At 65.0% G+C, this 56,453-nt stretch carries 51 protein-coding genes (1 of these 51 cut by a window edge); 22 read left to right on the top strand and 29 right to left on the bottom strand.

What is annotated here, in order from left to right; translation table 11 throughout:
* The 3 genes from B2W22_RS08305 to B2W22_RS08295 form a co-directional block, all read left to right on the top strand.
* A protein-coding gene (locus B2W22_RS08305) for a transcriptional regulator (RefSeq protein ID WP_286937168.1) crosses the window boundary here: on the top strand, positions 1-1,722 show its 3' portion. 408 nt of this gene lie to the left of the window's left edge; 1,722 of the gene's 2,130 nt are visible here — the last part of the coding sequence; the start codon falls outside the window, past its left edge; it ends in the stop codon at positions 1,720-1,722.
* A gap of 100 nt (positions 1,723-1,822) precedes the next feature.
* The gene (locus B2W22_RS08300) at positions 1,823-2,278 is read left to right on the top strand and encodes a MarR family winged helix-turn-helix transcriptional regulator (RefSeq protein WP_239212519.1); all 456 of its coding nucleotides are present in this window, start codon (positions 1,823-1,825) and stop codon (positions 2,276-2,278) included.
* A 63-nt stretch (positions 2,279-2,341) separates the two neighbouring features.
* Positions 2,342-3,868: an MFS transporter gene (locus tag B2W22_RS08295; protein WP_286937166.1), complete on the top strand. Its 1,527-nt coding sequence runs from the start codon at positions 2,342-2,344 to the stop codon at positions 3,866-3,868.
* Positions 3,869-3,877: 9 nt separating this feature from the next.
* On the opposite strand, the gene B2W22_RS08290 is transcribed toward B2W22_RS08295, so the two are convergent.
* From B2W22_RS08290 to B2W22_RS08260, 7 genes are all read right to left on the bottom strand, one after another.
* Positions 3,878-5,140 (bottom strand): nitrate- and nitrite sensing domain-containing protein, encoded by a 1,263-nt coding sequence (locus B2W22_RS08290; RefSeq protein ID WP_286937164.1) that lies wholly within the window; start codon positions 5,138-5,140, stop codon positions 3,878-3,880.
* A gap of 40 nt (positions 5,141-5,180) precedes the next feature.
* Entirely contained in the window at positions 5,181-5,957 is a 777-nt protein-coding gene (cobA, locus tag B2W22_RS08285) for a uroporphyrinogen-III C-methyltransferase (protein ID WP_175121133.1), read from the bottom strand.
* Positions 5,958-5,969: 12 nt separating this feature from the next.
* On the bottom strand, positions 5,970-7,715 hold the full coding sequence (locus B2W22_RS08280) for a bifunctional protein-serine/threonine kinase/phosphatase (protein ID WP_286937161.1): 1,746 nt from the start codon (positions 7,713-7,715) through the stop codon (positions 5,970-5,972).
* 10 nt (positions 7,716-7,725) lie between these two features.
* Positions 7,726-8,538 carry a formate/nitrite transporter family protein gene (locus tag B2W22_RS08275; RefSeq protein ID WP_056562246.1) on the bottom strand — a complete coding sequence of 271 codons (813 nt, stop codon included), beginning with the start codon at positions 8,536-8,538 and terminating at the stop codon, positions 7,726-7,728.
* Positions 8,539-8,587: 49 nt separating this feature from the next.
* Positions 8,588-8,938: a nitrite reductase small subunit NirD gene (gene nirD / locus B2W22_RS08270; RefSeq protein WP_175121135.1), complete on the bottom strand. Its 351-nt coding sequence runs from the start codon at positions 8,936-8,938 to the stop codon at positions 8,588-8,590.
* Positions 8,938-11,499 (bottom strand): nitrite reductase large subunit NirB, encoded by a 2,562-nt coding sequence (gene nirB, locus B2W22_RS08265; protein WP_286937160.1) that lies wholly within the window; start codon positions 11,497-11,499, stop codon positions 8,938-8,940. The genes nirD and nirB overlap by 1 nt, the downstream gene beginning before the upstream one ends.
* A gap of 350 nt (positions 11,500-11,849) precedes the next feature.
* Complete coding sequence (locus B2W22_RS08260) at positions 11,850-12,740, bottom strand: LysR family transcriptional regulator (RefSeq protein WP_175121137.1); 891 nt, start codon at positions 12,738-12,740, stop codon at positions 11,850-11,852.
* A gap of 309 nt (positions 12,741-13,049) precedes the next feature.
* Here B2W22_RS08260 and B2W22_RS08255 point away from each other — a divergent pair, with 309 nt between their 5' ends.
* The gene (locus tag B2W22_RS08255) at positions 13,050-14,672 is read left to right on the top strand and encodes a GMC family oxidoreductase (RefSeq protein ID WP_286937157.1); all 1,623 of its coding nucleotides are present in this window, start codon (positions 13,050-13,052) and stop codon (positions 14,670-14,672) included.
* 69 nt (positions 14,673-14,741) lie between these two features.
* Here the strand turns inward: B2W22_RS08255 and cfa are convergent, their stop codons facing one another.
* On the bottom strand, positions 14,742-15,932 hold the full coding sequence (cfa, locus tag B2W22_RS08250) for a cyclopropane fatty acyl phospholipid synthase (RefSeq protein WP_286937155.1): 1,191 nt from the start codon (positions 15,930-15,932) through the stop codon (positions 14,742-14,744).
* Between the two features lie 296 nt (positions 15,933-16,228).
* On the opposite strand from cfa, the gene B2W22_RS08245 reads away from it, so the two are divergent.
* The 3 genes from B2W22_RS08245 to greB all read left to right on the top strand — a co-directional run bounded on the left by B2W22_RS08245 (position 16,229) and on the right by greB (position 18,695).
* Complete coding sequence (locus B2W22_RS08245; protein WP_414631950.1) at positions 16,229-17,161, top strand: alpha/beta fold hydrolase; 933 nt, start codon at positions 16,229-16,231, stop codon at positions 17,159-17,161.
* 69 nt (positions 17,162-17,230) lie between these two features.
* Positions 17,231-18,076, top strand: coding sequence for a 3',5'-nucleoside bisphosphate phosphatase (locus B2W22_RS08240; protein WP_175121140.1), 846 nt, complete (start codon positions 17,231-17,233; stop codon positions 18,074-18,076).
* Positions 18,077-18,143: 67 nt separating this feature from the next.
* Complete coding sequence (gene greB / locus B2W22_RS08235; protein WP_056319052.1) at positions 18,144-18,695, top strand: transcription elongation factor GreB; 552 nt, start codon at positions 18,144-18,146, stop codon at positions 18,693-18,695.
* A 152-nt stretch (positions 18,696-18,847) separates the two neighbouring features.
* Here greB and B2W22_RS08230 read toward each other — a convergent pair whose 3' ends face one another.
* From B2W22_RS08230 to B2W22_RS08220, 3 genes are all read right to left on the bottom strand, one after another.
* Entirely contained in the window at positions 18,848-19,876 is a 1,029-nt protein-coding gene (locus B2W22_RS08230) for a DctP family TRAP transporter solute-binding subunit (protein WP_286937152.1), read from the bottom strand.
* 85 nt (positions 19,877-19,961) lie between these two features.
* A complete protein-coding gene (locus B2W22_RS08225; RefSeq protein ID WP_056562218.1) occupies positions 19,962-21,260 on the bottom strand; it encodes a TRAP transporter large permease in 1,299 nt (432 codons plus the stop codon).
* A complete protein-coding gene (locus B2W22_RS08220) occupies positions 21,257-21,799 on the bottom strand; it encodes a TRAP transporter small permease (protein WP_175121143.1) in 543 nt (180 codons plus the stop codon). The genes B2W22_RS08225 and B2W22_RS08220 overlap by 4 nt, the downstream gene beginning before the upstream one ends.
* Before the next feature lie 359 nt (positions 21,800-22,158).
* Between B2W22_RS08220 and purL the strand changes: the two genes are divergently transcribed.
* Both purL and B2W22_RS08210 read left to right on the top strand, forming a co-directional pair.
* Positions 22,159-26,208: a phosphoribosylformylglycinamidine synthase gene (gene purL / locus B2W22_RS08215; protein ID WP_286937151.1), complete on the top strand. Its 4,050-nt coding sequence runs from the start codon at positions 22,159-22,161 to the stop codon at positions 26,206-26,208.
* Positions 26,209-26,453: 245 nt separating this feature from the next.
* Positions 26,454-28,085 carry a methyl-accepting chemotaxis protein gene (locus tag B2W22_RS08210; protein WP_175121145.1) on the top strand — a complete coding sequence of 544 codons (1,632 nt, stop codon included), beginning with the start codon at positions 26,454-26,456 and terminating at the stop codon, positions 28,083-28,085.
* A gap of 102 nt (positions 28,086-28,187) precedes the next feature.
* On the opposite strand, the gene B2W22_RS08205 is transcribed toward B2W22_RS08210, so the two are convergent.
* The gene (locus B2W22_RS08205; RefSeq protein WP_175121146.1) at positions 28,188-29,171 is read right to left on the bottom strand and encodes a Bug family tripartite tricarboxylate transporter substrate binding protein; all 984 of its coding nucleotides are present in this window, start codon (positions 29,169-29,171) and stop codon (positions 28,188-28,190) included.
* Positions 29,172-29,190: 19 nt separating this feature from the next.
* A complete protein-coding gene (locus B2W22_RS08200; RefSeq protein ID WP_286937150.1) occupies positions 29,191-30,147 on the bottom strand; it encodes an alpha/beta fold hydrolase in 957 nt (318 codons plus the stop codon).
* Between the two features lie 156 nt (positions 30,148-30,303).
* Between B2W22_RS08200 and B2W22_RS08195 the strand changes: the two genes are divergently transcribed.
* The 5 genes from B2W22_RS08195 (at position 30,304) to B2W22_RS08175 (ending at position 35,980) form a co-directional block, all read left to right on the top strand.
* A complete protein-coding gene (locus B2W22_RS08195; RefSeq protein ID WP_286937149.1) occupies positions 30,304-31,221 on the top strand; it encodes a LysR family transcriptional regulator in 918 nt (305 codons plus the stop codon).
* A 66-nt stretch (positions 31,222-31,287) separates the two neighbouring features.
* On the top strand, positions 31,288-32,760 hold the full coding sequence (locus tag B2W22_RS08190) for a M20 family metallopeptidase (RefSeq protein ID WP_062841085.1): 1,473 nt from the start codon (positions 31,288-31,290) through the stop codon (positions 32,758-32,760).
* Positions 32,761-32,829: 69 nt separating this feature from the next.
* On the top strand, positions 32,830-33,387 hold the full coding sequence (locus tag B2W22_RS08185) for a DUF1415 domain-containing protein (RefSeq protein WP_175121149.1): 558 nt from the start codon (positions 32,830-32,832) through the stop codon (positions 33,385-33,387).
* Positions 33,388-33,670: 283 nt separating this feature from the next.
* Positions 33,671-34,660 carry a Bug family tripartite tricarboxylate transporter substrate binding protein gene (locus tag B2W22_RS08180; RefSeq protein ID WP_175136183.1) on the top strand — a complete coding sequence of 330 codons (990 nt, stop codon included), beginning with the start codon at positions 33,671-33,673 and terminating at the stop codon, positions 34,658-34,660.
* A 24-nt stretch (positions 34,661-34,684) separates the two neighbouring features.
* Positions 34,685-35,980, top strand: a complete 1,296-nt coding sequence (locus tag B2W22_RS08175) for an acyl-CoA thioesterase/bile acid-CoA:amino acid N-acyltransferase family protein (RefSeq protein ID WP_175121151.1) — start codon at positions 34,685-34,687, stop codon at positions 35,978-35,980.
* Positions 35,981-36,042: 62 nt separating this feature from the next.
* Here the strand turns inward: B2W22_RS08175 and B2W22_RS08170 are convergent, their stop codons facing one another.
* Positions 36,043-36,627 (bottom strand): YceI family protein, encoded by a 585-nt coding sequence (locus tag B2W22_RS08170; protein WP_175136185.1) that lies wholly within the window; start codon positions 36,625-36,627, stop codon positions 36,043-36,045.
* 146 nt (positions 36,628-36,773) lie between these two features.
* Positions 36,774-37,238: a MarR family winged helix-turn-helix transcriptional regulator gene (locus tag B2W22_RS08165; RefSeq protein WP_286937144.1), complete on the bottom strand. Its 465-nt coding sequence runs from the start codon at positions 37,236-37,238 to the stop codon at positions 36,774-36,776.
* 54 nt (positions 37,239-37,292) lie between these two features.
* On the opposite strand from B2W22_RS08165, the gene B2W22_RS08160 reads away from it, so the two are divergent.
* A complete protein-coding gene (locus B2W22_RS08160) occupies positions 37,293-37,766 on the top strand; it encodes a cupin domain-containing protein (RefSeq protein WP_175136186.1) in 474 nt (157 codons plus the stop codon).
* A 178-nt stretch (positions 37,767-37,944) separates the two neighbouring features.
* On the opposite strand, the gene B2W22_RS08155 is transcribed toward B2W22_RS08160, so the two are convergent.
* From B2W22_RS08155 to B2W22_RS08130, 6 genes are all read right to left on the bottom strand, one after another.
* Positions 37,945-39,246, bottom strand: coding sequence for a UDP-N-acetylglucosamine 1-carboxyvinyltransferase (locus B2W22_RS08155; RefSeq protein WP_286937141.1), 1,302 nt, complete (start codon positions 39,244-39,246; stop codon positions 37,945-37,947).
* A 141-nt stretch (positions 39,247-39,387) separates the two neighbouring features.
* Complete coding sequence (locus B2W22_RS08150) at positions 39,388-39,744, bottom strand: SH3 domain-containing protein (RefSeq protein WP_175121155.1); 357 nt, start codon at positions 39,742-39,744, stop codon at positions 39,388-39,390.
* Complete coding sequence (locus tag B2W22_RS08145) at positions 39,741-40,220, bottom strand: hypothetical protein (RefSeq protein WP_286937138.1); 480 nt, start codon at positions 40,218-40,220, stop codon at positions 39,741-39,743. The genes B2W22_RS08150 and B2W22_RS08145 overlap by 4 nt, the downstream gene beginning before the upstream one ends.
* 22 nt (positions 40,221-40,242) lie before the next feature.
* A complete protein-coding gene (locus B2W22_RS08140; RefSeq protein WP_286937137.1) occupies positions 40,243-40,617 on the bottom strand; it encodes a hypothetical protein in 375 nt (124 codons plus the stop codon).
* A 476-nt stretch (positions 40,618-41,093) separates the two neighbouring features.
* Complete coding sequence (locus B2W22_RS08135; protein WP_286937136.1) at positions 41,094-41,576, bottom strand: nucleoside deaminase; 483 nt, start codon at positions 41,574-41,576, stop codon at positions 41,094-41,096.
* A 57-nt stretch (positions 41,577-41,633) separates the two neighbouring features.
* Entirely contained in the window at positions 41,634-42,227 is a 594-nt protein-coding gene (locus B2W22_RS08130; RefSeq protein WP_175136195.1) for a BPSL1445 family SYLF domain-containing lipoprotein, read from the bottom strand.
* A 216-nt stretch (positions 42,228-42,443) separates the two neighbouring features.
* On the opposite strand from B2W22_RS08130, the gene B2W22_RS08125 reads away from it, so the two are divergent.
* Positions 42,444-43,490, top strand: a complete 1,047-nt coding sequence (locus B2W22_RS08125; protein ID WP_286937135.1) for a hypothetical protein — start codon at positions 42,444-42,446, stop codon at positions 43,488-43,490.
* Between the two features lie 3 nt (positions 43,491-43,493).
* Here B2W22_RS08125 and B2W22_RS08120 read toward each other — a convergent pair whose 3' ends face one another.
* The 3 genes from B2W22_RS08120 to B2W22_RS08110 all read right to left on the bottom strand — a co-directional run bounded on the left by B2W22_RS08120 (position 43,494) and on the right by B2W22_RS08110 (position 46,060).
* A complete protein-coding gene (locus tag B2W22_RS08120; protein ID WP_175121160.1) occupies positions 43,494-44,072 on the bottom strand; it encodes a hypothetical protein in 579 nt (192 codons plus the stop codon).
* A gap of 140 nt (positions 44,073-44,212) precedes the next feature.
* Positions 44,213-44,956 carry a DUF899 domain-containing protein gene (locus B2W22_RS08115; protein ID WP_414631949.1) on the bottom strand — a complete coding sequence of 248 codons (744 nt, stop codon included), beginning with the start codon at positions 44,954-44,956 and terminating at the stop codon, positions 44,213-44,215.
* A gap of 204 nt (positions 44,957-45,160) precedes the next feature.
* Positions 45,161-46,060, bottom strand: coding sequence for a LysR family transcriptional regulator (locus tag B2W22_RS08110; protein WP_175136198.1), 900 nt, complete (start codon positions 46,058-46,060; stop codon positions 45,161-45,163).
* 112 nt (positions 46,061-46,172) lie between these two features.
* On the opposite strand from B2W22_RS08110, the gene B2W22_RS08105 reads away from it, so the two are divergent.
* On the top strand, positions 46,173-47,201 hold the full coding sequence (locus tag B2W22_RS08105) for an NADP-dependent oxidoreductase (protein ID WP_286937129.1): 1,029 nt from the start codon (positions 46,173-46,175) through the stop codon (positions 47,199-47,201).
* Between the two features lie 28 nt (positions 47,202-47,229).
* On the opposite strand, the gene B2W22_RS08100 is transcribed toward B2W22_RS08105, so the two are convergent.
* Complete coding sequence (locus B2W22_RS08100) at positions 47,230-47,652, bottom strand: hypothetical protein (RefSeq protein WP_175121164.1); 423 nt, start codon at positions 47,650-47,652, stop codon at positions 47,230-47,232.
* A gap of 45 nt (positions 47,653-47,697) precedes the next feature.
* Positions 47,698-49,590 (bottom strand): DUF4157 domain-containing protein, encoded by a 1,893-nt coding sequence (locus B2W22_RS08095; RefSeq protein WP_286937126.1) that lies wholly within the window; start codon positions 49,588-49,590, stop codon positions 47,698-47,700.
* Positions 49,591-49,757: 167 nt separating this feature from the next.
* Here B2W22_RS08095 and B2W22_RS08090 point away from each other — a divergent pair, with 167 nt between their 5' ends.
* The 4 genes from B2W22_RS08090 (at position 49,758) to B2W22_RS08075 (ending at position 52,502) form a co-directional block, all read left to right on the top strand.
* Positions 49,758-50,366, top strand: a complete 609-nt coding sequence (locus tag B2W22_RS08090; protein ID WP_175121165.1) for a hypothetical protein — start codon at positions 49,758-49,760, stop codon at positions 50,364-50,366.
* Positions 50,367-50,505: 139 nt separating this feature from the next.
* Entirely contained in the window at positions 50,506-50,718 is a 213-nt protein-coding gene (locus B2W22_RS08085) for a hypothetical protein (protein ID WP_175121166.1), read from the top strand.
* A 626-nt stretch (positions 50,719-51,344) separates the two neighbouring features.
* Positions 51,345-51,752: a hypothetical protein gene (locus tag B2W22_RS08080; RefSeq protein WP_286937123.1), complete on the top strand. Its 408-nt coding sequence runs from the start codon at positions 51,345-51,347 to the stop codon at positions 51,750-51,752.
* A gap of 39 nt (positions 51,753-51,791) precedes the next feature.
* Entirely contained in the window at positions 51,792-52,502 is a 711-nt protein-coding gene (locus B2W22_RS08075; protein WP_286937121.1) for a hypothetical protein, read from the top strand.
* A 159-nt stretch (positions 52,503-52,661) separates the two neighbouring features.
* Here B2W22_RS08075 and B2W22_RS08070 read toward each other — a convergent pair whose 3' ends face one another.
* The gene (locus tag B2W22_RS08070) at positions 52,662-52,895 is read right to left on the bottom strand and encodes a hypothetical protein (protein ID WP_286937119.1); all 234 of its coding nucleotides are present in this window, start codon (positions 52,893-52,895) and stop codon (positions 52,662-52,664) included.
* Positions 52,896-53,260: 365 nt separating this feature from the next.
* On the opposite strand from B2W22_RS08070, the gene B2W22_RS08065 reads away from it, so the two are divergent.
* A complete protein-coding gene (locus B2W22_RS08065) occupies positions 53,261-54,481 on the top strand; it encodes a hypothetical protein (protein ID WP_286937116.1) in 1,221 nt (406 codons plus the stop codon).
* A gap of 434 nt (positions 54,482-54,915) precedes the next feature.
* Here B2W22_RS08065 and B2W22_RS08060 read toward each other — a convergent pair whose 3' ends face one another.
* Entirely contained in the window at positions 54,916-55,470 is a 555-nt protein-coding gene (locus B2W22_RS08060; RefSeq protein ID WP_286937114.1) for an SMI1/KNR4 family protein, read from the bottom strand.
* Positions 55,471-55,494: 24 nt separating this feature from the next.
* Positions 55,495-56,343, bottom strand: a complete 849-nt coding sequence (locus B2W22_RS08055; protein ID WP_286937344.1) for a class I SAM-dependent methyltransferase — start codon at positions 56,341-56,343, stop codon at positions 55,495-55,497.
* Between the last annotated feature and the right edge of the window lie 110 nt (positions 56,344-56,453).

Here is a 56,453-nt window from a genome sequence, read left to right as displayed (position 1 = left end):
GATTTCCTGGAAGGGCTTGAGATCGGCCGCAGTCCGTTCTTCCATAGCTGGCAGACCGCGCAGCGGCGGCGCCTGCGGGCGTGCCATGCGGCCGTGCTGGCGCACCAGGCCGCAAGCCTGCCGGCGGGCGCGGAAGAACGCTTCGCCTGCCTGGACAAGTGGCTGCAATTGGCGCCGTTCGATGCGCAGGCGCATGAACTGATGCTGGACGCGCTGGGCCTGCGCGGACAGTGGCGCGAGGGCGAGGAACATCTGGCTGCGGCCGTGCGCGCGTTTGAGGCCGAGGGGCTGGATGGGCGGCCGCTGCGCGAGGCGTGGCGTGACGTGCGCGCCCGGCGGGCGGGCGGCGTGCAGGCGTTGGGGCAGGGCTTGGGTCAAGCGCTGGATCCGGCTTTTGCGGTGGCGCCGCGGCCTGGAGCGGCGGGGGCGACGATCACGGCCGAGACAGGCGCGCAGATCACGGCCGACCCGCCGTTCCAGCCGACGCCTGAAGCGGCTCTGCTTTCCCGCCTTTCCGAGCTCCCGCCGGACCGGCGCGGACGGGCATCCATCGCGGTCATGCCGTTCGTGGACCGGTCCGCGCAGGCCGGTGTACGGGGCGGATTGGCGGACGGCCTGGCCTTTGACGTTATCGCGCGGCTGGCAAAGCTGCGCAGCCTGTTCGTCATTGCGCAGGGCACCGTGTTTGCGCTGGATCAGCGCAGCGTCGGACCGGAGGAAGCGGGCCGCACGCTCAACGTGGATTATGTCGTCAGCGGCTCGCTGCGGCGCCACGGTCAGCGCCTTGCCGTGGACGTGCAACTGGTCGATTCACGCACGGCGCGTATCGTCTGGGCCGATGTCCTGGATCACCCGTTCGATGACGCCTTGCTGGCGCTGGACGAGATCGGCAACCGGATCGTGGCGTCTGTCGACATCGAGATCGAGGCGGCCGAGCGCAACCGCGCGATCCTGACGCCGCCCGGTTCGCTGGACGCGTGGCAGGCGCATCACCGCGGCCTGTGGCATATGTACCGGTTCAACCGTACCGACAATGAGCAGGCCCGGCATTTCTTCGAGATGGCGGTGCGGCTGGATCCGACGTTTTCGCGGGCCTATGCGGGCTTGTCGTTCACGCATTGGCAGACCGCGTTCCAGCGTTGGGACGAGCAGGGCGATGCCATCGACCGGGCGTTCGAAACCGCCGGCCAGAGCCTGATCGCCGATGACCGCGATCCCGCGGCGCATTGGGCGATGGGGCGGGCGCTGTGGCTGCGCGGCAGCCAGGATCAGTCGGTCAGCGAACTGCGGATCGCCGTGGACCTCAGCCCGAACTTCGCGCTGGGCCATTACACGCTGGGCTTTGTCGACTGCCAGATGGGCGACGCGCAAGCCGCCATCGGCGCATCCGATCACTCGCGCCACTTGAGCCCTTTCGATCCGCTGCTGTTCGGCATGCTGGCCGTGCGCGCACTGGCGCTGGTGCGGCTGGGCCGGATCGAGGAGGCGGCCGGATGGGCGATCAAGGCGGCCGCGCGCCCCAACGCGCACGTGCACATCCTGGCGATTGCCGCGTGTTGCCTGTCGCTGGCCGGCCGCACCGACGAGGCGCTGGTGTTTCTGCCCGCCATCCGCAAGGCGCAGGCGACCTACCGGGTCGACGACTTCCTGGCGTCATTCCGGCTGGCGCCCGACACGCAGGCGCTGTTCCGCGAGGGCGCGCGGCGGATCGGAATCGGATAGTGCAGCATTCGCCACGCATCGCCAGATTCCGCTTGCTATGTAGCTGCCTAGGCAGCTAATATCCCGTCATTGATATCGACGGCGGCGCGCCAGGGCCATCATGAGCAACGCAACTCCTTCTGTGCTGGACGAACTGTGCACCGGCGAACTGGGATTTCTGGTGACGTCGGTGCGCAACGGCATTCTGGACGCACTGGACCGCGATCTGGCCCCATTGCAGATCACCGTGCAGCAGTACGTCGTGCTCAATTGCATCGTCAAGGGGTGGGGACGCACGCTCAGCGACTTCTGCCGGGTGCTTTCCTATGACTCGGGCGCCATGACCCGATTGCTGGATCGGATCGTGGCCAAGGGCTTCATTCGCCGGGTCGAAAACGAAGCCGACCGCCGCAGTTCGCTGATCGAGCTCACCGAACAGGGCAAGGCGGCTTTTCCGCAGGCGCGCCAAGCCACCGAAGTTGCGTTTCGCCGGCTGCTGGACGGCTTTTCCGAGGCAGAGGCGCAAGTGCTGCACAAGCTGCTATCCCGAATCCTGATCAACGCGCGGCCGGCGTAATTTGCCGGGCGCTTTTTTTTATCCATTTATCTGCCTAGGCATATACAGCCTGGGCTGTGAACCATGTCCCACCCCAAGCCTTCCGTCCCGCTGCTCCTCGTCATCGGCGCGCTGACGTTCATCGACTTCCTGCAGAACGGCATGGCCACCTTTGGCGCAGCGCCCATCATGGGAGAAATCGGCGCCAGCCCCGAGGAATACACCCACATCGCGCTCATCTACGCCTGCGTGGCGGTCATGATGATCGCGTTGCAGGGCTGGCTTACGCATCGGCTGGGCTTGCGCGCCTACCTGCTGGCCTCGCTGGCCGCCGCCGGCATGGGCGCGGCGGTCTGCGCGCTGGCGCAGGACCCGGCGCAATTCCTGTTGGGGCGCGTGTTGATGGCGCTGGGCTGCGCAGCGATGCTTACCTCGTCCCGGCTGACCGTCAACCTGATTCCCCCCAGCCCCGCGCGCTTCCTGGGCATCAAGGCCTTGGCGACCGGTCTGTGCCTGGGGACCGCGCTGGCGCCCTGGCTGGCCGCGATGGCGGTCGAGCACGATGGCTGGCCGTTGATGTTCTGGCTGATCGCGGCGTTGTCGGTGCTGGCGATGGCGCCTGTCTTGCTGGCCATGCCGGGACGTGAGGCGGGATCTGTCCTGGCCGGCAACGTGCGCCTGCTGCCGATCGCCGCGCTGGGCGCGGGCAGCTTCCTGGTGCTGCATGCGTTGCAGCGCGCCTATTACGACTTCTTCAGCCACGGCAGTCTCCTGGCGCTGTCGGCGGCGGCGGGGGTAGCCGCGCTGGGTTACTTCGTGTGGTCGGAAACGCGCAACGGCGCGCCGTTGCTCCGGCTGGGCGGCATGAACGAAGCGCGGTTCCTCTGCGGACTGGCGCTCTTCACGGTCTGCTATGTGATGCTCGGGGCCAATGGCTACCTGGTGCCGGTGATGCTGCAGCGTGCGCTGGGGCAGGCCTGGGTCACCGCGGGCAAACTCTTTGCGCTGGGATTGGGGGCGGGCGTGCTGACCTGGGCCGTGATGTCGCAATTGCTGCCGCGCTGGCCCTCGCCGCGCAAGTTCTTCGTGACCGGCTTCCTGGCGCTGGCGGCGTTCGGGGTGTGGATGTCACGCTTGACGCCCACGGCCAACATGTGGACCGACGTGTTTCCCGCGCTGGCCTGCTACGGCATGTTCATCATGACCCTCATGCCCACGACCGCGATGCAGACCTTTACGGGCCTGACGGGCGACCCGGCAGTGTTCGCTCATGCGCAGCAGGTCAAGAACATGCTGGCGCAGGTCGGCCAGGCGCTGGGGATCATGCTGGCCACCATCGGGCAGCAGTGGTTCACGTCGCGGCACTACACGGTGCTGCGGGAAAGCATTGCGACGGGCAATGCGCAGTTCGAGGCGGCGATGGCGCAGCTGACCGCCTATTTCACCGCGGCGGCGGGGCCGGCACAGGCGCGGCAGCTTGCCACGGCGCAGATCGCGCAACTGCTGGACCAGCAGTCGGTGCTGCTGGCCAGCCTGGATCATTTCCGAATCGTGGCGGGCGTGGCGCTGGTGGCGGCCGTCGTCAGCCTGGTCCAGCGCGTGTTCCGCTAGGGGAAGGGTTCAGTTGCCGCCCAGCTGCGCGATGATCTGCCGCGCCACGTCCGCCAGCGACAGGCCGCCGTCCATCGCCGCGCGTTGCAGGCGTTCGTGCGCCGCCTGCTCGGTCAGGCCGTAGCGGCTGATCAACAGCAGCTTGGCGCGGTCGATGCGTTTCCTGTCGTCCAGCGCGCCACGCACGCTGGTCAGCGCATCGTCGGCCTGCTGCATGCGCATCGTCTGCTCGCGCATCATGTCCAGAATCGACCGTTCCAGCTCGCCGCCCACGCCGTCCTCGGGCGGCACGTCCAGGATGCGGCTCTGCACGCTGAACACCATGCTGGGGACGCGGCCGCTGGCATGATCGGTGTAGCGGCTGAGCAGGAGGCGGCGGTCGTCCAGTTCCTGGCGGGTGTCGGCGATGCGCCGGGCGCACTGCTGCGCCAGTTCCTGCGCCAATTGGGTTTCAACGTTGCGCATGGCGTCGATGCGCGCGGTGCACAGGTCAAACCACAACTCGGCCAGGCCGCTGTCGACGCGCTGCGCGTCCGACGTGTGCTGCGCCATGTCGCGCATGCGTTGCACGGGTTGCGCCTGCTGCTGGACCTGGTCCCACGCCTGCAGTGGCGCGCCCTGCACATACTGCGTGTAGACGCCGAAGCTGCGGGCCTGGTTGGCCGCGAGGCCCAGCATGCGCGCCTTGCGGGCGTCGTCGAACCAGCCGGCCGTAAAGCCCATGACGCCGCAGGCGCGCTCCTGGCCGCTCAGTTCCTTGCCTTGCATGAAATTCAGCAGCGCCACCAATAGGCGCGTGACATCCGGATCGAGTGAAGAGTCGGCGGCTTCGAAGACCACTGCAAGCAGGCTGCCGATCACCTGGGTGAATCGGGTATCGGCGTCTTCCACCGCCACGCGCCGGTCGCGGACCTCGCGGCGCAAGGCCGGCAGCTCGTCCAGCCGGAAGAGGGCGTAGGCGATGCAATTGAGCAGGCGTGCCCGGCCGCTGCCGGCCGCGGGGTCGGATTCCAGTCCATCGAGAAATGCACGTACGCCGGCTTCCACGGCCTGCGCGTCGCTCGACAGGCCGGCCAGCACCGGCTGCAGCCGGTCCGCGGCGCTGCTCAGGGTCAGGTTGGAGTAGCCGCGCTCCTTTTGCAGCGCGTGCACCAGCGCGCTGATGCGCAGCACCAGGTCGCAGGTGGCAGCCAGGACTTCCAGTCCCTGAAGCTCGCTGCGGCGGGCGGCGAGCAGGAAGCGCAGCGGGGGCGGCATGTGGCGTTCGGCCATCGGTATCTCTATGGGGTGAGGCGCGGTGTGTTCGCGGAAATCAGGCCGTCCGGCGTTGCGGCGCAAGCACGCCGCCCGCGTCGTCCAGCACGCCGAACATCCGGCAGGCGGCAACTTCGCCGATGACCAGCACGGCAGGGCTGCGCAACCGGAAGGTCTGGGCATCGGACGCCATGCTGGCCAGCGTCGACGGACAGACCCGCTGGCCGGGAAGCGACGCGCGCTCGATCATCGCTACCGGCGTGTCCGGCGCCATGCCGGCGGCCAGCAACTGGGCGGTCATGTCGTGCACCTTTGCCACGCCCATGTAGACCACCAGCGTCGTGCCGCTGCGTGCCAAGCCGGACCAGTCGGGCGTTGCGCCGTCCTGCGAATGCGCGGTGATGAGTGTAACGCCCTGGGCCATGCCACGCTGCGTCAGCGGGATCCCGGCAGACGTTGCCGCGGCCAGCCCGGCGGTGATGCCGTTCACGATTTCGCAGGCCACGCCGTGGTCGCTGAGCCACTGCGCTTCCTCGCCGCCACGGCCAAAGATGCAGGGATCGCCACCCTTGAGCCGCGCCACGCGCAGGCCCTGGCGGGCGTAGCGAAGCATCAGGCGCTGGATGAAGTCCTGCGGCGTGGAGCGGCAGCCCCCGCGCTTGCCCACGCGCACGATGCGGGCGTTGGGGCAGTGCTGCAGGATCTCCGGGTTGACCAGGTCGTCGACCAGGACCACGTCGGCCCGGGCAAGCGCCTTGACGGCTTTCAAGGTCAGCAGCTCGGGATCGCCGGGGCCGGCGCCGATCAGGGACACGGTGGGATTCGTGGCGGGCATGGTCGTCTCGTTTCAGGAGGTCAGGGCCTGGACCACGATCACGATGACCAGGATCAGGCTCAGGCCTTTCCAGAAAGCCACCGGATTGCGTTCCAAGAGGGGCAGGCGTTCGCCGCCGCGCACGTCGGGCGGATTGCGCAGCGCGTGCGTGAACTCGGACAGCTCGGGCGTGCGGTGCTGCGGGTCGGGATGCAGGGCCCGGCTGAGCACGCTGTCGATCCACGCCGGGATTTCGCGTTCCCGGTCCAGCACCGACACGTAGGTCAGCCGTAGTTGCGCGGCGCGGCTGCGCGAGCGCGCCACCTCGGCGCCGTAGGGCAGGCGGCCGGACAGCATCTGGTACAGGATCGCGGCCAGCGAATAGATGTCGGACCGCGTCGTGCCGGCTTCGCCGAGGAAGTACTCGGGCGCCGCATATTGGGCGGTGCCCAGCACCGGCATGGCGTCGTCGCCATCGGCGCCCAGTTCCTGGATGCCGGCCGTGCGGGCCGAGCCCAGATCGATGATCTTTGCCGTGCCGTCGGGCGTGATCAGGATGTTGTCCGGCCGCAGATCCTGATGCACGATCTCCAGCCGGTGAAACGCCTGCAGGCCGCGTGCGATCTGCTCGATGATGGCGATTGCCGGTTCCAGCGCCGGACGCGGATTGGCCGCCATCCATTGCGTCAGCGTGCGGCCTTCGATGTATTCGCTGACGGTGTAGAGCGAGCGGCGCTGCCGCGTGCGCGGCCAGGCGCGCACGACGTGGCGGCTGTCGATGCGGCGCGCCAGCCATTCCTCGGTCAAGAGGCGTTCCAGATAGGCGGGGTCGTGCCGCAGGTCCAAGGACGGGATCTTGATGACGACGGTGTCGCCGCTGTCGAGGTCTTCGGCCAGGTAAACGTGGCTGCGGCTGCTGGCGCGCAGCTCGTCCGTGATGCGAAAGCCTTCGAACGTCTGCCCCACGTCCAGCAACGGCGGACACGGCAGGCTTCCGGAATACTGCGCCATCTCAGTGGCCTGGCGCGCGGGCAGGGCGTCGACGCGCACGATTTGCATGGTCAGGTTGTCGTCGCTGCCGCGGGCAAGCGCCAGCGCGACCAATGCGCGCGCGGCGGCGTCCAGATCGCTGGCGTTGGCGGCCACGGCCTCGCGCAGATCGTCGTCGCCGACATGCTCGTACACGCCATCGGTCGCCAGCAGGAACACGTCGCCCGGTTCCACGGCCTGGGTGTGATAGTCGATTTCCAGATGCGGCGCCAGGCCCAGCGCGCGGCCCAGGTAACTTTTGTCGTGGGCGACCCAGACGCGGTGATCCTCGGTCAGCTGCTCGATCGCGCCGTCCCGCAGGCGATAGATGCGCGCGTCGCCGATATGCAGGATGTGCGCGGTGGCGCCCTTGAGCACCATCACGGTCAGCGTGCAGACGTAGCCGCTGTCCTGGTCCTGCCCATGGCGCTGGCGGCTTTGCGAATGCAACCAGGCGTTGGCCGCGCTGAGCACCTTCTGGGCCGACTTCTTCACGGACCAGGTCTCGGGCGTGCAGTAATAGTCTTCCAGAAAGCTGGCCACCGCCGTCTCGCTGGCGATGTGACTGACGTTGCTGCTGCTGATTCCGTCGGCCAGCGCGATGGCGATGCCCTTGGCGCCCAGCAGCGGCTCGCCCGGCACGCACAGCCCGTGAAAGTCCTGGTTGACGGACTTGACGCCGGGATCGGTGTGCTGGCCCACCGCCACTTTCAGCGAGGCGGCGGGCGCGCCGGGAGAGTAGCCGTCCATGCTGAAGCGATCAGTTGAAGCGGCGCTTGGGCGCGGTCTTCATGTGCGTGGTGTAGAGCGTCAGGCCCGTCAGCGAGATGCCGCCGATCAGGTTGCCCAGCACCACCGGGATTTCGTTCCAGATCATGTAGTCCATGATCGAGAAATTGCCGCCCATGATCATGGCCGACGGGAACAGGAACATGTTGACGATGGAGTGCTCGAAGCCCATCGCGAAGAACAGCATGACGGGCATCCACATGGCGATGACCTTGCCGCTGACGGTGGTCGAGATCATGGCGCCCACGACGCCCAGCGACACCATCCAGTTGCACAGCACGCCGCGGATGAAGATGGTCAGCATGCCGCCTGCACCGTATTCCTTGTAGCCCAGCGTGCGGTCTTCGCCGATGTGCGAGATGACCTGGCCGACCTTGTTGGGCGGCACCGAAAAGCCGTACGTGAAGACGATGGCCATCAGTACGGCGACGGTCAGCGCGCCCAGGAAGTTGCCCACGAAGACCTTGCCCCAGTGCTTGAGGATGCCGCCCATCGTGACGCCGGGCCGCTTGTCAAAGAGCGCCAGCGGGGTCAGCACGAATACGCCCGTCAGGAGGTCGAAGCCCATCAGGTACAGGATGCAGAACCCGACGGGAAAGAGCGCGGCGCCCAGGATGGGCGAGCCGGTCTGCACCGTGACGGTGACGGCGAATACCGCGGCAATCGCGAGGATGGCGCCGGCCATGAAGGCGCGGATCAGGACGTCGCGGGTTGCCATGTAGAGCTTCGATTCGCCGGCATCCACCATCTTGGTGACGAACTCGGAGGGAGCGAGGTAGGACATGATGTTTCCTGTTGCTGTGCTGATGTGATGAATACGTTTGCGGCGGCCGTCAGGCGATTTCGACCGCGTCGCCGTTCAAGCGCACCTGCCAGGTCTGCAGGCGCTGCTCGGGAAATTGCACGCAGCTGCCGTCCGCCAGCCGGAAGTGCTGCTTGTAGAGCGGAGACGCCACCACCAGGTCACCGGCCAGCTGGCCCACGATTCCACGGCCGATGACGTTGGCGCCGGACTTCGGATCGCGGTTCGACACGGCGTACAAGGTCTGGCCCGCGGCGTCGGGCAGGTAGAACAGCGCGACCTGCGCGCCGTCGACCAGGGCGACGACGCCGGAGTTGGCGACGAGGTCCTGGCGGTTGCACGCGTGGCGCCAGGCGGGGTGGGTGTTGGGCAGGGCGGCCATCAGACGATCTCCTCGGCAATCGGGATGACGCGCTGGGCGGCGCGCGCCGGGGCCGGACGGGGCTGGCCGCGTTCCTGAACGAACTGGATGTCGGGGTCGCCCTGGCTGTCGTTGACGAAGGTGCGGAAGCGCTTGAGCTTTTCAGGGTCGCTGAGGGCGTTGGCCCATTCGCATTCGTAGCGGTCCACCACCAGTTGCATCTGCGCTTCAAGCTCGGCGCCCAGGCCCAGGCTGTCGTCGATGACGACCGCCTTCAGATAGTCCAGGCCGCCTTCCAGCGATTCGCGCCACACCGACGTGCGCTGCAGCTTGTCGGCTGTGCGGATGTAGAACATCAGCACGCGGTCGATGTAGCGGATGAGGGTGGCGTCGTCCAGGTCGGTGGCAAAGAGCTCGGCATGGCGCGGACGCATGCCGCCGTTGCCGCACACGTACAGGTTCCAGCCGTTCTCGGTGGCGATGACGCCGATGTCCTTGCTTTGCGCCTCGGCGCATTCGCGGGTGCAGCCGGACACGGCGAACTTCAGCTTGTGCGGGGCGCGCAGGCCTTTGTAGCGGTGCTCGATGTCCAGCGCCATCTTCACGCTGTCCTGCACGCCGAAGCGGCACCAGGTGCTGCCGACGCAGGACTTCACGGTGCGGGTGGACTTGCCGTAGGCGTGGCCCGTCTCGAAGCCGGCGGCGATGAGTTCCGACCAGATGCCGGGCAGCTCGTGCAGTTGTGCGCCGAACAGGTCGATGCGCTGGCCGCCCGTCACCTTGACGTACAGGTTGTATTTCTTGGCGACCATGCCGACGGCGATCAGGCCGTCCGGCGTGACTTCGCCGGCCGGCATGCGCGGCACGACCGAATAGGTGCCGTTCTTCTGCATGTTGGCCATGAAGGTGTCGTTGGTGTCCTGCAGCGGCACCAGGTGCGGGTCCTGGATGGGGCGGTTCCAGCAGGACGCGAGGATCGAGCCGATGGCGGGCTTGCAGATCTCGCAGCCGACGTGACCACGGCCGTGGCTGGCCAGGATTTCTTCGAAGGTCTCGGCGCCGCTCACGCGCACGATCGCGTACAGCTCCTGGCGGGTGTAGGCAAAGTGCTCGCACAGGCTCTTGTCCACCACGACGCCGCGGCTGGCCAGTTCGTGTTCGACCACCTGCTTGAGCAGGCCCGCGCAGCCGCCGCAGCCCGAGGCCGCCTTGGTGCAGGCCTTGACGCCCGCCAGGTCCGTACAGCCGCCGTCGATGGCGTCGCAGACGGCGCCCTTGCTGACGTTGTGGCAGGAGCAGATCGTGGCGGTGGCGGGCAGGGCGTCCACGCCCAGCAGCGGCGCGGCCTGGCCTTGCGGCAGGATCAGGCTGGACGGATCCGCGGGCGGTGCGATGCCGTTCTGCGCGTATTGCAGCAGCGTGTCGTAGTAGCTGTTGTCGCCCACCAGGACCGCGCCCAGGACACGCTTGCCGTCCTCGGAGATCACCAGGCGGCGGTAGCTGGAGCCGGCCTCATCGATGAAACGGTAGCTGCGCGAGCCGGGCGTGGCGCCGTGCGCGTCGCCAATCGACCCCACGTCCACGCCCAACAGCTTGAGCTTCGTGGACATGTCCGCGCCCGAAAACGCCTGTTCCGGCGCGCCGCATAGCTCGGCCGCGACGATGCGGGCCATCTGGTAGCCGGGGGCAACCAGACCGAATACCGTGCCGTTCCACGACGCGCATTCGCCGATGGCGTAGATGTGTTCGTCGCTGCTGCGGCAGCGGTCGTCGATGGCGACGCCGCCACGCTCGGCCAGCGCCAGCCCGGCCTTGCGCGCCAGGAACACCTGCGGACGGATCCCTGCCGAGAACACGATCAGGTCGGTTTCCAGCGGGGCGCCTTCGGCAAAGCGCATGCGGTAGCGGTATTGCGTGCCCGGCTTGATGTCTTGCGTGGCGCGCGACAGGTGCACGCCCACGCCCAGCGCCTCGATGCGCGCCTTCAGCGCCGCGCCGCCGGCCTCGTCCAATTGCACCGGCATCAGGCGTGGCGCGAATTCGACCACGTGGGCTTCCAGGTTCAGGGATTTGAGCGCATTGGCGGCTTCCAGCCCCAACAGGCCGCCGCCCACGACCACGCCGCGCCGCGCGCCGCTGGCGGCTTCGCGGATCAGGTCCAGGTCGTCGATGCTGCGGTACACCAGGCGCGAATTGCCCTCGGCGCCCGCGATGGGCGGCACGAAGGGATAGGAGCCCGTCGCCAGCACCAGCTTGTCGTAGGCGAAGCGGCCATTAGCGGTGATGACTTCCCGGGCGTGGCTGTCGATGTCCAGCACGGGCTCGCCCAGTCGCAGCGTCACGCCGTCCTGCTCATACAGCGAGGCCTCGCCCAGCGCCATCGACTCGGCGTCGCGCCCGTTCAGGTACTCGGACAGATGGACGCGGTCATAGGCGCGGCGGGTTTCTTCGCCAAAGATGGTGATGCGATAGCGCTCGAGGGCGCCGCGGGCGATCAATTGCTCGACGCAATGATGGCCCACCATGCCGTTGCCGATGACAATCAGCGTCTGCAAGGAATCGGAGGTGGCCGCTGCATTCATGGGATTTCCCCAGGCTTGGATTTTCGGTTTCAAAAGACAAACGGCGCCCTGGACCTTTCGGTCGGGGCGCCATTGCCGGTACTGCTCACGTTGTCTTGCCGGGTTTGCACCCGCACATAGGCAATTAAGCAAAGTCCATGCCAGGTATGTCGAGGCGCGATGTGTCGGGGGAAATTCCCTTGCGATTCATAGGGAAGGAGGGCGGTGCGACGGCGCGATGAGGGGCAGCGGCCGATCCGCGCGGATCCGCGCGCATGCTTCGTATCGGTGCATATCCGTGTGCGCCCTGCACCCGTTTGGCGCAGCGCAGCATGATTGGCCGTCGGGACGTGCGGCGGCCGACAGCCGAATCAGGCGAATGCCGCCTGCACCGCGGCAAAGGCGGCAGCGACGAGCGGATCGTCGCGCCGCGCCGCCTGGGTGATGAAGGACAGCTCTGCCTGGATCGACAGGCCTTTCACGAGTTGCAGGCCGCTGGATTGCGATTCGCGCAGCGCGATGGCGTCGCGCGCGAGGGACAGGCCCACGCCCGAGCGCACCAGATCCAGCATCGAAGCCTCTTGATCGACCTCGGCCACCGCGTGCGGCGTAATGCCCAGGGCGTCGAACTTGTCGGACAGCAGGCGGTGGTGGACCGAATCCGGCGGGGTCCAGATCCACGGCAGCGCCGCGATTTCCGCCCAGCCCCGTCCCGCGACCTGCGCGCTCCAGCTTTTCGGGGCGACGACGTAATAGGAAAAGGAAGCAAGCGGTTGGGCGTGCAGGCCCGAGGGCTGGCTGCCGTCCCGGGCGTGTGGCCCCAAAAAGAACCCCACGTCCAATTCTCCGGCGCGCACTTGCCGGCCGACCGATCCCGACATGCCGTGCCGCAGGGTGGGGCGGATCTTCGGGTAGTGTTCGACCAGATACTGCAGCGTGGCGCCCAGCCTCAGGAATTCCGGGTCCAGGATCGTCCCGATGCGCAATTCGCCCTGCACCGTATCGCGCAACGCGCCGATGGCGCGCTGAAAGTCATCCAGCGCGTCCAGCACCCTTTGCGCCGAAGGCAACAACGCCCGCCCATCCGCGTTAGGCGCCAACCCTTGCGCCGTCCGCGCAAACAGCGTCAGGTCCAGCGACTCCTGAAAATTTTTGAGCTGCAGGCTGAGCGCAGGCTGCGTCAAATGCAGATGCTCGGCCGCGCGCGTCAAATTACCTTCGCGCGCGACGGCGGCAAACGTGCGGATGTGCTTCAGGTCCATGGATGCTCCCGGAAATCGCGTTGGAGGGTGTCAGACACCTCATTTCGTCCTACAAAACCGGTGGTGTCAGACACCTCATTCAGTCCTACAAAATCAGGGGTGTCTGACACCCACCCACACCCGACCAAGCGTGGAAACTGCCGAGCATTATTAGAGACGCTAATAATCCCCTTTTCAACATTTCATTGGACAGCCGCCCCGTCCTGCGCCAGAGTCTTGCCAGATTCCCGGCGCGCGTCCAACGTCGTAGCCGGGGCGGCTCACCGCGCCGGCGTCCGATTCGGATCCGCGACTTGATAAGAAGAGCTTATGGAGACATACGACTACATCATCGTGGGCGCGGGGTCGGCCGGCTGCGTGCTGGCCAACCGCCTGAGCCGCGACCCTGCCGTGCAGGTGCTGCTGCTGGAAGCCGGCGGGCGCGACAACTATCACTGGATTCACATCCCCGTCGGATACCTGCACTGCATCGGCAACCCGCGCACGGACTGGATGTACCGAACCGCTGAAGAGCCGGGGCTGGGCGGGCGCTCGCTCATCTATCCGCGTGGCCGCGTGCTGGGCGGATGTTCGTCCATCAACGGCATGATTTACATGCGTGGCCAGAAGCAGGACTACGAGGACTGGGCCGCGCTGTCGGGCGACGCGGCCTGGAGCTGGGATCAGGTGTTGCCGGTCTTCAAGCGCAGCGAGGACTATCACCGGGGCGCCGACGAATTCCACGGCGCGGGCGGCGAATGGCGCGTGGAGTCGCAGCGCCTGCGCTGGGACATCCTGGAAGCCTTCGCTTCGGCGGCCGAACAGGAAGGCATCCCGCGCGTGCAGGATTTCAACCGCGGCGACAACTTCGGCAGCGGCTATTTCGAGGTGAACCAGCGCAGCGGCTGGCGCTGGAATACGTCCAAGGCGTTTCTGCGGCCGGTGCGCAAACGCCCGAACCTGCATGTGATGACTGGCGCGCTGGCCGAACAGCTTGAATTCGATGAAAAGCACTGCGTCGGCGTGCGCGTCAACCAGAACGGCCGCGCGACGTCGTTGCGCGCGCGGCGCGAAGTGGTGCTGGCGGCCGGCGCGGTGAACTCGCCGCACCTCCTGGAAGTCTCCGGCATCGGCGAGCCCGCGCGCCTGCGCGAAGCCGGCATCACGCTGCGCCACGCCTTGCCGGGCGTGGGTGAGAACCTGCAGGACCATCTGCAATTGCGCGTCATCATCAAGGTGAACGACGTCAAGACGCTGAACCGTATCGCGTCCACGTGGCTGGGCAGGGCGGGCATCGGGCTGGAGTATCTGGTGAGCCGCAGCGGTCCAATGAGCATGGCGCCGTCGCAATTGGGCCTGTTCGCCAAATCCGATCCCGGCCAGGACCGCGCCAACGTCGAATTCCACGTACAGCCGCTGTCGTTGGGGGCGTTCGGCGAACCCCTGCATGGTTTCGACGCCTTCACCGCCAGTGTCTGCAACCTGCGCCCCACGTCGCGCGGCAGCGTGCACGCGCAAGGACCGGCGGGGCAGAAGGGCAGCGAAGCGCCCGTCATCCGCCCCAACTACCTGAGCACCGACGACGACCTGCGCGTGGCTGCCGATTCCATTCGCCTGGTGCGCCGCATTGCTGCCGCGCCCGCCTTGCAGCGATACCGGCCGGACGAATGGCTGCCGGGTCCGGCATTCCAGACCGAAGAAGAATTGCGCCAGGCGGCGGGCAAGATCGGCACCACTATCTTCCACCCGGTGGGCACCTGCGCGATGGGCCGGGACGCCGACAGCGGCGCGGTGGTGGACGCGCGGCTGCGCGTGCATGGGCTGCAAGGCCTGCGCATCGCCGACGCGTCGATCATGCCGCGCATCACCTCGGGCAACACCAATTCGCCGACGATCATGATTGCGGAGCGCGCGGCGGACATGATCGGGGAAGAGGCGGGGGCGGCGCGATAGCCGTCCGCCAATGACAACAAGCCGCCCGGTCAGGGGCGGCTTGCCTGGACACGCGCGAATGCGGCGGGTCTAACGCAGCGACCGGTATGTCTCCTGACGCTGCGGATGCGTCAGGATCACCTGCCAAAGCTGCCCTTCGCGCGACCGGAAAAAGCCCGCGCAGCACATCAGGTAGTACTTCCACATCCGGTAGAAGCGGGTGCCGTAGCGCGACTCCAGCGTGGGCCAGGCCTGCTCGAAGCGGTCCCACCATGCCATCAGCGTGCGGTCGTAGTCTGCCCCGAAGTTGTGCCAGTCCTCGACAATGAACCGGCCTTCGACGGCCGTCGCGATTTCGCGTGCCGACGGCAGCTTGCCGTTGGGAAACACGTAGCGGTCGATCCACGGATCGGTGCTCTGGCTGGTGGCCGCGATTCCGATGGTGTGCAGCAGGAAAATGCCTTCGGGCGCCATCAGCCGCTGCACGTTGGTGAAGTACGTGTCGTAGTTCTTCGGCCCGACGTGCTCGAACATCCCGACTGACACCACCTTGTCGAAGCGGCCTTGCAAGTCGCGGTAGTCCTGCAGCAGCAGCTCCACGGGCAGGCCTTTGACGCGTTCCTGCGCCAGGGCCAGTTGCTCCTTGGATACGGTCACGCCCGTGACCTTGACGCCGTAGCGTTCGGCCGCGAACTTGGCCAGTCCGCCCCAGCCGCAGCCGATGTCCAGGAGCGTCTCACCTTCCTTCAGTTGCAGCTTGCGGCAGATCATGTCCAGCTTGGCGACCTGCGCCTCCTCCAGCGTCTGGGCGTGTTCCCAGTACGCGCAGGAGTAGATCATCCGGCTGTCCAGCATCGCCTCGAACACGTCGTTGCCGGCGTCGTAATGCTGCTCACCGACTTCAAACGCCCGATGCTTGGACTGAAGATTGAACAGCTTGTGGCGCAGGTGCTCGGCAATCAGCTTGATGCGCGCCACGCCCAGCGCCGCCGATCCCATGTCGGCACGCAGCAGGCGGGTGAAGAGCTCGTCCAATTGGTCGCAGTCCCACTCGCCGTCCATGTACGACTCGCCGAGCCCCAACGACCAGCTGGCGAACACCCGCTCGTACATATGCTTGTCATGCACCTGCATGTCCCAGGGCCGCGAACCGTTGATCTGCACGTCGGCGCGCGCCATCAGGTCCTGCAGGATTTTCGGAGGGGCGGGGGGAGGGGGAATGACGCTGGGTTGACCGGCAGGCTGCTCGGTCAGCGGGGTGATGGGACTGCTTTGCTGCATACGGACTCCATATCAATTTTGGGATGACTGATCTGGCAATGCCTGAAGCTTTTTACTGTGCGCCTTGAAAGGTATGCAACTCCAATTTAATGATTGCATCGGGCCGATAGCCAACGGCAATGCGCGGCGGGCCGGGCGGAAAGCGGGCGAAGGACGGGCGCTCGGAGAATGCAAGGATCGTAGCCACGACCGCCGGGATAGTCCAGAGCAGGCCGCACCGGCGTTGCATAACCGATAAGATAGCGGCCAAAGTGGCGCAGCCGTGCCGGCGCGCGCCGATCGTGGAGCCTATCGAAGTGGATGCCAGCCTGGAACCCCGTTTGGAATTCGTCACGTGCGCCAGCCCGGCGGGCCTGCACCGCATGGCCTATTGGGAATGGGGCGATCCCGCCAATGACCGCGTGCTGCTCTGCGTGCACGGTCTGACCCGCAGCGGGCGCGACTTCGACGCACTGGCGCGCCGGCTGGCGGGCACGTACCGCGTGGTCTGCCCCGACGTGATCGGCCGCGGCCGGTCGGATTGGCTGGTCAATCCGGCGTTCTACACCGTGCCCCAGTACGTGTCCGACATGGTGACGCTCATCGCGCGCCTGCGCCCGGCCAGCCTGTCGTGGGTCGGCACGTCGATGGGCGGGTTGATCGGCATGGCGTTGTCAGGCGCCGCCGCGTTCGCCAAGGCCATGCTGGCAATGCGCCCGCATGCCGGCATGCTGCCGCCTGACCAGGGGCTGCGCCTGGACAAACTGGTGCTCAACGACGTGGGCCCGCGTCTGGAAAACGGCGCCCTGTCGCGCATCGGCCAGTACGTGGGCGCGCCTGGTGAATTCGCCACCTTCGAAGAGGCCGTGGCGACGATGCGCGCCAATTCGGAAACCTTCGGTCCGCATACCGACGCCCAATGGGCAGAACTGGCCAAATACCTGTACCCGCAGCAGGGCGACAAGTGGGTCAAGCACTACGACCTGGCCATCGCCCAGGCGCTGGCGGCCCAGACGCCCGAAGAACTGGCGGCGGGCGAGCAGATCCTGTGGCGGTCGTATGACGCGCTGGACTGCCCGATCCTGATTGTGCGCGGCGAACTGTCCGATCTGCTGACGCGCGCCACCGTCGAAGAAATGCGCCAGCGCAATCCGCGTGCACAGGCGCTTGAGGTGGCGGGCGTGGGACACGCGCCCACGCTGATCGCGGACGATCAGGTGAACCCGGTGGCGGAATTCCTGCTGGCCTGAACGGCCAGGCGGCAATGTGGGGACGGCACCGCGCTAGGCGTGCCGCCGGGCCTTCTCTACAATAGCCGCATGAAATCGCCCACCCTGAACATCGACCTGCATTGCCATTCCACCGTTTCGGACGGCGCGCTTGCGCCCCGGGACGTGGCGCAGCGGGCGTTCGCCAATGGCGTCGATGTCTGGGCACTGACCGATCACGACGAAGTGGGCGGCATCGCCGAAGCTTCCGCCGCGGCAGAAGAGCTGGGCATGCGCTTTGCCACCGGCGTCGAAGTCTCCGTCACGTGGGCCGGCCTGACCGTGCATATCGTCGGCCTGCGCTTTGATCCCACGAACGCGGCGCTGGTCGAAGGCCTGCGCAAGACCCGCTCGGGACGCGCGGCCCGCGCCAAGCGCATCGGCGACCGCCTGGCAGACATGGGCATGCCCGGCGCCTACGAAGGCGCGCTGCCGTTTGCCGGCAATCCCGAACTGATCAGCCGCACGCACTTTGCGCGATACCTGGTGCAAGCCGGTTATTGCCCCGACGTGCAAACCGTTTTCAACAAGCATCTGGGCGACGACTGCCCCGGCCATGTGCCCATGCAATGGGCCACGCTGGCCGACGCCGTGGGCTGGATCCGCGGTGCGGGCGGCCAGGCCGTCATCGCCCACCCGGGCCGCTACAAGTACACGCCCCTGCAGTTTGCCGCGCTGTTCGACGAATTTCTGCAATTGGGTGGCGTGGGCATCGAGGTCAACACGGGCAGCCACACCGTGGAAGAAGCCCGCCAGTATGCCGAGGTGGCGCGCCGCTACGGCTTTCTGGCCTCGCGCGGCTCGGACTTCCACAGTCCCAAGGAAAGCCGGATGGACCTGGGCCAACTGCCGCCGCTGCCATCCGACCTGAAGCCGGTCTGGCACGACTGGTTCTGACGCGGGCGGCCCGCGCCGCTCATTCCGAAAGCTTCGACAGTGATCGCGCCATCGCGATGCAACCGCCATGAATAAAGCCTTTGTTAAAGAGTCCGACCACGAGGACGACGACGATCTGCCGCAGGCCCAAGCGTTGCCGGCCGGCACCAAGAACTACATGACGCCCGAGGGTTACGAGCGCCTGCGCGGCGAGCTGACCCAGCTTATGAATGTGGAACGTCCGGCCGTCGTGCAGGTGGTGTCGTGGGCCGCGTCCAACGGCGACCGCTCGGAAAACGGCGACTACCTTTACGGCAAGAAGCGCCTGCGCGAGATCGACCGCCGCATGCGCTTTCTGACCAAGCGCCTGGACATCGCCGAGGTCGTGGACCCCAAGGCCCAACCCAACCGCGACCAGGCCTTTTTCGGCGCCACGGTGGTCTACGTGGACAAGGCCGGCGAGGAACACACCGTCACCATCGTCGGCGTGGACGAGGCCGAGCCCCTGGCCGGCAAGATCAGCTGGATCTCGCCGGTGGCGCGGGCGCTGATCAAGGCGCGGGAAGGCGACACGGTGGTGCTGCGCACGCCGGCTGGCATCGATGAGCTGGATATCCTAGAAGTCAGCTATCCGGAATAGGGAAGTCAGACGCCCAAAAAGATAACGGGCGCCGGTTGTGGCCGGCGCCCGTTTGGTGGGCGGGATTCTAGCGTCCCTGCCTCGGTTGGCGGCTTGCGCCGCCGGTTCCCCTGGGGCTTGCTGCGAAACTTTCGCGGTTTGCTTCTTGCGGGTTACTTCTTGCGTTCTGCGATCGACTTTTCGGCCTTGTTGACCAGGTCCTCGCCGATCTGCTTCTTCCACTTTTCATAGACCGGCTTGGTGGCCTTCACGAACGCGTCGTGATCGGCCTGCGACAGCGTCGTCACCGTCACGCCGTGGCCGGCGATTTCCTTGAGCAGCGACGGGTCTTCGGGCGTGACGCCCTTGCGCGCGATCACGATCTGCTGCTTGCCGGCGTCCAGCGCGGCCTGACGCACGATGTCGCGATCCTTTTCCGACCAGGAATTCCAGACTTCGCGGTTGACCACGAAGATCAGCGGATCGGCCACGTAGTTCCACAGAGTCAGGTACTTCTGACCCACGGTGTAGAGCTTGGAGCCTGTGTAGATCGACAGCGGATTCTCCTGGCCGTCGACCGCGCCGCTGGCCAGCGCGGGTTGCGCGTCCGCCCAGCTCATCTGCGTGGGATTGGCGCCCAGCGCGGTGAACGTGTCGATGTATAGCGGCGATCCCACCACGCGCAGCTTCATGCCCTTCATGTCCTCGGGCCGCTTGATCTCGCGCTTGGAGTTGCTGACCTGGCGGTAGCCGTTCTCGCCCCAGGCCAGCGGCACCACGCCGGCCTTCTCGATGAGCTTGAACATGTCCTTGCCCACGTCGCCCTGCACCAGCGCGTCGATGGCGGCGTAGTCGGGCATCAGGAAGGGCAGGGAGAACAGGTTCAACTGCTTGACCTGCGGCGACCAATTGATGGTCGATCCCACGGCCATGTCGATCACGCCCTGGCGGATGGCGGTGAACTCGCGGGTCTGATCGCCCTGGACCAGCGAGGTGCCGGGGTAGACCTTGATGTTGATGCGGCCTTCGGTGCGCTCGCGCACCAGGTTCGACCAGATCTCGGCGCCCTGGCCCCACGGGAACGTGGTGCCCACGACGATGGAGAGCTTGTACTCGGGCTTGTAGTTCTGCGCATGCGCGGGCGACATGCCCACCACGGCTGCCGCGCACAGCGCCGCGCCGATCAGGTTGCGGAATTTCATGTTGCGTCTCCTCTCTCTGCGAGTCTTTCTGTTGTTGTCATCCATGGCCGAGAACCCTTGCCGGGCCGGCCCCGTCCAGCCTCTCTCAATAACCCAGCTTGCGCGGCAGCCACAGCGCCAGTTCGGGAAACACCAGCACCGCGACCAGCACCATGAACATCGCGCCCAGCAGCCACACCACCCAGCGCACGGTCGATTCCATCGGCACGCGCGCGATGCGGCATGACACCATCAGGTTCACGGCCAGCGGCGGGGTGAACTGGCCCAGCGCCACCTTCAAAGTCAGAATCACGCCAAACCACACCGGATCCCAGCCGTAGGCATTGGCGATCGGCATGAGCAGCGGCACGAAAATCAGAAAGATCGAGATGCCGTCCAGGAACATGCCCACGGTCATCAGCAGCAGGATCAGCAGCGCCAGCACGCCCCATTCACCCAGGCCAGAATTGACGATGGCATGCGTGATCGGGTCGATCACGCTCAGCGTCGACAGGGCCCACGCAAAGATCCCGGCCAGCGTCACCACCAGCATGATCACGGCGGACAGCTCGGCGGCTTCGCGCAGGATTTTGTACAGGTCGCGGAACTTGATGGTGCGGTGGATGAAGCCGCCCACGAACAGGCCATAGAACACCGCGACGACGGCAGCCTCGGTCGGCGTGAACCAGCCCATCCGCATGCCGCCCAAAATCAGCACCGGCGCGGCCAGGCCCCACGACGCCTCGCGCAGGCTCTTCCAGAACGGCGGGCGGGGCAGGTGCGCTTCCAGCGCGCCCATCTTGTACTTGCGGCTCAGCCACACGGCCGGAATGATCAGCGCAAAGCCAGCCAGGATGCCCGGGATCATGCCGGCCGCAAACAGCGCGGGCACCGATGCGCCCGGCACCAGCACGGAATAGATGATGAAGGCCACGGACGGCGGGATCAGGATGTCGGTGGCGGCGCCGGCGGCCACCACGGACGCCGAGAACGATCCCGGATAGCCGGCGCGCGACATTGCGGTGATCATCACCGCGCCCACGGCCGCGGCGCAGGCTGGTCCCGAGCCCGAGATGCCGCCCAGAAACATCGCCACCGCAATCGACACCAGCGGCAGCATGCCCGGACCGCGTCCGACGATGGCGATCGCAAAGTCCACCAGCCGCTTGGCCACGCCCGAGCGGTCGAAGATGGAGCCCACCAGCACGAACATCGGAATCGCCAGCAGGGGATATTTGGCCAGCCCGGCATAGAAGTTCTGCGGCACCGTCAGCAGGCCATACCAGGGCGTATCCAGGTTGGTCAGCACGATCGCCACCGTGCCGCCAATGCCCAGCGCGACGCCAACCGGCACGCCGATGATCATCAGGACGATGAAGACGGTAAAGAGGATGGCGGCGATCATCGCTGGGCTTCCTGGCCCGGCGCGCGCACGAGGCGGCGCAACGTGCCGAGCGTGCGCAGCGAAATCGCGGCGGCCATGACCGGCAGCCAGATCGAATACCACCAGGTCGGCACGCCGATGGCCGGCGAGGTCTCCTCGTAGATGTATTCGTCATACACCAGCTTGACCGACAGCACGGTCAGCAGCACGAAGAATCCCAGCACGCAGCTGTTCGAGATCAGTGCCATGATGCGCTGGCGGCGCGGCGAGCCCGAGTCCGCCAGGATCTCGATGCGGATGTGATGATTGCGCACGAACGCCACGCTGCCGCCTGCCATCGTCAGCACGATCAGGAGGAACACGGAGATTTCTTCCGTCCAGGCGAAAGACTGATCGGTGAAGTAGCGCACCAGCACATTCAGGAAAGTGATGATGGCCAACGTCGCCAGCAGGATCACGGCCAGCCAGTCCTCGACGGCCAGCGGCACCTTCACGGCGGGATCTGCTTCTACGGGGATGATCGGTTCTACGGGCTCGGCGGGGGCTTCGGGGCGGGACATGTGAGGCAGCGGCCAGCGGGCGCGGAAAGGCGCTTTTCTTGTTGGAAGGGTCGCTGCATCCTACCGTTGCGCTGCCGGGCCAGGTCTTCGTGTTTTCCCGCAATGCGGGGTCGAAGCAACATGCTGCGCCGCATCAACGTGGCGGGGCGGGAACGCCGCCGGGAGGGCAAAAGGGCCGCCTTCCGTCCCGTAGCATCGGCGATATTGCTTTGCACCATGCCAGTGCGCGGTGTGCGGAATTCTTTTGTAACAATGGCCAAATCGGACCGCTGGAACCCGTCGCGAACTTCGGCTCCGGGAAAACCCCTTAAACGGGTAAAATCCCTGCTTTGCACCCCTCTTTATACGGCGCCCGCATCGTGTCCCTAGTTCAGCATCTGCCTGGTTCCTCCGTCCTGTCCTCCTTTCGACGTGATCGCCTTCTGGCGCAATTGAAGGAAGCCGGCCTGCCGGTGGCCGACATATCCGCCCGCTACGAGCACTTCGTCAGCACCGACGCGGCCCTGACGGCCGAACAGCAGCAGCAACTGTCGCAACTGCTCGACTACGGCACGCCCGCCACGGGTGACGCGCCCGCCAAGAGCGTGTCCCTGCTGGTCATCCCGCGCCTCGGCACGATCTCCCCCTGGGCCAGCAAGGCCACCGACATCGCCCACAACTGCGGCCTGTCGTCGGTGCATCGCATTGAACGCGGCGTGCGCTATGTCATTACGCCCGAACGCGGCCTGCTCGGCGCCAAGTCGCTCGACGAAGCCATGCTGGCTCGCGCGGCCGACTGCCTGCACGACCGCATGACCGAAACCGTGGTGGACGCCAGCTTCGACGGCCAGGCGCTGTTCCAGCCGCTGGCCGGCAAGCCCATGCGCACGGTCGACGTCCAGACGCGCGGCGCCGATGCGCTGGTCGAAGCCAACACCACGCTGGGCCTGGCCCTGTCCGACGACGAGATCGAATACCTGGCCAAGTCCTTCACCGACCTGGGCCGCGATCCCACCGACGTCGAGCTGATGATGTTCGCGCAGGCCAACAGCGAACACTGCCGCCACAAGATCTTCAACGCCGAATGGGTCATCGACGGCCAGTCGCTGCCCAACACGCTGTTCGGCATGATCCGCGCCACGCACAAGGCGCAGCCGCAAGGCACTGTCGTCGCCTACTCGGACAACGCCGCCATCATGGAAGGCGGCCCTGCGCAGCGCTTCCAGGCCGGCGTGCCGGGCCTGGCAGGCCAGGGCGCCGACAGCGCCAAGTACATCCGCCGCGACACCACCGTGCATACGCTCATGAAGGTGGAAACGCACAACCACCCGACCGCCATCGCCCCGTTCCCCGGTGCGTCCACCGGCAACGGCGGCGAAATCCGCGACGAAGGCGCCACCGGCCGCGGCTCCAAGCCCAAGGCGGGCCTCACGGGCTTCACCGTGTCGCACCTGCGCTTTGACGACGCACTGCAACCCTGGGAAGCCGATCACCACGGCCTGCCCGATCGCATCGCTTCGCCGCTGTCCATCATGATCGACGGCCCCATCGGCGGCGCCGCGTTCAACAACGAATTCGGCCGTCCCAACCTGCTGGGCTACTTCCGCTCGTTCGAGCAGACCGCCGGCGGCACGCGTTGGGGCTATCACAAGCCCATCATGATCGCGGGCGGCCTGGGAAGCATCGACGCCGGCCTCACGCACAAGGATGTAATTCCCCCCGGCGCGCTGCTGATCCAATTGGGCGGCCCGGGCTTCCGCATCGGCATGGGCGGCGGCGCCGCCTCCAGCATCAGCATGGGCAGCAACTCGGCTGAACTGGACTTCGACTCCGTCCAGCGCGGCAACCCCGAAATCGAACGCCGCGCGCAAGAGGTCATCGACCGCTGCTGGCAACAGTCCGAAAACAACCCCATCATCGCGATCCACGACGTGGGCGCAGGCGGCCTGTCCAACGCATTCCCGGAACTGGTCAACGACGCCGGCCGCGGCGCCATCTTTGACCTGAAGCGCGTGCCTCTCGAAGAATCGGGCCTGTCGCCCGCCGAAATCTGGAGCAACGAATCGCAGGAACGCTACGTCCTGTCGATCCTCCCGCAAGACCTCGAACGCTTTGACGCCATCGCCCGCCGCGAACGCTGCCCGTACGCGGTGGTGGGCGTGGCCACCGAAGAGCGCCAGCTGCGCGTGGTGGACGGCGAAGGCCTGCCCGGCCTGGACACGATCCGCCCGCAAGGCGACGCCGAAGTGCGCCCCGTGGACGTGCCCATCGACGTCATTCTGGGCAAGCCGCCGCGCATGACGCGCGACGTCACCCGCCTGCCCGGCGTGTCCGAGCCGCTGGACCTGGCCGGCATCGACCTGACCGAAGCCGCCTATCGCGTGCTGCGCCACCCCACCGTGGCCAACAAGTCGTTCCTCATCACCATCGGCGACCGCACTGTCGGCGGTCTGTCCAGCCGCGACCAGATGGTCGGTCCGTGGCAAGTGCCTGTCGCCGACTGCGCCGTCACGCTGGCCGACTACGAAGGTTTCCGCGGTGAAGCCATGTCGATGGGCGAACGCACCCCCATCGCCATGCTGGACGCCCCGGCCTCGGGCCGCATGGCCGTGGCCGAAGCCCTGACCAACCTGGCCGCGGCCGACGTCGCGCGCCTTGAAGACATCAAGCTGTCGGCCAACTGGATGGCCGCCTGCGGCGTGGCCGGGCAAGACGCCGCGCTGTACGACACCGTGTCCGCCGTCAGCGAGCTGTGCCAGGCCACCGGCCTGTCCATCCCGGTCGGCAAGGACTCGCTGTCCATGAAGACCTCCTGGGAACAGGACGGCGAGCAGCGCCAGGTCGTCGCGCCCGTGTCGCTGATCATCACGGCGTTCGCACCCGTTGCTGATGTCCGCGCCAGCCTGACGCCGCAACTGCGCACCGACGCCGGCGACAGCGTCCTGATCCTGATCGACCTGGGCCGCGGCCGTCACCGCATGGGCGGCTCGATTCTGGCGCAGACCTACAACCAGGTCGGCCAGACCGTGCCGGACATCGACGCGCCGCAAGACCTGCGCGCCTTCTTCGTCACCATCCGCACGCTGGCCGAAGCCGGCACCATCCTGTCCTATCACGACCGTTCCGATGGCGGCCTGTTCGCCACGCTGGTTGAAATGGCCTTCGCCGGCCGCACCGGCATCTCGGTCAACCTGGACATGCTGACCTTCGATCCACAGTCGGCCGATTGGGGCGACTACAAGATCCGTCCGGAACAGGTCGCCGTGCAGCGCGACGAACTGACGCTGAAGGCCCTGTTCTCGGAAGAAGCGGGCGCCGTCATCCAGGTGCCGGCTTCGCAGCGCGACGCCGTCATGCAGGTCCTGCGCGGCGCCGGCCTGTCGGCCCACTCGCACGTCATCGGCGGCCTGAACGGCGCCGACGAAGTCGAGTTCTACCGCGACGGCCGCAAGGTCTGGGGCCAGCCGCGCGCCGATCTGGGCCGCGCGTGGTCCGAAGTCTCGCACCGCATCATGGCGCGCCGCGACAACCCCGCGTGCGCCCAGGCTGAACTGGACGTCTGGAACGACACCAAGGATCCGGGCATGAGCCCGACCGTGGCCTTCGACCCGCAAGAGGACGTGGCCGCGCCGTTCATCAATACCGGCAAGCGTCCGCGCGTGGCCATCCTGCGCGAGCAGGGCTGCAACAGCCAGGTCGAAATGGCCTGGGCCTTCGATACCTCGGGCTTCGAGGCCATCGACGTCCACATGACCGACCTCCTGTCCGGTCGCCTGGACCTGGCCCAGATGCAGGGCCTGGTCGCCGTCGGCGGCTTCAGCTACGGCGACGTGCTGGGCGCCGGCGAAGGCTGGGCGCGCACCATCCGCTTCAATAGCAAGCTGTCGGATCAGTTCGCCGCATACTTCGCGCGTCCCGATACCTTCGCGCTGGGTGTGTGCAACGGCTGCCAGATGATGGCCGCGCTGGCGCCCATGATCCCGGGCGCCGAGCACTGGCCGCGCTTCACGCGCAACCAGTCCGAAAAGTACGAAGCCCGTCTGTCGATGGTGGAAATCGCCAAGTCGCCGTCCATCTTCTTTGCCGGCATGGAAGGCGCCCGCGTGCCGGTCGCCGTGGCCCACGGTGAAGGCTTTGCCGACTTCTCGCAGCAGGGCGACGCCAGCCGCGTGCTGGCCGGCGCGCGCTTCATCGACAACTATGGCCAAGCCACCGAAGCCTATCCGTTCAACCCGAACGGCAGCCCGGGCGGCCTGACCTCGGTCACCACGGCCGACGGCCGCTTCACGGTGATGATGCCGCACCCGGAACGCGTGACCCGCAACGTCATGATGTCGTGGGCGCCCGAGAAGTGGGGCAATGCGGACTCGGGCGGTGCGTTCAGCCCGTGGATGCGCATCTTCCGCAACGCGCGCGCCTGGCTGAAGTAAGCGTTTCGGGCTAAGCCCCGAACCCCTGGCCACCGAAACCGCCGCGGCACGTCCGCGGCGGTTTTGCGTTGACGGCCTTGCCGCGGCGGCGATGATTCCGAGGCCGAAGGGGAGCGCTGGCGGCAGGCGCACAAGCTGTCCGCCACGCGGTCCGCTCAACGCATGTAACCCGGTGAAATATTTAACTTTTCATTGCATTGCGCCGTTAAGGGGAAAGCGTTACGCAACCCCCGGAGTGGCTTTCAATGTTCAAGAATTTAAGTATCCGCGCAATCCTGACGACCGCCTTGGCCGTCTTCTTTGCACTCTTTCTGGTGACCGGCATCGCGGTCTACCAGCAACTGACCTCCAACCGCACCTCGATCGAGGTGATGCTGGACACCAACCTGGTCCGCGCCAATTCGCTGGACGATGCGGCGTCGGACCTGCTGCGCGCCCGCGTGGTGCTGCTGGCGGCGCATAGCGCGCTGCTCGAAGGCAAGAGCCTGGACACGACGGCCAGCAACATGCAGCGCATGGACAGCTACGTCACCAAGGCCACCGGTCAGATCGAAGCCGCGCGCAAGCTGCCGGAAACGTCGCCGCAGGGCAAGCCTCTGTTCGAGGCCGCGCTGGCCGCCTACGACGTCTACGTGCGCGAGGCCATCGGCCCGATGATTGCCGCCATTCGCGCCGGCGACGCCAAGGAGGCCGGCCGCATCAATCAGGAAAAGGTCAGCCCGCTCGGCACCAAGTTCACCCAGGCCAACCAGCAATACGTGGACTTCGCCGACGAAGTCGGCCAGCGCGTTGCGCGCGACTCCGCCGCGCGCATCAATACCGCGATCGTCTTCCTGATCTGTCTGCTGGTCGTGGTGGCCGCGCTGGTCGTGGGCCTGTATGTGGTCTTCGGCCGCGCCGTCTTCCGTCCGTTGCATGAAGCCGGGCGCCTGTTCGACCGCATCGCCAGCGGCGACCTGACCAACCGCATCGAGCAGCGCGGCAACAACGAGATCGGCGTTCTGTACGGCGCCGTCAAGCGCATGCAGGACAGCCTGGCGCGCACGGTGTCGGCCGTCCGCCTGGGCGTGGAAGAGATCCACACCGGTTCGCGCGAAATCGCCGCGGGCAACATCGACCTGTCCTCGCGCACCGAGCAGCAGGCCGCGTCGCTGGAAGAAACCGCCGCCAGCATGGACGAACTGTCCTCCACCGTGAAGAACAACGCCGACAGCTCGCGCAGCGCGGCGCAACTGGCGATGGCGGCATCGGAAGTCGCCACGCGCGGCGGCCAGGCGGTCGGCGACGTGGTCGGCACAATGCGCGGCATTGCCGACAGCTCGCATCGCATCTCCGACATCGTCGGCGTGATCGACGGCATTGCCTTCCAGACCAACATCCTGGCGCTGAACGCCGCGGTCGAAGCCGCGCGCGCGGGCGAGCAGGGCAAGGGTTTCGCGGTGGTGGCCAGCGAAGTGCGTGCGCTGGCGCAGCGCAGCGCCGCCGCAGCGAAGGAGATCAAGGGCCTGATCGACGACTCCGTGCAGAAGGTCTCGGTGGGTTCCGACCAGGTGGAGGCCGCCGGCGCCACCATGCAGGAGATCGTGACGTCGGTGCGCCGCGTGGCGGACATCATCAACGAGATCTCCAGCGCGTCCGAGGAGCAGTCGCAGGGCATCGAGCAGGTGAACCAGGCCGTGTCGCAGATGGACAGCGTGACGCAGCAGAACGCGGCGCTGGTCGAAGAGGCCGCGGCCTCGGCGGCATCGCTGGAAACGCAGGCCCAGCGCCTGCGCGACGCGGTTGCGGTGTTCAAGCTGCAATCCGGCCGGGTGATCGACGCTGAAGCTCCCGCGCTGGACAACCGCGGCGCTGAACCGGCCCTCATTGGCGCCTGATTCCGCCGGCCAAAGTTACGCGCCAATAAAAAGCCGGCCCCGAAGGCCGGCTTGCATGTACCACGCAAGGCCCCGACGCATGACGCGCCGGGGCCTTTTGCATTACTGGTCGAGTTGGATCTTGGCGTCGTTGGCGACGTTCTTCCACTTCTTCACGTCGCTGGCGATCACTTGCTGGAAGGCGTCGGACGAACCGGCGACCACGGTGCCGCCCAGGCTGGCCATCTTGGCCTTCACTTCCGGCGTGTTCAGCGCCTTGACCGAGGCGTCGTGCAGCTTGGTCTTCACGGCTTCCGGCAGGTTCTTCGGGGCCAGCAGGCCGTTCCACGCGTTGGCTTCATAGCGCGTCAGGCCGGCTTCCTTGAAGGTCGGCGTGTCGGGCAGTTCCGGCGAACGCACGTCGGCGGCGATGGCGATCGGGCGGATCTGGCCGCTCTTGATGTAGGGCAGCGAGGCCGGCACCGGTTCCCAGATCATCGACACCTGGCCGCTGATCACGTCGGTGAAAGCGGGGCCCGCGCCGCGGTAGGCGATGTGCATCAGGTGCGAACCCGTCATCGACTTCATCAGTTCCATCGCCAGGTTACCCAGGCCGCCCGCGCCGGACGACGCGTACGTGTACTTGTCCGGATTGGCCTTCGACTGCGCGATCAGCGCGTTCAGGTCGGCGGCGGGGAAGTCCTTGGTGACGCTCAGCACGCCGGGCACGGTGACCAGTTGCGTGATGGCCGTGAAATCCTGCGATGCGTCGTACGTCAGGTTCTTGTAGACGGCGGGGTTCGTGCCGTGGGTGCTGGAGGAGGCCAGCAGGATGGTGTAGCCGTCGGGTGCGGCGTCGGCGACGTAGCGCGTGCCGATCGAACCGCCTGCGCCGGCCTTGTTCTCGACCACCACCGTGACGCCGAGTTCGGTGCCCAGTTGCGCGGCGAAGACGCGGCCGATGATGTCGGCGGTGCCGCCCGGGGCGAACGGCACGATCATGCGGATGGGCTTGCTCGGGTAGTCGGACTGCTGGGCCGAAGCGCCGGCCGCCAGCGTGGCGCCGGTCAGGAGCGCCAGGGCGATGGTGGTTTTCTTCAGGGTCATCTGTATCTCCACGAGAAGGTTAGTCGAGGCTGCGATCGAGCCAATCGACGATCAATCCGGCAATGTGGTCGCTGTTGCGATCCAGCATGCAGAAGTGCGAATTGCCGGCGATGCCGGCAGCGGGCAGGTCCAGCACGTCGGCGCGTTGTCCGGCCGCGCGCAGGGCGTTCCAATAGGCGTCCGTCTGGGCGCGATAGCGCTGCCAGGTGTCGTCCGCGGTGAAGTGATCGCCCCAGACCAGCAGTTGCGGGGGCAACTGACAGGAGGCCTGGGCCGGAGTGCCGGTGGGTTCAACGGCCACGACGGCGCGCACGGTCGCGGCATATTCCTGCGCGAGCTGCGTGACAAAGCCGCCGCCCTGGCTGTGGCCGACCAGGATGCAAGGGCCCACGAAGTCGAGCAGCGCGCGATAGGCGTCCAGCGCCATGTCGCCGTGCGTCAGCCAGCGCGGGACGAACTGCTTTGAAAACGTGTCAAACGCCTCGACGGGAAACTGCTGGTCCGGATACGCCTGGCGCGGTTCGCCTGCCGGCGCATAGCCCGAGGCCGGGCCGATGCGGAACAGCCGCCACGCTTCTTCCTTGGATCGGAAGATGGGGGCCGAATCGTAGACCTCGGGAAACATCGCCCACGAGGCGCGGCCGCGTTCCGGCGCGTCGGACACGAAGACGTCGTAGCCGGCCTGCAGCAGGCGCCACAACCAACCGTCGCGGCCATCCGGCGTGCTTTCCCATTGCGCGCCGGTCATGCCGCCGCCATGCCATAGCAGGACGGGGTAAGGCCGCGTCGGCTGGGCGAGGCGGTACTCCTGGACATACAACTGGCCGACGCTGTAGCCGCCGTTCATGTCGATGAGCCGGGGCGACGCATTGCCGACCACCTTTTGCTGCTGCATCGGCAGTCCGCCGGCCACGACTTCGACGCCGCCCAGGTAATGGCTGCGGATGGACTTGAGCTGGACAGGGATGTCGGACATAGGGTTTTCCAGGAGTGGATGCGGGGATATTAGTTGCAAGGTGTTTCTGTCTTGTGCAAAATGCGCACCTGTTGTGCCGAAAAGGCACAGCCGATGAGCCGCTGGCCAACACGCATCCAGCCCCGGACAGACATGGGGCGGGGCAGGAGAAGACGCATGGACATCAAATGGCTGGAAGACTTCGTCGCGCTGTCGAAGTCGCGCAACCTGTTTCAGGCCGCGGAGTCGCGCAACGTGACGCACCCGGCGTTCGGGCGCCGCATCAAGGCGCTTGAGGATTGGGCGGGTGTGCCGCTGGTCGAACGCGGCCACCAGGTGTCCACGCTGAACGCCGCGGGCCGTAGCGTGCTGGCCGCCGCCATCGACGTGCTGGACATCCTGCACGAGACGCGCGAAGCGCTGCAGAAGCCCGAACAGGAACGCGCCCGCAAGATCACCATCGCGTCAGGCAAGACGCTGGCGCACTCGGTGCTGCCGGGGCTGATGGCCGGCGTGCAGCGCAGCCTGCCCGCGTTTCAGTTGAGGGTGATCACCACGACGCTGAATTACGGCGTGGATATGCTGGGGGATGGCGAGGTCGATTTCCTTTTGTGCCATGCCCACGAACCGCTGTACGCCAAGATCGACAATCCCAATTACCGTTGCCGGCGCGTGGGCGCCGACAAGCTGGTGGCCGTGAGCGCGCCCGTGGCGCCCGGCGGCCGTCACCCCCGGTACGCGGTGCCCAAACTGGCGTCCGACCCGCCCGTGCCTTTCCTGGCCTACGCCGACAGCATGTCGCTGGGCCGCATCCTGCACGACAAACTGCGCGGCCTGTGCGAGGTGCCGCTGCTGCAAACCACCTACGAGTCCGACCTGGCCGACGCGCTGCACGCCATGGCGCGCCAGGGTTTCGGCCTGGCCTGGCTGCCGCACACGCTCGTCGAACCCGACCTGCGTGACGGCCGACTGGTCCGCGCCGACGGCGCCCGCAACGACATCCATATGGAAATCCGCCTGTACCAGTCGGTCGGCAACACCAAGCCCCTGGCCCGCGAGGTGTGGAGCCGCATCGAGGCATACGCAGCCAAATAACGCCGTTTGCCCGCGCAGGCATAAAATAGCGATTTGCCCCTTTCCCGCACACAGGAAGCCAGCGCCATGAACGCACGCATCCCCGAAGACGCATTGCCGCCCACCCTTGATCCCAAAGCCCTCCAGGACTTCGTGGACGACAAGTGGGACAACGAGATCATCCCCGCGCTGACCGACTACATCGCCATTCCCGCCAAGAGCCCGGCGTTTGACGCCGACTGGGAAAAGAACGCGTTCATCGAGCGCGTGGTGCGCGATGCGGCGCAGTGGGTCGAAGCGCAGAAGGTCTCGGGCCTGAAGCTGGAAGTGGTGCGCCTGCCGGGCCGCACGCCCGTCATCTTCTTTGACGCGCCCGCCACCCGCAGCGACAACGGCGACACCGTGTTGCTCTACGGCCACCTGGACAAGCAACCTGAATTCTCGGGCTGGCGAGCCGGACTCGGTCCGTGGACGCCCAAGTACGAAGACGGCAAGCTCTACGGCCGCGGCGGCGCCGACGACGGCTACGCCGTGTACGCTTCGCTGACCGCCATCATGGCGCTGGACAAGCAGGGCATCCCGCGTCCGCGCTGCGTTGGCATCGTCGAGACCTGTGAAGAATCCGGCAGCTACGACCTGCTGCCGTACGTCGACGCGCTGCGCGACCGCCTGGGCAACGTGGCCCTGGTGGTGTGCCTGGATTCCGGCGCCGGCAACTACGACCAGCTCTGGATGACCACGTCGCTGCGCGGCATGGTGTCCGGCACGCTGGAAGTCCAGGTCCTGGACGAAGGCGTCCATTCCGGCGACTCCAGCGGCGTCGTCCCGTCCTCGTTCCGCATTCTGCGCCACCTGCTGGACCGCCTGGAAGACAGCGGCACCGGCCGTCTGCTGCCGCAAAGCCTGCACTGCGAAATCCCCGCCGAACGCATCGAACAGGTCAGCGCCACCGCGCGCATCCTGGGCGACGAAGTGTGGCGCCGTTTCCCCTGGAGCTGCGGCGCCGACGGCGGCTTCGTGCTGCCCATGACCACTGAACCCGAACAGGCGCTGCTGAACCGCACGTGGCGCCCGACGCTGTCGGTGACCGGCGCCGAAGGCCTGCCGCCGCTGTCCAGCGCGGGCAACGTGCTGCGCCCGCGCACCGCCTTCAAGCTGTCGCTGCGCCTGCCGCCGCTGGTGGACGCGGTGGCCGCCTCGCAGGAAATCAAGGAACTGCTCGAAGCCGACGCGCCCTACAACGCCAAGGTCATCTTCAAGGCCAACGAAGGCGCCGCCACCGGCTGGAATGCGCCCGCCACCGTGCCGTGGCTGACGCAGGCCCTGGACGCCGCTTCGCAGCAGTACTACGGCGCACCCTGCGGCTACATCGGCCAGGGCGGCACGATTCCGCTGATGAGCATCCTGCAAAAGGGCTTCCCGCAGGCGCAGTTCATGGTGTGCGGCGTGCTGGGTCCCAAGTCCAACGCGCACGGCCCCAACGAATTCCTGCACGTGCCGTACGGCAAGAAGCTCACCGCCGCCGTGGCTCAGACCATGGCCGCCATGCCGGCCGCTTGACCTGCACGCGTGCCACGCAGAGCGCGGGGCCTTCGGCCTTGCGCTCTTTCTATTTCCAGGACTGATTCCATGATTTCCACTTCCGATGCCTATGCCAATGTGGTCGCAGAAACCCGCCACTGGCTGAACCAGGCGGTGATCGGCCTGAACCTCTGTCCCTTCGCCAAGGCGGTGCAGGTCAAGGACCAGATCCGCTTTGCCGTCAGCGACGCCACCGACGCCGAGGGCGTGCTGACCGACCTGCAGGACGAGCTGGCGCTGCTGGCTGAAACCGATCCCGACAAGATCGACACCACGCTGCTCATCATCCCCGACGCGCTGGACGACTTCATGGAGTTCAACGACTTCGAAGACCTGTCCGACCGTCTGCTCAAGCGCATGCGTCTGGTGGGTGAGTTGCAGGTGGCCACCTTCCACCCGCAATTCCAGTTCGCCGACACGCAGCCGGACGACATCGAGAACTACACCAACCGCTCGCCGTATCCCATCCTGCATCTGCTGCGCGAAGACAGCATCGACCGCGCGGTGGAGTCGTTCCCGGATGCCGCCGAGATCTACGAGAAGAACATCGACACGATGAACAAGCTCGGGCTGGAAGGGTGGAAAAAGCTGATGACGAAGGCCTGATCGGCGGGCCTTGATTGGGCCTGGATTGGGCCGCGACTCGGCCCACATCAAGTCCCCGCATCGGGTTCGGCATCGGGTCCCGCATCGGGCCCCTTATCGCGTCCATCACCCAGGATGTTACCGGGATATCCCTAGATAGCCCGTCGGTTGTATTGCATACAACATACGATCATTGTGACCGTCGCCGATCGGCGGCGGCCTGTACGTCCTTCCCCTTTTCATTGTCTTGCCTCGCGGCCCCCGTCGGCCGCGCGTTGGCCTTTGCCTTTGTCTGGAGAGCCGTATGCGATTCACCCGCCGTCATGCCCTGGGCGCGCTTGCCGCCTTGCCGTTGATCTCGCGCCCGGCCTGGGCCCAGCAGAACGCCTTTCCGACGCGTCCCGTGCGTCTGCTGGTGGGCTTTGCGCCCGGCGGGCTGACCGACATTGCCGCGCGCGCGCTGGCCGACCGCATGGGCAAGACCCTCAAGCAGAACGTCGTCGTTGAAAACCGCCCCGGCGGGCAGGCCATCATCGCCACCGTCGCAGTGGCGCGCGCCGAGCCCGACGGCTACACGCTGGGCTTTGCCGGCACCAACGGCATGATTCTCAACCCCTTGCTTTACAACAATCTGCCGTACCAGCCATCGGACTTCAAGCAATTGGGATCCATGGGCAAATCGCCCATGCTGCTGATCGTGCATCCCGACCTGGGCGTGAACACCGTGCAGGAGTTCATTGACCTGGCCAAGAAAAAGCCCAACGACATCACCTGCGCGCATGCCGGCCGCGGCGTCATCAATCATCTCGCGCTGCTGCATTTCCAGTCGAAGACCGGCACGCAATTCCAGGACGTGCCCTACAAGGGCAGCGGTCCGGCGCTGTTGGACCTGATGGCGGGCACCGTGCAAAGCACGTTCGACTTCCCGACCTCGGCGCTGCCCAACATCAAGTCCGGCAAATTGAAAGTGCTGGCCGTCACTGCGGACAAGCGGCTGTCCAGCCTGCCCGATGTGCCGACGATGAAGGAAGCGGGCGTCGACGACTTCGAGCTCTACACCCGCATGATGATCTCCGGCCCCGCCGCCATGCCCGCCGACGTCGTGAAGACGCTGGAGCACGCCGTGCGCGAAGGCACGCGCGATCCCAGCCTGGTCCAGCAATTCGCGGAGCAGGGCGTGGCCGTGGAGTTCACGTCGTCCGCCGATCTGGACAAGGTCATCGCCGACGAATCCGCCATGTGGGCGCAGGTCATCAAGGCCAACGGTGTGCCCAAGACCGACCTGAAGGCATAAGGCCGCGACGGCAAGGAGACGACAGTGACACAGCCCCGTATCACCGTAACGCCCGAACGCGCGCTGATCGACGTCGAGCGCGACATCCGCATCGAAGGCTTTCCGGCTTATGCCTTTATCACCGTCACGGCCAGCATGCACATGTGCGGCGCGGCGTGGCGCTCGGAGGCCGTGTTCGTGGCCGGCCACGACGGACGGCTGGACTTGCGGCGCGATAGCCCGGTGTCCGGCTCGTACGCCGAGCCATCGGCCATGGGCATCGTCTGGTCCATGGTGTGCCAGGACATGGACCGCGTGGTGTTTCCGCCCGACAGCACGGATGCGCTGACCGTGCACCTTCACGCCACGAATGGTGCGCTGTCGGCCGAGGCCACTTTGGTGCAGGACTTCCTGGCGGACGGTGTCACGCACCGGTCCGTGCGCGAAGAGGTGGACGGCATGTCGCTGTCCGGCGAACTATTCGTGCCGGCCGGACCCGGCCCGCATCCCGTCGTGGTCTACATGAACGGCTCGTCGGGTGGCGTCAACGCGCCCCGCGCCGCGCTGTTTGCCGCTCGCGGCTATCAATGCCTGGCGTTGGCGATCTTCAACTACGACGGCCGTCCGAAGTACTTGAACGACATGCCGCTCGAATACTTCGAAGCCGCCCTGAAATGGGTCCGCAAATCGCTGCAGCCGCGCGACGGCTTCGTGGCGGTGTCGGGCATCAGCCGGGGTGGAGAGACATCGTTGCTCGTTGCCTCGCATTTCCCCGACTTGGTCAGCGCGGTCGTCGCGTACGTGCCGTCGCCCGTGATGCACGGCGTGGTCAGCGCCGGCGCGCCGGGCACGGGCCGCGATGCCCAGGTCTGGACCCGGCATGGCGAGCCCCTGCCGCACCTGTGGCAAGACAACGCCACGGCCGACTGGAACGCCGCCTATGCCTCCGAGCCGCCGTATCGCCAGACCCTGGCATTCCTGAGCGCCACGCGCGATGCTTCGGCCTTCGAGCGCGCGCGCATTCCCGTCGAAAACTATCCCGGTCCGGTCATGCTGGTCAGCGCGTCGGACGACGGCTTCTGGCCCAGCACCGCGTATTCCGAAATGGTGGTGAGGCAGCGACAGGCGTTCGATCTGCCCACGAACCACTACGTCTGCGCCGGGGCGGGCCACCATGTCCACTATCCCTGCCTGCCCGCCACGCTGATCAACAAACCGCACGCGATGTCGGGACTGCTGCTGGATGCGGGCGGCACGCCGTCTGCCAATGCTGCGGGGAACGAAGGATCGTACCGGGCAGTACTGGATTTCCTGGCGCAGGCTCGGGCTGGGCAAGGGTAGGGCATCCCGCGCGCAACAAAAAGGACCGGCAGTGCCGGTCCTTAACTCTGCCCACGTCAGCATCACTGCTGGCGGATGGCCTCGACCTGGATCTTCAGCTTCACCTCCGGCTTGAAGCCCATGTCCAACCCGAAATTCATGCCAAAGTCCTTGCGGCTGAATTCCGTGGAGACATCGGCGCCGCAGACCTCGCGCTTGATCATCGGGTGATCGATGCACTTGAAGTCGTCGATATCAAGCTTCACCTGGCGCGTGACGCCGCGCAGCGTCAGGTCGCCCGTGGCTTCCTCCGGCTTGTCGCCGTCGAACTTGGTGAACTTGCCCTTGAACGTGGCGGTGGGGTACTTGGCTGCGTCGAAGATATCCGGCGCGATCGCGTGCTGGTTCATTTCGTCGTGGCCGAAGTCCACCGACTTGATGTCCACGGTGACTTCCAGGGTGCCGGTGCGCGCCGCGCGGTCCAGCACGACCACGCCGCTGGACTGGTTGAACTTGCCCCGCCAGGTCGACAGGCCGCCAAAGTGATCGGCCTCGAAGCTGGGGTACGTGTGCGAGGGATCAAGGTCATACGTGACCGGCGCGGCGGTCGCGGCGAAGGTCATCGACAGCGCACTTGCGCCCAGCAACAGGGACGGGATCAACTTCATTGCGGCTCCTTGTGGATGGCGTTCAAGCATGCCGGCGATGGGTCGCCTGCGTGCCGGAAAGACAAGACAATAACATTCAGTTCCGTGTCAGCAGTGCGGCGTAAATCAAAAATCCGCAGCGCGTTGTGACGCATCGTTCCATGGCATCAATCCACCTTGCCCAGCCACGCAGACAGATCCTGCAAGGTCTCGCGCAGCGCGTTGAAGCGCTGCTCGCCCAGGTGGTCTTTCCATTCCCGTTCGACGTCGGTCACGCAACTGCGCATCAGCACGTACATCTGCTGGCCCTTATCCGTAAGCTGCAGCTCTGTCGAATTTGACGCGGCGCCCGGCCGGCGCAGCAGATAGCCGCGCCGCTCCAGTTCCGCCAGCACGTAGTTCATCGCCTGGCGCGACATATTGCATTGGCGGGCCAGCTCGATCGGCCGGCGCCCATGCGGACCGGGATACATGAAGACGCCGAGTTCGGTCAACGACACGTCGAATCCCTGCGCGTTGACGGTCGACAGCATGCGCGCGACCACGTGTTCGCGCGGCAGCCGCAGCAACGAACCGATCATCGGCAGGCCCGCTTGCGGTTCGGATGCGGCGCTATTTTTTTTGCTGGACATGGCGTAAAAAATTTGTACACTGGCACGTAAAGTAACTTTACACGGGAGTATGCCATGAACGTAGCGCAAGCATTCGATGCAGAAGAAGTGATCCGCGTGGGCCAACTGGAAATCCGCTATCTCCAGCCAAGCGGGCGGGGGAACCGCATGGGGGCGTTTGAATTGTGTGTGCCGCCCGGCTCGAACGTGCCGCCGCCGCATAGCCACGACAACGAGGAATTGATTTACGTGCTTGAAGGCACGCTGCGCTTTACCGTCGGCGCAGAAACGCGCGACCTTCGTCCCGGCGATTCGATGACCACGCCGACCGGTGTGGCCCATGCATTCAGCAACCCGCACGCGGTCATGGCCAAGGCGCTGGTGATCAACACGCCGGAAATCAGCGCGGATTACTTCCGCGAGATGGCGGCGCTGATCAACGGCGGCGGGCCGCCGGACAAGGCCCGGATGATGGAGACGATGAAGCGGTTCGGCCTGACGCCGATCGCGCCGGCGCCGGCGCCTGCTGTTGCGGCGGCGGCGGGTTGACCGCGCGCGTGATCGGCGCAGCGTTCCGGGCAGCATCGCTGGCATCCTCTGGCGGCCGGTGAGCGCGCAAAAAAAGGGCGTCGCCAGGACGCCCTTTTTCGGTTGATTCGACTTCGATTGCTTCAGTTTCGGTCGCTATCGCCTCAGTCGATTCAGCTTCGGCTGATGAATCCTCGGCTTACTCGTCGTTCGCCCACTCGACCTGCACGCCCAGGCTGCGCAGGTTCTCGACAAAGCGCGGATGGGCGCGTCGGATCGGCGTGGCGTTGCGAATCTCCGAACGTCCCTTGATGCTGCTGGCCACCATGAACAGCGCGATCGCCACGCGGATGATGTAGGGGCTTTCGACCACGCCTGGCGTCAGCGGATTGCCGCCAAACGTCACCACGCGGTGCGGGTCCGACGAGAACACGTGCGCACCAAATTTGGACAGCTCGCCCGTCCAGCCCAGCGCGCCGTCATAGACCTTGTTCCAGAACATCGCATTGCCCTCGGCGCACACGCCCAGCGCAATGAAGATCGGCAACAGGTCCACCGGAAAGTAAGGCCAGGGCGCCGCCTCGACCTTGGTCAGCACGTTGCTGGTGAACGGCGTCTGCACCTTCAAAGGCCCGTCCCGCAGCGCGCGGGACCAGCCGTCCTTGTGCTCGATTCGCACGCCGAACTTGGCGAACGTGCGGTCGATCAGCGGAAAATTGCCCGGCGTGCGATTGCGCACCACCACGTCGCCGCCCGTGATCGCGCCCAGCGCGAGGAAGGTCGTGATCTCGTGGAAATCTTCTTCAAACGTGAACTCGCCGCCGCCCAGACGCTTGCCGCCGCGCACCACCAGCCGCGACGTGCCGATGCCGTCGATATCGGCGCCCATCATCGCCATGAACCGGCAGAACTCCTGCACGTGCGGCTCGGACGCCGCATTGGTCAACGACGACTCGCCTTCAGCCGCGGCCGCGCACAACACGAAGTTCTCGGTCGTGGTCACGGACGCATAGTCCAGCCAATGATGCGTGGGCTTGAGCGGACTGCTCGCGCGCACCAGCAGTGACCCGCTGGCGCGTTCCACCTGGCCGCCGAACGATCGGAAGATGTCCACGTGGGGATCGATCTCGCGCACCCCCAGCGTGCATCCCTTGACGTTGTCCTCCAGCCGCGCCACGCCAAAGCGCGCCAGCAGCGGCGGCACCAGCATGATCGACGAACGCATCTCCTCGGGCAGCCGGTGGTTTGCCGCATCGAAAACCGTGTTCTTGTGATGCAGCGCCAGCGTGCGCGTCGCATCGTCCAGCCGGACGTCACTGCCCAGCGTGCGGAAGATGTCCAGGATCTTGCGCACATCGGTGATGTCCGGCACCCCATGCAATGTCAACGGCTGATCGGTCAGCAGCGTGGCGCACAGGATCGGCAGCACCGCGTTCTTGTTGGCCGAAGGGACGACGCGGCCGCGCAAAGGCGTGCCGCCGTGGACGATGAGGTTGGACATGGGGATGGGACTGCCGGGAAAGAAATAGGGGAGAGCGCGGGGATTGTACCGGGGTCTTTCCCAGGACCATTTGGACGAAAGGCGGCTAAACGTTTCAAACTGCAATACCGGCGCCGGGAAATAGGACGCGCCGCACGGTTGTCAGTCTTCGATCTTGCGCACCAGTGTCAGTGGCACCCAGCCGCTCTGGCCGTCCGATAGCCGGCTGCACCACATCCAGCCATTGAGTTGCTCCGAGCCGGCCAGCTCGTCGCCTTCGTCCACGTCCAGTTCCCTCGCGGTATAGGCGCGTAATGCGCGGCCTTGCCCCGCGTCGATCCTGTCGATGATCTGGCCCGGAACCCAGCCTCCGGAATGCCCCGACGTCGTGCAGAAGTACCAGTTGTCCCAACCTTCGGGCCCTTTGTACTGTTCTCCGACCGTCAGCAGCGTGCCTTGTGCGAAGGTGATCGGTTCCGGATATTCGCTGCGGTGTTGACCGAGCGCGACATATCTCATGCAGACTTATCCCGATTCTTCCGGATCAGCACCGCGCCGCCGATCGTCAGCACCAGACCGCCGCCGATGTACGGCAGGCCAAAGATCAGCAGGGTAAAGAACAGCGCCGTATTGGCATCCCGCGCGCCGGCGCCGCCGCCGGTGTGCATCGCAGGATCGATCTGCAGCATGGCAATCGCCGCTGTCAGCAGCAACATCACCCCCAGCGTCGCGCAGCCCCAGCCGAACAGACGGCGCAGGTTGGCAATGCGCGCCAGCGCCACGGCCGACACGACGGCCACCAGGACATAGAGGACCACGCTGGCCATTGCGACCCGATCCAGCAGAGCCGAATCCAGTGGCTCAGCACCTGCCCCCGCGCTCGGATATACGCCGAACACCGCCAACAACAGCGGATTGGTGATGCCAAAGCTGGCGCTTCCGATCAGCAATCCGAAGACGACGCTGACGAGCCATTTGATTGCGGTGGGTGGCATGGGGCGGGTCGCTTCTGAAAGGTCAGTAGTAGATGTCGACGTAATCGGTCAGGCCGCCGCACGCTTCCATCTGCTGCATGCGCCAGTACTTGCGCTTGCCGGTCGCCTTGAACTCGTAATCGCCCGTGCGTTCGCAGCGGCGGCCCTTGTCCGGCGCGTCCAGGATCAGGATAGTGCCACGCAGCACGAAGCTGTCGCGGCCAATGGAGACGACCTCGCCTTTGACCTTCAAGGTGCCTTCGTGGTTGGCCTGCGTACCTTCCAGGCGCACGACGTCGTTGTCGTCGATCGCGTTCATTTTGCCGCGCTTGGCGGACCACAGCCATTGCAGCGTCACGCCGCTGTTGTTCAGGAGCCGTTCGTAGGCGGCCTGGTCGTTGATCTGGGTTTTTTGCACGGGCGCCAGGGAGCCGCCGGTTTGCTGAACGGGCGCTTGCTGAGCAGGAGCCTGTTGCGCGGGTGCCCTTTGCACCGGAGCTTGCTGAGCGGGGGCCCGCTGGGCCGGGGCTTGCTGCGGGGCCGGGGCCTGATTGCCCGAGTTGGCGCGCGGGGGCAGGATGGCTGCGCCAGGATCCTGTTGCGCGAAGGTGGGGGCAGAGGCGAATGCCAGGCCCAACGCGAGAAGCAGATTTCCGGACTTGCGTTTGATTCCCAAGGCACGGGCAACGTGAGTTTGCATGGTCTGTATCAAGAGAGGAGAGGGATGCGCCGTCTTTCGTCTTGATGGGACCGGTCGTCGACCCTGACCCCGATTACGGCACGGGCGCCAAATTATCACGCCCGTGCGCGCAAATAATTGCGGTATCTAGCGCAGCTGTATCCATTCGTTAGCTGGAAAACAGAATGCTTCACCGAACCGCGAGCCGATGCTCGTCAAGCCCTGCGCCGCACATTCTCTTCATGAAGCGCGCGCACCTGTTCGACGAATTCCGGCACGGGCCCTTCGGCCTCGATGCCATTGACCACTTCGGAGATGGGCAGAGGCCGCACGGCCGACGGTGGCACGCCCCAACCGCGCATCCATTCGGCGTACTGGGCCGACGACACGGCGTAGACGATCCGGCCAAGTCCCACCCAGCCGTGCGCCGCGGAACACATCGAACAGTGCTCGCCGGACGTGTACACCGTGCAGGCCGCACGCTCGGCTTGCGGCACATTGTTGGCGGCCCAGCGGGCAATCTCGAATTCCGGATGCCGCGTACGGTCGCCGCTGGAGACGTGGTTGTGGTCTTCAAACAGCACCCGCCCGTCGCCCGACACCAGCACCGATCCAAACGGCTGGTCGCCCGCATCGAGCGCCTGTCGGGCCAGCTCGACGCAGCGTGCCAGGTGCTTCTTGTCCTCTTCGGTAATCACGCGTGATCTCCTTGTCAAAATCGAGGCCGGCGCGGACCTCCCGCGCCGGCGCAGTCGCTACAGCAGCAGCGGCGAAATCTTGCTGCCATCCACCGACACGCCCGCCATCAGGCCGCCGTTGTTCATCACGAAGCCGACGATGGGTTGCTGCGCGGTGTTGGAATCGATGCTGCCGTTGACGCCCACGTTGGCCACGGCGACGGTCGCGTCCGCGCCGATGGTCCAGCCGCTGCTGGCCCGGAACTTGGCCAGCGCGTCGTCCGTCATGAAAAGCAGCACCATCGCCTTGGACTGCGCGCCCGCCTGAAAGCCGATGGATCCGCCCGTAATGCTGTAGTAGCCCTTGTCCTGACCGCTGACCTGCAGCACGCCTGTCCCATGCTGGGCGCCCACGATGAAGCTGGCGCTCAGCACCGCCGGAAACACCAGGACGCCTCGGGCGCGTTCCACGAGTTGCCGTGATTGCGGCGAGGATTCATACAGCTTGGACAGCGTGGCCGCCGTGGCGGCATCCAGTTCCTGACGCTTTTCGGCGGCGGTGGCCGTAGCCCGCGAATCCGTCGTGGTGCAGCCCGCAAAAAGAAAACCTGCCATGCCCAACGTGATGGCGGCGACGGCAGTCCTGCGGAATTTCGAAGTGATATCAAGCATTTGCGCTTCCTTTTTGTGGGTGACCAACGAGGTACATCAAATCATCTCCTGGCTGGAGATTACCCCGGCTCGCGCGAGGAGGCGACGGGTGTAGGCCGTTCGGGGTGAAAAAGTGTTTGCTTCCGGGTCGGTCGCGAGCGCTTGCGGTGCCCGGTTCTGCCGGCTCGTCGAATCCACTCAGCGCAAGACCGAATCCCCTCGGTTTAACATCGCGCCATGCTTCTCATCATCTTTCTCTGGATCGCACTCGCGATCGTGGTCGGCTTCATGGCCAAGCGTCGCGGGCGCAATGGCATTGGGTGGGCCTTGCTTGCCGGCCTGATCAGTGCGCCGGTCGCGGGCATTTTCCTCAAGCGCATTCCCAACCGGTCGCCGCTCGCCAGCCAGCCGCTTCTTTCCACGCATATCGAATGCCTGCATTGCGGCGAGCGCATTCTGCGTGAGGCGCGCGTGTGCCGGCATTGCGGCGGCGACGTGACCGACGCGGGTCTGACGGCCGTACGGCAAGCGATGCCTGTCGGGTACTGGTTCGACCTGCCCGACCCCGCATTCAAGCTGATGCGGACTGCGGACCGCGTGGCGTTGATAAAGCCTGTTCCGCCGTGGATCGTGGTGGACCAGTCGCTTGACTCCATCGTTATTGGCAGCCGCTGGCCCGGAAAGCTCTGGCGCGTGCGCGTCGAGAAGCAGGGTGATATGTCCGATCTGGTTGCGCAGCCGGGCTACTGGCGCGCCAGTGCCATCGAATTGCTGGAAGCGTTGCCGTTGTCGGTGCTGTTCGGCCCGAAGGGCGAGGCGGTGCTGGAGATCATCGCGCAGATCAATACGCTGTCGCGCAGCGAGGCGCAGGCGCTGGCCGACAACCTGCCGGAGAACGCCTGGATGGCCTACAGCCGCGCGTGGATGCGCTGGTCGCAAGAGGACGGCGAGTCGGCTGCGGATGAAGAAAGCAATTGGCGCGGCGCGTTGGCCGCCACGCGGCGGGGCGACAAGGCCCGGTCGCCGGTTCACTCCGGCTTTCTGCTGATCCACAGCCAACTGCGGCAGCGCGCCGAGCAACTGGACGGCGGCAACGCGTTTACCTTGATCGAGGAAGACGGCGAGACCGAACAGGTGTTGAAGCCGATGTGGCAAGCGGCTTGCGATGCGCTGCTGTTTGCCGCGATGGCGCGCGCCGCGCCGCAGTATGTGTCCGACGAGGACGCGGTCACGTTGCTGCACGCTTGGACCCGCGTGCTCAGTCGTGAAAGCGAGCGCGCTTGAGATTCACCACATCGATTCGTTCAGGATCTTCCGGGCACGCTTGAACGTGATGACCGCTGCGCCGGCCGCCAGAATCAGTGCGATCCACCCGTTCATGTTGAATTTCATCTTGCGCGCGTAGTTCGCGTCGTGCACCAGCTTTGCATCGACCAGCGTTTCACCGTTCTTGCGCACGCCATAAACCCGGACGGGAATGGCCATGTTGTACTGAAGCGCAATCGTGCTGTCGGCAAGCTGCGCATCGTTTTCCTGCACCGCAAACTCTACTTGCTCTCCCTCGGTATACGGAACCCTATAGGTCGCTTCATAAAACTTGAACACCATGTAGGGATAGTTGCCTGAATACACGCAGAGCGCGCCATAGTGCTCCCACCGCCCGCGAATCTTCGCCCGGGTGTCGCAGCTTGCCACCTTGTCCACCCGCAGGCTGATCGTGTTCAGCTTCGCGGGGTCATAGGGCAGACGGACGTCTTTTGCCGCGTTGAAGCAGTAGATGGCGACGCCGGCAAGCACCAGCGCGGCAATTGCGGGAAGTCGGCAAGGCAGGAGGGCGCGTTTCCAGTCAGCCAGCTCACTGCTCATGCTGGCTGACTCGGGAACGCGAACGGCGGTTGTTGGGGCCTTGGTCGATTTTCATGACGCGCGCTGCAGAATTTGCGAGCGCTGATTTTAAACAGGCGCTGAAGTAAGCGTTGAATCACGCGCGCTGCTGCGACGCCTTCCTACTTCGGATCGCAGTGATTCCGGAACGCCTTCTCGCCCGCGTCGGAGACCTCGACCCACTTCTGATCCGGCGGCGCATCCTGCACATAGCTGTCGTGCCAGTTCCACCACTTGTACGGCGGCGTCTGCGGATAGCCCGCAGGGGAATCTTCCCAGGTCTCCTGCCGTCCCAGCGGCGTGATGTCCAGGTAGTTCCACGTGCCGCCCATCTGCTCGTCGCCACGGTTGTTCAGGAAGTAAGTGCGATAAATGCGGTCGCCGTCGCGAAAGAACACGTTGGTGCCGTGCCATTCGTCCACGCCGAAGTCCGCATCGAAGCCGTCGGTCAGCGTGAACCACGGCATCGTCCAGCCCATGCGCGCCTTCAGCCGTTCAATGTCCGCCTGCGGCGCGCGGGACACGAAGACCAGCGTCGTGTCGCGGGCGTTCAGGTGTGCCAGATGCGCAACCTGGTCCGCCACCATCGAACAGCCTCGGCACGCGTGGTCCGGCCAGCCGAATACGCCCGGCTCGTGAAACGCGCGGTAGACGATGAGTTGCCGGCGGCCGTCGAACAGGTCGCGCAGCGTGACCTTGCCGGACGGGCCATCAAAGACGTATTCCTTGTCCACCGCCGTCCAGGGCATGCGGCGGCGCTCGGCAGCCAGCGCGTCGCGGGCGCGGGTGTGGGCCTTTTCCTTGATGAGCAGTTGTTGGCGGGCGGCTTCCCAGTCTTCAGCGGATACGACCGGGGGCGTCTGCATGGCGGCGTGGGCGCCGTCGCCTGCGGATGCTGGGGGTGTGGTCATGGGGTGATCCTTCTGGTGTCTGTAGTTCCCGTGCGCCCTGTTCGGGCGGGGGGAATGGGAACAGTGTGGCACCGGGAGGGGCGGGACAGGAGTAACAAATCTGGCGCGAAACTGCGCCAGACGCGTGGCGCCCGATGTGCGCGATCCGTTCGTTCTGCGTCAGGCGGTGATGAGCGCCGCCTCCCGCGGTATGGCCTGCGCCGTCCACCCCCGAAGGCTTTCGCGCAACAGCGACACGGCGGCCTGGCCGCTTTCGTTCAGACGATGCGCCGCGTACAGGCCAAATTGCGCGCTCAGCGGCAACGCGCCTTCATCGCCGATGGAAATCACGCGCATCGTGTCGGGCCGCAGACATTCGTTCGTCAGCAAGGCCACGCCTAGGCCGTTCTCGACAGCCGCGATCGTGGCGCCCACGTTGTGACTGGTCAGCGACACCCGAAAATCCCGCCCCGACGCCGTCAGCGCATCAAACGCCAGCCGGCGCCAGGAGCACGGTTCGGCATAGACGATCACGTCCAGCGGCTGGTCCGGGTCCAGGGTTTCGTCGATGCCGCAAACCCAGTGCAGATCCACGGTCCAGGACTCGATGGGTTCATCGACAAAGCCGACGCAGGCGCCCACCGCCACGTCCAGCGTGCCGTCCTGCCAACGCGCGGCAAGCCGCTCGCCGTCGTCGATGACAACGTCCAGATGCAGATTGGGACACGCGCGCCGCAGGCGGCCCAGCGCCGCCGGCAAGGCGGCCACCGCCACGTCCTCGGACAGCCCGATGCGAACGCTGCCGGCGACCGCGCGCTCGCGCAGCCGCGCTGCGGCCGCCTCGCCCAGCGCGAGGATGCGGTTGGCGTAACTGAGCAGCACCTCGCCCTCGGTGGTGGGCGCCATGCCGCGGCCGGTGCGATGCAGCAGCCGTTTGCCCACCATTTCCTCCAGACGGCGGATCTGCGTACTGAGCGCCGATTGCGCGCGGCCGGATTGGTCCGCTGCGCGGCTCAGGCTGCCGTAGCGGCAGACGGCGACAAAGGTGCGGAGCAGGGCAGGGTCGAAATCGGCTGACATTATCAATACCTGAAATCTGGTTTACGAGATATCAGTCTAGCTGTAACCCTGGCGCGTGCCTAGGATGACCCTTGTCGCGAAATGTCCGACTCAACTCAAGGAACCATCCACCATGACACACCCCCAAAACCTACGCGTCGTCCTCGCCTCCCGGCCCGTCGGCCGCCCCAAAGCCACCGATTTCCGCGTCGAACGCGTGCCTGTTCCGGAACCGGCCGACGGTCAGCTGCTGCTGGAAGTTCAGACCCTGTCGCTGGATCCCTACATGCGCTGGCGCGTCAGCGACGAAAAATCCTACGCCACGCCCATGGAAATCGGCGATGTGATGGTCGGCGGCACGATTGCCCGTGTTCATACGTCGCGCCATCCCGACTGGCGCGAAGGCGACATCGTCCTGTCGTCTGCCGGCTGGCAACGCTACGCGCTGTCCGACGGTACCGGCCTGCGCCGGCTCGATCCCGCGAACGCGCCGCCCTCGACCGCGCTGGGCGTGCTGGGCATGCCGGGTCTGACGGCCTATGTCGGGCTGCTGAACATCGGCCAACCCAAGCCAGGTGAGACCGTCGTCGTCGCGGCCGCGAGCGGCGCGGTGGGTTCCGTCGTCGGCCAGATTGCACGCATCAAGGGCGCGCGCGTCGTGGGCATCGCGGGCGGGCCGGAGAAGTGCGCCTTTGTGAAGGAAGAGCTGGGCTTTGATGTTGTCGTGGACCACCATGCGCCGGATTTTGCGCAGAAGCTGGCCGAAGCCTGCCCTGACGGCATCGACGTGTACTTTGAGAACGTCAGCGGCCATGTGTGGGATGCCGTGCTGCCGCTGCTGAACGACTTTGCCCGCGTGCCGGTGTGCGGCCTGATCGCCAATTACAACGACGGCCCCGCCGACCGGAGCGGTCCCGACCGCCTGCCCGCCACCATGCGCGAAATCCTTTCGCGGCGTATCACCATGAAGGGGTTCATCGTGTTCGATTTCCCGAAGGAACAGGAAGACGAGTTCCTGAACGTGGCCGGGCAGTGGATCCGCGAGGGCAAGCTGCGGTGGCGCGAGGATGTGGTCGAAGGTCTTGAAAATGCGCCCGAAGCGCTGATCGGTCTGCTCGAAGGCAAGAACTTCGGGAAGCTGGTGGTGCGAGTGGGGGATTGACGCACTGGCGGTCTGGCATTCAGGCGGCCTATTGGCCGATCGTGCGCGCCTTGCTGCGCCGCGCCTTCGGCTTGGGCGCCACGCCCAGGCGCGGATCGCGCGCAACGGCCAATGCCGCCAGCGTTGCCGCAGTCGATTCGAAGGACTCGCTCGACTGCGGCAAGTACAGCCACTTGCCCAGCACCGGATGCGGCAAGAGGTCGGGAATGTCCGCCAGCAGCGCCGCATGACGTTCCTGCGACGTGCAGACCATGACCCCGTTCCACGGATCGTCCCGATCGGCGACGATCAGATACAGCAAGCCGTCCAGATACGCGGCGTCGGCGCCGAACATCTTGCGATGCGTGAAGCTTGCGTCGCTTTCGAGCGGCTCAAGAATCCACAGCAGCGAATTGGATTTTGCAGCACGCTGTTTGCGGGGAGGAGCGAAAGGATCGGGCGAGTTGCGCATGGATGGGAAGCGGTCGGGCAGGGCACAGCGACTATGCCACACCGGCTACTGCTCGAACAACGGCGCCAGTGGCAAAAGCGGCCCATACTTCTTCAGCTTTTCCCACGCCTCGGCCGCCTGGCGCAGTTCCTCGTTCTTGCGCGCCTCCTCCAGGATTTCGTCGATTCGCGGCGCCAGTGCGACGGACAGGTCGATGATGTCGTTGGCGGTGTAGCCACGCTCCCAGCGGGCGCGTAACGTCACGTCATCACCCTTGGCCCGCATGGCACGCGTCGCTTCTTTCAGCAGGGCCTTGCGCTGATCCGCATTGAGCCGCTCGGCAAACGAGATGCCCGCCACCAGGCCCTGAACCACGCCTTTCTCCCGATACCCGGTGGTAGCCGCCACCTCGCTCGCGACGCTGCGGCTGATGACCCTGGACGCCAGGTTGTCGCGGATCCAGCTTCGGCTTAACCGCAGCAATCCAGCGCTAAGACCGTGGCCGAAGCCCGTGCGCATCCCTTCCGCGCGCGCCGCTTCCTGCGCCTCGGCGTAGGTCATCGCAAATTGCACCATCAGCATGATCGCGTCCTGCGGGCCGGGCATCAGGAAGTCGGCCACCCAGCCGGCGGCGCTGCCGATCTTGCTCAACGCCGAGGCCGCGCGCCCTTGGACTTTCAGGACCGATCCAGCTTCTTCGGCCAGGGCGGCGGTGGTGGCGGCGGGCGCGGACGCAGCTTTCTTGCCGAAGCGTTGTTCAAATTCCTCCATCCGAGGCGGGCCGGCGGGGACCTTGGGCTGTTCGCCGGGAATGCGGGGTTTGGTGGCGGGTTGTTCGACGGGGAGTTGGGGCAGGGACCCTCTTGGCCGGGGGCGTCCCACGTTATCCGGGTGCTGAACGAACTTTTCGTCGGGTAGCTCGGCTCGCACGGCGGGGTCGCGCATGGTCGATAAGGATCGATAGTGACCCGTGCCATCGTTCCAGGTCTTGACCTTGCCGCTCTCGAAATCCACTTGGCCCGCCCAGTTGACGCGTTCGCCGCGCGCCGCTTCGGTGTGACCATATCCGCCGCCGACCGTTCTCTTCGACTTGACGGCGAAGATCTCGCCGTCTTTCACTACAAAGTCATAGTTGCCGCGCGCCGTGCGGACGTACTTTGGGCCGACCTCCTTCCACGTGCCGTTGACGTTCCTGAGCCGGACGACTTCGCCCGACGATCCCGGCGCCGGCAGATCCCTGGGCAGATTGCCATAGGTCGGACCGCTTGCGTCGCGCTGGAGAAGACGGGCGCCGTGCGCGCTCATCGACGATTGCTGAACCACGTGCGCCAGCTCATGCGCCAGCAGCGCGCGGCCTGCGGTCGTGCCCGGCGCGTACTGACCCGCGTTCAGAACGATGTGATGGCCGACGGTATAGGCCCGGGCGTCAACGGCATTTGCAGAAGCAATCGCCAGCGCATCGGAATGCAGCTGGACGTGGCTGAAGTCGCGCTGGAAACGAGACTCCATGAAGGCGCGGGTATGCGCATCGAGGGGACGGCCTTGGATGGATAGCACGTCGCGAAGGCCAGGAATGTCATCGAGCGATGCCGCGTTGCGCGGCTCGGCCGGCCGCAGAAGCGGGGGCGGTGGAACCGGTGTGGGTTGCAAGGTGGACGGCACGGCGCCGTGCGCCTGGTCGTCTTGGGATTGCGGCATGCGCATCACGTGTCCGGACATGCGATGCGCTTCCTGCTCTGACGCGTCGCCGGGATGACTGATCGCAAGGTGCGTGCCGGGGGGATGCACGGATATCGCGGAGACCGAATGAACCGGACGCCACCGCTGAAGTTTCGTATCGCGCGCAGCCCCATCTGGCGGCGTGCGCGACGCTGCACGCTTATCCGCCGCGTCCCGTTTGCGGCTTGCGGCCGGCCCTTTGTGAACCGCCGCCTTGGGCTTTTGCACGAAAGCGCGCATGGATTCGCTCCGTTCGTTCCGGCGATTATTGTCCTCCTTTGCGGGGTGGCTGAATACGGGCGGGTTTGGTCCGGCACCTATTTCTGTAATACTCCGGCATCACCGTTTCAGTACGCGCTCGTCATTAACTGACATCGCCAAAACCTCACGGCTTTCGGATTCCGCCCATGTCTGAACACCATCAATTCATCTTCCCCCGCGACTTCCACCTGCCGCCGCCCAATTGGCCCGCGTTGGAAGCGCGGCTGCTGGAAGGGGGTTATGTCCTGCCGGCGCATGGCGACACCATTCCCTACCGCGCCAACAACGACGACGGTTTCGACGGAGATGACGCGTCATGGCGCAGCGTCCAATACTGCCTCGGCCCGGCGGCCAGACCCTACCTGAGCGATGCTGTCAGAGAGGATTACGACGCCGATCCCAGACACTTTCCGCTCATGTTGCTGGCCTTCGATGGGCCGAATCCCCGCGTCATGGTCGGCGAAAATCTTTTCGCGCCGAGCGTGCCGGGATCAAACGAACCCGCCATGCCGATGCCAGCCGAGTCGCACATCGACTTCATCGGCGAAGCCTACGAGAACCCGGCCGTCCAATGGCAATGCGAGGAAAGCGGACGCAGTTATCGCATCCTTGAACTCGATTGGCATTACAGCCTGGCGATGGGATTCCGGATGGTGCAATGCGAAGGACTGGATCGCGAGAGTGCGGAAGGGCTGGCGGGCCTGATCGGCGAACTGACGGGTCAGGTCATGGGCTGCAGCCATCGGCATCTATGACTGCGCAGGGGCGTGGACAATCGTCAGCCTACAGCCAGAGACAATTCGAAACGCCGCAGCGCGCCTGCCGACACATCTTCGCCCCTGCACAATGGCATCCTATGTGTGACGAATGCCAGACCCATTCCCAAGGAGCGATATGTCGATTCAAACGTTAAGCCGCTACGGTGTTGTGTTGTTTCTTGCCGCCATGAGTTCGGGCTGCTCGGTCGTCGGCGAGTGCGGATTGCTTCGCAGCAGCTGCGGCTATGAAGGCCAGTACGAATCGGGTGAGGAAGATTACGCGGAAGACGAAGCCAAACGGTTGAATAAACAGTCTTCCGATCGGTTGCGTCGAAGCTCTGGAGACTGACGCGGCCCGCGGCTTGTCTGAATTGGTGAAGGCGTCCTGATCCCGCCACGGTGCAGCTGCGCGGGTACTTGAACGCGACGCGGCCGGGATCGTCGAACACCTGACGCCTCGCCCCGATAGAATGCCCAGCGCCCCGTCAGCGTGGTGCTGGGCAGAATTTCAAAATGCTCTCATTCTGAATAACGCGCTCGGCGTTTTATCTACCGAAGCCGATCATTCATCACGGCCAGTCTGCCAAGTTTCCCAAAAGATTCGAAGTAGTCTTATTTCCGTAATGATTGCCGCGGTGGTTTCATACGCCTGCAGCATGCGATGTGCTGCAGGTGGAAACGCTGATAAATCCATATTCCGTTCCCAGCGAGCGCTCGCTGTAGACCGGCAGCTTCAGATTTCATGATGGTCTGCGGCGAGTAATCTGGATAAAGCAGCGGCGGCTAAATCGCGTTAAAAGTTGGGGCATAGGTAGGGTGACGCAGTTAGCCGATGCCTGGGGCCGTGGCGCAAGTCACGGCCATTTTTTTGCCTGCGAAGAAAAGCGCCCGCAGCAGGATGGCCCGATTTATGACGAGGCCGGGCGCGATACGCCGCCAACCACCTGAGAACGAACGAAAACGCGGTGCCGGTGCATGTACGGCATCTTCTCAATCTCAACTTCGGTGGTACCTATGCAAACAGAACCGGTTTCCGCGCGCTGGACACTCGCGGACTTAGCCAGCACGTGGCGATTTTGGTCGCTGATCGGCGTGTTGATTGCAGCAGCGTATGGGGTGATGGTATTCAGATCAGCATGGCCTTCACTGACCTATGGCAATGAGAAATACCTTGTTCGAGAACTGATCCCATACTTTTGGTATGGCGGAAATTGCTTCGGTATTTTGCTTGGCATCGTTCTGGCACAGGCGAAATCAACTAAAGGCTTGGCAGCAATGGCTGCCGTATGCATGAGCAGCTATGTCATCGCGTGGTTGGTCCTGCCCGAAATGAGCGTTGGGTTCGCTTTGTATCTGGCATTTTTGGGGCAACTCGTTCGATAGGCTCTCGCTTTTGCCATCACCGTCAATCTGGCAGCAGCCATGTCAGACCGATTCGCGTTTGCTGGCGCTTTCGCCGTGTTGACGGCTTTCCAGGTGATGAACGATTGGGGTACTTCCGTGGCGGCGTCGTACACCTTTCATACGCAGGTCGATCATGACCTTTGGGCACTCTACGGCGCAGGTGGGATGGCGACCGTTTTGCTACTGCTGGCGTCGACTCGTGGCCGCTTGTTCGATGAAGCGCCGGCCCCGCGGCACCGGCCGCTCAATCCGACGTTCAGAGAGGGTGTAACGGTATTGATAATCTCTGCCTTACCGTGGGCGGCCTTTGGCGGCGTGACTTGGTTGACCGCGCTGGTCACAATGAGCGGGGAGGCAATCATGTACTGGATGACAGCGGTGTCTGTCGCATTCGTAGTCAGCCTGGCCGCCACCGCATACTGGGTCTACCGAATCCATGGCGAGGTGGCGTATATCCACCAGTCTTCGAAATTGTTCACGCCCAGAGCGGCGCTGCTGTTTTTCCTGTTGGTTCCCCTCGCAACCCCCATTCTCATGTTTACGCTGGGCGTCGTTCTTCGTGAGGCCAGAGCGCTGCGACCTTCCTCAAGTCCCCGCTCTATGGGATGGTTCAATGCGTGGTGCGTCGTGTTTCCGCCAGTTGCCATGGGCATGGTGCAGGATCAGATGAATGAATTGGCGGGAGTCCATGCGGATTCTGATTCCGCATCTTCACCACAGGCCACATAGCAACATGGTAGTTCTGCGCTGACATCGCTGATGATATTACCGGCCGGCGTCGGAGAGCGCGGGCCGGCAGCGCTGGTCCGTACTAATGGACAGGCTTTTCCCCGTTTCCCGACCCGAAGTTTAGCGGTGGCCCGTCAAGCGACTCTTCCAGAATATTTGCTATGTGACGCAGAGGGCTTCAACTCCCCCCAGCAAGTTGGAAGTGACCCAAGGATCTAAGGGTCGGATCTCGGAAGCGTCGGACTCATTGACGCCATTGCCCACAATCCGGGCGATGGCCCAAATGCCTTGGGATGCTCGTTCGATACTCCGAAGATCTGCAAACCGAATGGAGCTGATTTCCGGATCATCCGGCGTCGCCCAGCGGTCAAGGGTGTAGGGGTGGTCGTTCATGAGGTTTCCTCTGTCGTCAAGCCCGCGCCCCGCTGTCAATCGAGGTGGGCGGGCACATGGCCGGGTTGACAGACCGGTGACAAAGGAAACCGGCGCACGCACGCGTGCCCCAGCCAAGGCCCGCCCATAGAGAGGCGTGCGTCAGCCTACGGACATAGAAGCGCCGCTATTGCAGCGGCTGTCCGCCCTTTGTCATTCCGGCTGTCAAACCGGACGATCGTTGTCGCGATCGCAGGGCGAGTATAGGCAGGACGCATGCTGGCAGGAACGCCAAGGGTGGCATTTTCGTCCCTTTTCGATACGAGGGGCAAACAGCACGCGTTGCCGACAAACCAACCTGGAAAGCAGGTCCAGCATTTTCGAAGGTGCCTTATTTCCGCAACGCCTGGCGCAGTGGTTTTAAACGGGCATCTTCTTACGACAACACTGTGCTACTCATGCAGCCAAAATCTGTTTCCGTTCGCTGGACGCTCGCGGACCTCGCCAGTTCCTATCGCTTTTGGGCACTAATCGGCGTTTGGATGCTTACGGCATTTGCATTCGAAGTATTCCTAGAATCCATACCTTGGTTCCGTGCTTTTCCGCACGCAATGCTTTTCTCGTCCGACACAGCGGAACAGATTGCACAAGCCGGTTCCATTTCCGGCTTGCTGCTCGGTATGCTGATCGCGAGCACCAGGACGATACCGCGCATGATCATGCTGTCCGCGATATGCGTGGCCGGCTATCTGGCTGTGTGGCTGAGCCTGGATGCGCCGGTTGACAACCTTCTCGAAGCGCTGATTCTCTCTTTTTCGAAGTTTATTGGGAGCATGGTCAGATCGGCTTTCCTATTGGCCTTGACGCTCATGGTTGCCAGTGTGGTGGTCGATCGCTATGCATTTGGAGGCGCCTTTGTCTTGATATCGGTTTGTGAAATGATTCACTACCATGCAGGCCTCAGCCAAGCCGAATTCGTCTACAGATCAACTACCGCCGGCTATGGGGTACTGGTTAGCATAAGCGCAATGGGGATTGCTCTGATACTGCTGATAACAGTTCGGGCTGGATTTGATGCCCCGCCGGAAGCGCGGCATTGTCCGCTCAAGCCAGTACATCGTCGCGGTAAAAGCGTAAGATGGGTCGCCGCGTTGTTTTGGTCGGTCTTTGGGGCCGGGGTCGCGCTAGGAAGTATTTGGCCGCTACAAATTTTTCACATCGCACTCGGCGTTCCGATTCTCTTCTTAGTCCTAGTCGGAATGACCGCCGCATTCGTTGCGGGCTTGATAGCTACCACCCATTGGTTCTATCGGATTTTTGGTGAGATGGCTTTCGTCCATCCGTCGTCGAAACTATTCACCCCGCGTGCCGCCGCACTGTTTTTTCTGCTGGCGCCGCTGTCTACAGCTCTCCTCCTGTGGTCGCTGGGCGGTGCTTTGAGAGATGCCTGGTCTAAGCGCGGTTCCTCCAGCCGTCGATCCACGAAACGGTTCAACATGTGGTGTGTCGTGTTTCCGCCCATTGCCATTGGCATGGTTCAAGATCAATTGAACGATTTGGCGGATAGCTGCACTCGATCCGACGGCGTGCAGCCCCGAACAACCTGACAGGAAAGAACGATCCGTCTTGCGCTGAGATATCACGGAGAGGTCTGCTGCGCGCTGCTTACCGGGGGCTTTCCTGACGCCGAGCGCGCGAAACGAAGGCTGCCCGAAGTCCGAGACCCGCAGGCAGGATAACAATTGCGAGCCAGCCCGCGTACTCTGCCGCCCATGCCCAACGATATTTCCAGGAGATGAATTCTGGCACCCCGTTGTCGTCAAACCATGGGTCAAACGATATCGCTAGCAGCCCCATTGCGTAGCAAATCACCAATGCGATGAGGGTGGTGGTAAGCGCAGGCGGCGCTTTTTTTAGTGAGCGTCCCTTCGCAACACATGCTAGCCAGATTGCCAGGGTGCCGACAAATACAAGGGGGAAGATAAAGATCATTAACATTTCGCGCACGCCGCCTTGTCCGGGACTTGATTGACTCCCGGTTTCAATACTCCCCCAGAAATTCATCCGGGTCGGCCTCGATCTCTGTGATCGATCCCGCCAGCAGTGCCGCGAAGCTCGGTGCCACCCACGTAATCTGATCCGGGTCGTGCGTGAAAGCGATGATCTGCCCCGGCGTGCCGGTTTCGCTCGGCGAGTGGTCGACCATCAACAGCAGTGTTGCGCCGCCGAAGCTGGCGAAGGGTAGCCATCCGGGGTGAAACCAGCCGTCTCTGATGCGCGCATCGCGCGGCTCTGGTTCTTCGTATCCGACATATCGCGATGCTCGATCCGCCATACGCGCTCGTGCCGCAATCGCCTTTTCCAACGGCAGAAAATCATAAGCCGTCAGATAGCCCGGCTGCATGAACACCGGCTCATCGCGCTCGGCCCCATTGGCACGAAGCCAAGCCTGCCGGGCGTCCGCAGCGATAAGGAAGCCAAGTTCCGCCTCTACCGCTTCCAACACCGATTCCGCCGCGCCCGGGTTGAGGTTTAGCGCGTGACCGTGCGCGTCGCATACCGCTCGAACCCGATCAAGGTATTGAGAAAAATTCATCGGCGCTGGTGGTCCTTTTGCGTATTACGCAGCTTGCGGCAAGAAAAATCGATCTTTCAGTTCCTGTAGGCCGATCCTGTCCAACATCTCGGTCAACCGCTCAGCCGGCTTACGAGTCGGCAGATTCTTGTGTTGCGCAATGATCAGCTCATTCTTCATCGAGTGTTCCCAGCCCACCAGTTCAGTCACGCTGACCTGATACCCATGCGCCTCAAGCTGCAGGCACCGCAGCACATTCGTAATCTGGCTACCGAACTCCCGCGTGTGCAGCGGATGCCGCCAGATCTCGGCAAGCGGATCGGCCAGCGCTTTTGCCTTGTTTTTCCGCAGCACCGAAGCCACTTCCGCCTGGCAGCACGGCACGACCACGATGTATTTGGCTTTCTTCTCCAACGCAAAATGAATTGCGTCGTCGGTGGCGGTATTGCAGGCGTGCAGGGCGGTAACGACGTCGATCGATGCGGGAAGCTTGTTCGAGGTGATCGATTCTGCAACCGAGAGGTTCAGAAACGACATACCGCCAAAGCCCAGCCGCTTGGCCAGTTCCTCCGACGACTTCACCAGTTCTTCCCGCGTTTCGATGCCGTAGATATGCGAGCCGTTCTTCAGCGCCTCGGGCTGATCCTTGAAGAACAGGTCGTACAGGATGAAACCAAGATACGACTTGCCCGCGCCGTGGTCGGCCAGCGTGACGGCGCCGCGTTGCGCTTGGACGTCCTTGAGCAGCGGCTCGATGAACTGGAACAGGTGGTAGACCTGCTTGAGCTTGCGGCGGCTGTCCTGGTTCATCTTGCCGTCGCGGGTCAGGATGTGCAGGGCCTTGAGCAGTTCGATCGACTGGCCGGGGCGGATGTCGTGGGTTTTTTCGGACATGGGGAAAGGCAAAGCGCCCCGCTGGGGCGGGGCGCGTCGAGGTGCGGAAAGAGGCATTTTACCCCTCTGCGTGTTTGACTCCGGCTCTACCTGAGGGCCGGCGCCAGACT

It is taken from the genome of Achromobacter sp. UBA4530, assembly GCF_002388205.1.
Classification (GTDB): domain Bacteria; phylum Pseudomonadota; class Gammaproteobacteria; order Burkholderiales; family Burkholderiaceae_B; genus Achromobacter; species Achromobacter animicus.
The sequence above is the reverse complement of the archived record's forward strand: the minus strand, read 5'-3'. Positions and strand labels throughout refer to the sequence as shown.

What these genes read in the sequence shown, in the direction of transcription:
- B2W22_RS08300 (WP_239212519.1), top strand. Translation starts at nt 1,823, where the DNA reads ATGAGCAACGCAACTCCTTCTGTGCTGGACGAACTGTGCACCGGCGAA.
- B2W22_RS08295 (WP_286937166.1), top strand. Translation starts at nt 2,342, where the DNA reads ATGTCCCACCCCAAGCCTTCCGTCCCGCTGCTCCTCGTCATCGGCGCG.
- B2W22_RS08290 (WP_286937164.1), bottom strand. Translation starts at nt 5,140, where the DNA reads ATGGCCGAACGCCACATGCCGCCCCCGCTGCGCTTCCTGCTCGCCGCC.
- cobA (WP_175121133.1), bottom strand. Translation starts at nt 5,957, where the DNA reads ATGCCCGCCACGAATCCCACCGTGTCCCTGATCGGCGCCGGCCCCGGC.
- B2W22_RS08280 (WP_286937161.1), bottom strand. Translation starts at nt 7,715, where the DNA reads ATGGACGGCTACTCTCCCGGCGCGCCCGCCGCCTCGCTGAAAGTGGCG.
- B2W22_RS08275 (WP_056562246.1), bottom strand. Translation starts at nt 8,538, where the DNA reads ATGTCCTACCTCGCTCCCTCCGAGTTCGTCACCAAGATGGTGGATGCC.
- nirD (WP_175121135.1), bottom strand. Translation starts at nt 8,938, where the DNA reads ATGGCCGCCCTGCCCAACACCCACCCCGCCTGGCGCCACGCGTGCAAC.
- nirB (WP_286937160.1), bottom strand. Translation starts at nt 11,499, where the DNA reads ATGAATGCAGCGGCCACCTCCGATTCCTTGCAGACGCTGATTGTCATC.
- B2W22_RS08260 (WP_175121137.1), bottom strand. Translation starts at nt 12,740, where the DNA reads ATGGACCTGAAGCACATCCGCACGTTTGCCGCCGTCGCGCGCGAAGGT.
- B2W22_RS08255 (WP_286937157.1), top strand. Translation starts at nt 13,050, where the DNA reads ATGGAGACATACGACTACATCATCGTGGGCGCGGGGTCGGCCGGCTGC.
- cfa (WP_286937155.1), bottom strand. Translation starts at nt 15,932, where the DNA reads ATGCAGCAAAGCAGTCCCATCACCCCGCTGACCGAGCAGCCTGCCGGT.
- B2W22_RS08240 (WP_175121140.1), top strand. Translation starts at nt 17,231, where the DNA reads ATGAAATCGCCCACCCTGAACATCGACCTGCATTGCCATTCCACCGTT.
- greB (WP_056319052.1), top strand. Translation starts at nt 18,144, where the DNA reads ATGAATAAAGCCTTTGTTAAAGAGTCCGACCACGAGGACGACGACGAT.
- B2W22_RS08230 (WP_286937152.1), bottom strand. Translation starts at nt 19,876, where the DNA reads ATGAAATTCCGCAACCTGATCGGCGCGGCGCTGTGCGCGGCAGCCGTG.
- B2W22_RS08225 (WP_056562218.1), bottom strand. Translation starts at nt 21,260, where the DNA reads ATGATCGCCGCCATCCTCTTTACCGTCTTCATCGTCCTGATGATCATC.
- B2W22_RS08220 (WP_175121143.1), bottom strand. Translation starts at nt 21,799, where the DNA reads ATGTCCCGCCCCGAAGCCCCCGCCGAGCCCGTAGAACCGATCATCCCC.
- B2W22_RS08210 (WP_175121145.1), top strand. Translation starts at nt 26,454, where the DNA reads ATGTTCAAGAATTTAAGTATCCGCGCAATCCTGACGACCGCCTTGGCC.
- B2W22_RS08205 (WP_175121146.1), bottom strand. Translation starts at nt 29,171, where the DNA reads ATGACCCTGAAGAAAACCACCATCGCCCTGGCGCTCCTGACCGGCGCC.
- B2W22_RS08200 (WP_286937150.1), bottom strand. Translation starts at nt 30,147, where the DNA reads ATGTCCGACATCCCTGTCCAGCTCAAGTCCATCCGCAGCCATTACCTG.
- B2W22_RS08195 (WP_286937149.1), top strand. Translation starts at nt 30,304, where the DNA reads ATGGACATCAAATGGCTGGAAGACTTCGTCGCGCTGTCGAAGTCGCGC.
- B2W22_RS08190 (WP_062841085.1), top strand. Translation starts at nt 31,288, where the DNA reads ATGAACGCACGCATCCCCGAAGACGCATTGCCGCCCACCCTTGATCCC.
- B2W22_RS08185 (WP_175121149.1), top strand. Translation starts at nt 32,830, where the DNA reads ATGATTTCCACTTCCGATGCCTATGCCAATGTGGTCGCAGAAACCCGC.
- B2W22_RS08180 (WP_175136183.1), top strand. Translation starts at nt 33,671, where the DNA reads ATGCGATTCACCCGCCGTCATGCCCTGGGCGCGCTTGCCGCCTTGCCG.
- B2W22_RS08170 (WP_175136185.1), bottom strand. Translation starts at nt 36,627, where the DNA reads ATGAAGTTGATCCCGTCCCTGTTGCTGGGCGCAAGTGCGCTGTCGATG.
- B2W22_RS08165 (WP_286937144.1), bottom strand. Translation starts at nt 37,238, where the DNA reads ATGTCCAGCAAAAAAAATAGCGCCGCATCCGAACCGCAAGCGGGCCTG.
- B2W22_RS08160 (WP_175136186.1), top strand. Translation starts at nt 37,293, where the DNA reads ATGAACGTAGCGCAAGCATTCGATGCAGAAGAAGTGATCCGCGTGGGC.
- B2W22_RS08155 (WP_286937141.1), bottom strand. Translation starts at nt 39,246, where the DNA reads ATGTCCAACCTCATCGTCCACGGCGGCACGCCTTTGCGCGGCCGCGTC.
- B2W22_RS08150 (WP_175121155.1), bottom strand. Translation starts at nt 39,744, where the DNA reads ATGAGATATGTCGCGCTCGGTCAACACCGCAGCGAATATCCGGAACCG.
- B2W22_RS08145 (WP_286937138.1), bottom strand. Translation starts at nt 40,220, where the DNA reads ATGCCACCCACCGCAATCAAATGGCTCGTCAGCGTCGTCTTCGGATTG.
- B2W22_RS08130 (WP_175136195.1), bottom strand. Translation starts at nt 42,227, where the DNA reads ATGCTTGATATCACTTCGAAATTCCGCAGGACTGCCGTCGCCGCCATC.
- B2W22_RS08125 (WP_286937135.1), top strand. Translation starts at nt 42,444, where the DNA reads ATGCTTCTCATCATCTTTCTCTGGATCGCACTCGCGATCGTGGTCGGC.
- B2W22_RS08120 (WP_175121160.1), bottom strand. Translation starts at nt 44,072, where the DNA reads ATGAGCAGTGAGCTGGCTGACTGGAAACGCGCCCTCCTGCCTTGCCGA.
- B2W22_RS08115 (WP_414631949.1), bottom strand. Translation starts at nt 44,956, where the DNA reads ATGCAGACGCCCCCGGTCGTATCCGCTGAAGACTGGGAAGCCGCCCGC.
- B2W22_RS08110 (WP_175136198.1), bottom strand. Translation starts at nt 46,060, where the DNA reads ATGTCAGCCGATTTCGACCCTGCCCTGCTCCGCACCTTTGTCGCCGTC.
- B2W22_RS08105 (WP_286937129.1), top strand. Translation starts at nt 46,173, where the DNA reads ATGACACACCCCCAAAACCTACGCGTCGTCCTCGCCTCCCGGCCCGTC.
- B2W22_RS08100 (WP_175121164.1), bottom strand. Translation starts at nt 47,652, where the DNA reads ATGCGCAACTCGCCCGATCCTTTCGCTCCTCCCCGCAAACAGCGTGCT.
- B2W22_RS08095 (WP_286937126.1), bottom strand. Translation starts at nt 49,590, where the DNA reads ATGCGCGCTTTCGTGCAAAAGCCCAAGGCGGCGGTTCACAAAGGGCCG.
- B2W22_RS08090 (WP_175121165.1), top strand. Translation starts at nt 49,758, where the DNA reads ATGTCTGAACACCATCAATTCATCTTCCCCCGCGACTTCCACCTGCCG.
- B2W22_RS08085 (WP_175121166.1), top strand. Translation starts at nt 50,506, where the DNA reads ATGTCGATTCAAACGTTAAGCCGCTACGGTGTTGTGTTGTTTCTTGCC.
- B2W22_RS08080 (WP_286937123.1), top strand. Translation starts at nt 51,345, where the DNA reads ATGTACGGCATCTTCTCAATCTCAACTTCGGTGGTACCTATGCAAACA.
- B2W22_RS08075 (WP_286937121.1), top strand. Translation starts at nt 51,792, where the DNA reads ATGTCAGACCGATTCGCGTTTGCTGGCGCTTTCGCCGTGTTGACGGCT.
- B2W22_RS08070 (WP_286937119.1), bottom strand. Translation starts at nt 52,895, where the DNA reads ATGAACGACCACCCCTACACCCTTGACCGCTGGGCGACGCCGGATGAT.
- B2W22_RS08060 (WP_286937114.1), bottom strand. Translation starts at nt 55,470, where the DNA reads ATGAATTTTTCTCAATACCTTGATCGGGTTCGAGCGGTATGCGACGCG.
- B2W22_RS08055 (WP_286937344.1), bottom strand. Translation starts at nt 56,343, where the DNA reads ATGTCCGAAAAAACCCACGACATCCGCCCCGGCCAGTCGATCGAACTG.